Origin of the sequence: Micromonospora sp. Mcm103 (assembly GCF_024519755.1) — a bacterium.
Classification (GTDB): Bacteria; Actinomycetota; Actinomycetes; order Mycobacteriales; family Micromonosporaceae; genus Micromonospora; species Micromonospora aurantiaca.
In genome coordinates this window covers 198030-252857 of sequence record NZ_JALJRJ010000009.1, presented here as the reverse complement: position 1 = coordinate 252857, position 54828 = coordinate 198030, and the positions used below count along the sequence as shown (strand labels likewise).

General features: G+C 72.2%; 52 protein-coding genes and 1 pseudogene. 15 read left to right on the top strand and 38 right to left on the bottom strand.

Going from position 1 to position 54828, the window contains the following annotated elements; translation table 11 throughout:
• Window positions 1-82: 82 nt before the first annotated feature.
• From OC439_RS14380 to OC439_RS14320, 13 genes are read right to left on the bottom strand one after another with little or no spacing between them, the layout of a single operon-like run.
• Entirely contained in the window at window positions 83-958 is an 876-nt protein-coding gene (locus OC439_RS14380; RefSeq protein WP_262013844.1) for an enoyl-CoA hydratase, read from the bottom strand.
• A gap of 48 nt (window positions 959-1006) precedes the next feature.
• Entirely contained in the window at window positions 1007-2023 is a 1017-nt protein-coding gene (locus OC439_RS14375; protein ID WP_262013843.1) for an acyl-CoA dehydrogenase, read from the bottom strand.
• Between the two features lie 6 nt (window positions 2024-2029).
• Window positions 2030-3169, bottom strand: coding sequence for an acyl-CoA dehydrogenase family protein (locus OC439_RS14370; protein WP_262013842.1), 1140 nt, complete (start codon window positions 3167-3169; stop codon window positions 2030-2032).
• 1 nt (window position 3170) lies between these two features.
• Window positions 3171-4421 (bottom strand): acyl-CoA dehydrogenase family protein, encoded by a 1251-nt coding sequence (locus OC439_RS14365; RefSeq protein ID WP_262013854.1) that lies wholly within the window; start codon window positions 4419-4421, stop codon window positions 3171-3173.
• 29 nt (window positions 4422-4450) lie between these two features.
• Window positions 4451-5434, bottom strand: coding sequence for an NADPH:quinone oxidoreductase family protein (locus OC439_RS14360; RefSeq protein ID WP_262013841.1), 984 nt, complete (start codon window positions 5432-5434; stop codon window positions 4451-4453).
• A gap of 3 nt (window positions 5435-5437) precedes the next feature.
• On the bottom strand, window positions 5438-6226 hold the full coding sequence (locus OC439_RS14355; RefSeq protein ID WP_262013840.1) for an enoyl-CoA hydratase family protein: 789 nt from the start codon (window positions 6224-6226) through the stop codon (window positions 5438-5440).
• Window positions 6223-6747 (bottom strand): MaoC/PaaZ C-terminal domain-containing protein, encoded by a 525-nt coding sequence (locus OC439_RS14350; RefSeq protein WP_262013839.1) that lies wholly within the window; start codon window positions 6745-6747, stop codon window positions 6223-6225. The genes OC439_RS14355 and OC439_RS14350 overlap by 4 nt, the downstream gene beginning before the upstream one ends.
• The gene (locus OC439_RS14345) at window positions 6744-7205 is read right to left on the bottom strand and encodes a MaoC family dehydratase N-terminal domain-containing protein (protein WP_262013838.1); all 462 of its coding nucleotides are present in this window, start codon (window positions 7203-7205) and stop codon (window positions 6744-6746) included. Before OC439_RS14345 ends, OC439_RS14350 begins: the two co-directional genes overlap by 4 nt.
• 60 nt (window positions 7206-7265) lie before the next feature.
• Window positions 7266-8063, bottom strand: coding sequence for an SDR family oxidoreductase (locus OC439_RS14340; RefSeq protein WP_262013837.1), 798 nt, complete (start codon window positions 8061-8063; stop codon window positions 7266-7268).
• Window positions 8056-8931, bottom strand: a complete 876-nt coding sequence (locus OC439_RS14335; RefSeq protein ID WP_262013836.1) for an SDR family NAD(P)-dependent oxidoreductase — start codon at window positions 8929-8931, stop codon at window positions 8056-8058. The genes OC439_RS14340 and OC439_RS14335 overlap by 8 nt, the downstream gene beginning before the upstream one ends.
• 2 nt (window positions 8932-8933) lie before the next feature.
• Window positions 8934-10049 carry an NAD(P)H-dependent flavin oxidoreductase gene (locus tag OC439_RS14330; protein WP_410054923.1) on the bottom strand — a complete coding sequence of 372 codons (1116 nt, stop codon included), beginning with the start codon at window positions 10047-10049 and terminating at the stop codon, window positions 8934-8936.
• Complete coding sequence (locus OC439_RS14325) at window positions 10046-10873, bottom strand: CoA-transferase subunit beta (RefSeq protein ID WP_262013835.1); 828 nt, start codon at window positions 10871-10873, stop codon at window positions 10046-10048. The genes OC439_RS14330 and OC439_RS14325 overlap by 4 nt, the downstream gene beginning before the upstream one ends.
• Entirely contained in the window at window positions 10870-11730 is an 861-nt protein-coding gene (locus tag OC439_RS14320; RefSeq protein WP_262013834.1) for a CoA transferase subunit A, read from the bottom strand. The genes OC439_RS14325 and OC439_RS14320 overlap by 4 nt, the downstream gene beginning before the upstream one ends.
• 172 nt (window positions 11731-11902) lie before the next feature.
• Here OC439_RS14320 and OC439_RS14315 point away from each other — a divergent pair, with 172 nt between their 5' ends.
• Window positions 11903-12664: an enoyl-CoA hydratase/isomerase family protein gene (locus OC439_RS14315; protein ID WP_262013833.1), complete on the top strand. Its 762-nt coding sequence runs from the start codon at window positions 11903-11905 to the stop codon at window positions 12662-12664.
• Between the two features lie 4 nt (window positions 12665-12668).
• On the opposite strand, the gene OC439_RS14310 is transcribed toward OC439_RS14315, so the two are convergent.
• Both OC439_RS14310 and OC439_RS30365 read right to left on the bottom strand, forming a co-directional pair.
• Complete coding sequence (locus tag OC439_RS14310; protein WP_262013832.1) at window positions 12669-13484, bottom strand: sugar phosphate isomerase/epimerase family protein; 816 nt, start codon at window positions 13482-13484, stop codon at window positions 12669-12671.
• 194 nt (window positions 13485-13678) lie between these two features.
• Window positions 13679-14419: pseudogene (locus tag OC439_RS30365) on the bottom strand (SDR family NAD(P)-dependent oxidoreductase); the annotation flags it as partial.
• A 188-nt stretch (window positions 14420-14607) separates the two neighbouring features.
• Between OC439_RS30365 and OC439_RS14305 the strand changes: the two are divergent.
• Both OC439_RS14305 and OC439_RS14300 read left to right on the top strand, forming a co-directional pair.
• Complete coding sequence (locus OC439_RS14305) at window positions 14608-15195, top strand: TetR/AcrR family transcriptional regulator (protein ID WP_262013831.1); 588 nt, start codon at window positions 14608-14610, stop codon at window positions 15193-15195.
• Between the two features lie 53 nt (window positions 15196-15248).
• Window positions 15249-16325 carry a phosphotransferase family protein gene (locus tag OC439_RS14300; protein ID WP_262013830.1) on the top strand — a complete coding sequence of 359 codons (1077 nt, stop codon included), beginning with the start codon at window positions 15249-15251 and terminating at the stop codon, window positions 16323-16325.
• Window positions 16326-16411: 86 nt separating this feature from the next.
• Here OC439_RS14300 and OC439_RS14295 read toward each other — a convergent pair whose 3' ends face one another.
• Together OC439_RS14295 and OC439_RS14290 are read right to left on the bottom strand one after the other, a co-directional pair.
• Window positions 16412-17632 carry an acetyl-CoA C-acetyltransferase gene (locus tag OC439_RS14295; protein ID WP_262013829.1) on the bottom strand — a complete coding sequence of 407 codons (1221 nt, stop codon included), beginning with the start codon at window positions 17630-17632 and terminating at the stop codon, window positions 16412-16414.
• Window positions 17633-17763: 131 nt separating this feature from the next.
• Window positions 17764-19368: a FadD3 family acyl-CoA ligase gene (locus OC439_RS14290; RefSeq protein WP_262013852.1), complete on the bottom strand. Its 1605-nt coding sequence runs from the start codon at window positions 19366-19368 to the stop codon at window positions 17764-17766.
• Window positions 19369-19551: 183 nt separating this feature from the next.
• On the opposite strand from OC439_RS14290, the gene OC439_RS14285 reads away from it, so the two are divergent.
• Window positions 19552-20703: an acetyl-CoA C-acetyltransferase gene (locus OC439_RS14285; protein ID WP_262013828.1), complete on the top strand. Its 1152-nt coding sequence runs from the start codon at window positions 19552-19554 to the stop codon at window positions 20701-20703.
• Window positions 20703-21509, top strand: coding sequence for an SDR family oxidoreductase (locus OC439_RS14280; RefSeq protein WP_262013827.1), 807 nt, complete (start codon window positions 20703-20705; stop codon window positions 21507-21509). Before OC439_RS14285 ends, OC439_RS14280 begins: the two co-directional genes overlap by 1 nt.
• Before the next feature lie 86 nt (window positions 21510-21595).
• Here the strand turns inward: OC439_RS14280 and OC439_RS14275 are convergent, their stop codons facing one another.
• The 3 genes from OC439_RS14275 to OC439_RS14265 are packed head-to-tail and all read right to left on the bottom strand — an operon-like array spanning window position 21596 to window position 24795.
• Window positions 21596-22741 (bottom strand): acyl-CoA dehydrogenase family protein, encoded by a 1146-nt coding sequence (locus OC439_RS14275; RefSeq protein WP_262013826.1) that lies wholly within the window; start codon window positions 22739-22741, stop codon window positions 21596-21598.
• 10 nt (window positions 22742-22751) lie between these two features.
• A complete protein-coding gene (locus OC439_RS14270; protein WP_262013851.1) occupies window positions 22752-23900 on the bottom strand; it encodes an acyl-CoA dehydrogenase family protein in 1149 nt (382 codons plus the stop codon).
• Between the two features lie 37 nt (window positions 23901-23937).
• Window positions 23938-24795 (bottom strand): SDR family oxidoreductase, encoded by an 858-nt coding sequence (locus OC439_RS14265; protein WP_410054922.1) that lies wholly within the window; start codon window positions 24793-24795, stop codon window positions 23938-23940.
• Window positions 24796-24934: 139 nt separating this feature from the next.
• Here OC439_RS14265 and OC439_RS14260 point away from each other — a divergent pair, with 139 nt between their 5' ends.
• From OC439_RS14260 to OC439_RS14245, 4 genes are read left to right on the top strand one after another with little or no spacing between them, the layout of a single operon-like run.
• Window positions 24935-26149, top strand: coding sequence for an MFS transporter (locus OC439_RS14260; RefSeq protein WP_262013850.1), 1215 nt, complete (start codon window positions 24935-24937; stop codon window positions 26147-26149).
• Between the two features lie 35 nt (window positions 26150-26184).
• On the top strand, window positions 26185-27006 hold the full coding sequence (locus OC439_RS14255) for an SDR family NAD(P)-dependent oxidoreductase (RefSeq protein ID WP_262013824.1): 822 nt from the start codon (window positions 26185-26187) through the stop codon (window positions 27004-27006).
• Entirely contained in the window at window positions 26999-27592 is a 594-nt protein-coding gene (locus tag OC439_RS14250; RefSeq protein ID WP_262013823.1) for a nuclear transport factor 2 family protein, read from the top strand. The genes OC439_RS14255 and OC439_RS14250 overlap by 8 nt, the downstream gene beginning before the upstream one ends.
• Window positions 27585-28352 (top strand): SDR family NAD(P)-dependent oxidoreductase, encoded by a 768-nt coding sequence (locus tag OC439_RS14245; RefSeq protein ID WP_262013822.1) that lies wholly within the window; start codon window positions 27585-27587, stop codon window positions 28350-28352. The genes OC439_RS14250 and OC439_RS14245 overlap by 8 nt, the downstream gene beginning before the upstream one ends.
• Window positions 28353-28362: 10 nt before the next feature.
• Here OC439_RS14245 and OC439_RS14240 read toward each other — a convergent pair whose 3' ends face one another.
• Together OC439_RS14240 and OC439_RS30295 are read right to left on the bottom strand one after the other, a co-directional pair.
• Window positions 28363-29172: an SDR family NAD(P)-dependent oxidoreductase gene (locus OC439_RS14240; RefSeq protein ID WP_262013849.1), complete on the bottom strand. Its 810-nt coding sequence runs from the start codon at window positions 29170-29172 to the stop codon at window positions 28363-28365.
• Entirely contained in the window at window positions 29169-29909 is a 741-nt protein-coding gene (locus OC439_RS30295) for a hypothetical protein (protein ID WP_315985933.1), read from the bottom strand. Before OC439_RS30295 ends, OC439_RS14240 begins: the two co-directional genes overlap by 4 nt.
• A 210-nt stretch (window positions 29910-30119) precedes the next feature.
• Here OC439_RS30295 and OC439_RS14230 point away from each other — a divergent pair, with 210 nt between their 5' ends.
• Together OC439_RS14230 and OC439_RS14225 are read left to right on the top strand one after the other, a co-directional pair.
• Window positions 30120-31376 (top strand): MaoC family dehydratase N-terminal domain-containing protein, encoded by a 1257-nt coding sequence (locus tag OC439_RS14230; protein WP_262013821.1) that lies wholly within the window; start codon window positions 30120-30122, stop codon window positions 31374-31376.
• Window positions 31377-31386: 10 nt separating this feature from the next.
• On the top strand, window positions 31387-32340 hold the full coding sequence (locus OC439_RS14225; protein WP_262013820.1) for a zinc-binding alcohol dehydrogenase family protein: 954 nt from the start codon (window positions 31387-31389) through the stop codon (window positions 32338-32340).
• Window positions 32341-32345: 5 nt separating this feature from the next.
• Here the strand turns inward: OC439_RS14225 and OC439_RS14220 are convergent, their stop codons facing one another.
• From OC439_RS14220 to OC439_RS14145, 16 genes are all read right to left on the bottom strand, one after another.
• Window positions 32346-32870, bottom strand: coding sequence for a nitroreductase/quinone reductase family protein (locus OC439_RS14220; RefSeq protein ID WP_262013819.1), 525 nt, complete (start codon window positions 32868-32870; stop codon window positions 32346-32348).
• Window positions 32867-34336, bottom strand: a complete 1470-nt coding sequence (locus OC439_RS14215) for an MmgE/PrpD family protein (protein WP_262013818.1) — start codon at window positions 34334-34336, stop codon at window positions 32867-32869. Before OC439_RS14215 ends, OC439_RS14220 begins: the two co-directional genes overlap by 4 nt.
• 3 nt (window positions 34337-34339) lie before the next feature.
• The gene (locus OC439_RS14210) at window positions 34340-35173 is read right to left on the bottom strand and encodes an ATP-binding cassette domain-containing protein (RefSeq protein ID WP_262013817.1); all 834 of its coding nucleotides are present in this window, start codon (window positions 35171-35173) and stop codon (window positions 34340-34342) included.
• On the bottom strand, window positions 35173-36231 hold the full coding sequence (locus OC439_RS14205; RefSeq protein WP_262013816.1) for an ABC transporter ATP-binding protein: 1059 nt from the start codon (window positions 36229-36231) through the stop codon (window positions 35173-35175). Before OC439_RS14205 ends, OC439_RS14210 begins: the two co-directional genes overlap by 1 nt.
• A gap of 26 nt (window positions 36232-36257) precedes the next feature.
• Window positions 36258-37223, bottom strand: a complete 966-nt coding sequence (locus OC439_RS14200) for an ABC transporter permease (protein WP_262013815.1) — start codon at window positions 37221-37223, stop codon at window positions 36258-36260.
• Entirely contained in the window at window positions 37220-38161 is a 942-nt protein-coding gene (locus OC439_RS14195; RefSeq protein WP_043324835.1) for an ABC transporter permease, read from the bottom strand. The genes OC439_RS14200 and OC439_RS14195 overlap by 4 nt, the downstream gene beginning before the upstream one ends.
• A 138-nt stretch (window positions 38162-38299) precedes the next feature.
• Window positions 38300-39874 carry an ABC transporter substrate-binding protein gene (locus tag OC439_RS14190; RefSeq protein WP_262013814.1) on the bottom strand — a complete coding sequence of 525 codons (1575 nt, stop codon included), beginning with the start codon at window positions 39872-39874 and terminating at the stop codon, window positions 38300-38302.
• A gap of 128 nt (window positions 39875-40002) precedes the next feature.
• Window positions 40003-41184, bottom strand: a complete 1182-nt coding sequence (locus tag OC439_RS14185; RefSeq protein WP_262013813.1) for a lipid-transfer protein — start codon at window positions 41182-41184, stop codon at window positions 40003-40005.
• Between the two features lies 1 nt (window position 41185).
• Window positions 41186-41611 carry a MaoC/PaaZ C-terminal domain-containing protein gene (locus tag OC439_RS14180; protein ID WP_262013812.1) on the bottom strand — a complete coding sequence of 142 codons (426 nt, stop codon included), beginning with the start codon at window positions 41609-41611 and terminating at the stop codon, window positions 41186-41188.
• On the bottom strand, window positions 41608-42735 hold the full coding sequence (locus tag OC439_RS14175; RefSeq protein ID WP_262013811.1) for an acyl-CoA dehydrogenase family protein: 1128 nt from the start codon (window positions 42733-42735) through the stop codon (window positions 41608-41610). Before OC439_RS14175 ends, OC439_RS14180 begins: the two co-directional genes overlap by 4 nt.
• Window positions 42735-43760 carry a bifunctional MaoC family dehydratase N-terminal/OB-fold nucleic acid binding domain-containing protein gene (locus OC439_RS14170; RefSeq protein WP_262013810.1) on the bottom strand — a complete coding sequence of 342 codons (1026 nt, stop codon included), beginning with the start codon at window positions 43758-43760 and terminating at the stop codon, window positions 42735-42737. Before OC439_RS14170 ends, OC439_RS14175 begins: the two co-directional genes overlap by 1 nt.
• Window positions 43757-44941, bottom strand: a complete 1185-nt coding sequence (locus OC439_RS14165; protein WP_262013809.1) for an acyl-CoA dehydrogenase family protein — start codon at window positions 44939-44941, stop codon at window positions 43757-43759. Before OC439_RS14165 ends, OC439_RS14170 begins: the two co-directional genes overlap by 4 nt.
• 58 nt (window positions 44942-44999) lie before the next feature.
• Window positions 45000-46697: an AMP-binding protein gene (locus tag OC439_RS14160; RefSeq protein WP_262013808.1), complete on the bottom strand. Its 1698-nt coding sequence runs from the start codon at window positions 46695-46697 to the stop codon at window positions 45000-45002.
• An 89-nt stretch (window positions 46698-46786) separates the two neighbouring features.
• A complete protein-coding gene (locus OC439_RS14155; RefSeq protein WP_262013807.1) occupies window positions 46787-47935 on the bottom strand; it encodes a CaiB/BaiF CoA transferase family protein in 1149 nt (382 codons plus the stop codon).
• A complete protein-coding gene (locus tag OC439_RS14150; RefSeq protein WP_262013806.1) occupies window positions 47932-49572 on the bottom strand; it encodes an AMP-binding protein in 1641 nt (546 codons plus the stop codon). The genes OC439_RS14155 and OC439_RS14150 overlap by 4 nt, the downstream gene beginning before the upstream one ends.
• 62 nt (window positions 49573-49634) lie before the next feature.
• On the bottom strand, window positions 49635-51206 hold the full coding sequence (locus OC439_RS14145) for an ABC transporter substrate-binding protein (RefSeq protein WP_262013805.1): 1572 nt from the start codon (window positions 51204-51206) through the stop codon (window positions 49635-49637).
• A 394-nt stretch (window positions 51207-51600) separates the two neighbouring features.
• On the opposite strand from OC439_RS14145, the gene OC439_RS14140 reads away from it, so the two are divergent.
• The 4 genes from OC439_RS14140 to OC439_RS14125 form a co-directional block, all read left to right on the top strand.
• Window positions 51601-52248, top strand: a complete 648-nt coding sequence (locus tag OC439_RS14140) for a PaaI family thioesterase (RefSeq protein ID WP_262013804.1) — start codon at window positions 51601-51603, stop codon at window positions 52246-52248.
• Window positions 52245-53120 carry an SDR family NAD(P)-dependent oxidoreductase gene (locus OC439_RS14135; protein ID WP_262013803.1) on the top strand — a complete coding sequence of 292 codons (876 nt, stop codon included), beginning with the start codon at window positions 52245-52247 and terminating at the stop codon, window positions 53118-53120. Before OC439_RS14140 ends, OC439_RS14135 begins: the two co-directional genes overlap by 4 nt.
• Window positions 53117-54253 carry a TIGR03617 family F420-dependent LLM class oxidoreductase gene (locus OC439_RS14130; RefSeq protein WP_262013802.1) on the top strand — a complete coding sequence of 379 codons (1137 nt, stop codon included), beginning with the start codon at window positions 53117-53119 and terminating at the stop codon, window positions 54251-54253. The genes OC439_RS14135 and OC439_RS14130 overlap by 4 nt, the downstream gene beginning before the upstream one ends.
• A partial coding sequence (locus OC439_RS14125; RefSeq protein WP_262013801.1) for a TIGR03619 family F420-dependent LLM class oxidoreductase occupies window positions 54250-54828 on the top strand: 579 nt, incomplete at its 3' end. The genes OC439_RS14130 and OC439_RS14125, both read left to right, overlap by 4 nt.

Below are 54828 nucleotides of genomic sequence, written 5' to 3'. Positions count from 1 at the left end.
GAATCAGGCACCTGCTTGACGAGTACGACGATGTTCATCGCGCTTCGACGACCCTTTCCTGAGTGATTGCTCTCCACACGGATTACTCTGCCCGTCTCGCGGCGTCACGCATGCTCCGGGCGTCCTGGCCGCCGAGGGAGTCACTGCCCACCTCGGCGTTGTGCGCGTGGGCCACGTGGTGCAGCCCGAACACCGAATCCATGCCGTCCCGCAGGCCCATGAGGTCCTCGGCCTGGTTGACCGCCTTCTTGGTCAGCGCGAGACCCAGACGCGGCATCTGTGCGATCCGTGCGGCGAGCCCCATGACCTCCGCCTCGAGCTGGTCTCTGGCGACCACCCGGTTGACCATGCCGAGCTCGGCGGCGCGCGCCGCCGGCATCCGGTCGCCGGTGAAGAGGAACTCCTTGGCGAAGCGCGGCCCCATCACCCACGGGTGGGCGAAGTACTCGACGCCGGGGATCCCCATGCGGACGACCGGATCGGCGAAGAACGCGTCGTCCGAGGCGACGATCAGGTCGCAGGACCAGGCGAGCATGAGGCCCCCGGCGATACACGCTCCCTGCACCATCGCGATCATCGGCTTGGGCAGCTCACGCCAGCGGCGGCACATCCCGAGGTACACCTCGGACTCCCGGGCGAACCGGCTGTCGGCCCCGGCCTTGCCCACATGGTCCCACCACAGGCCGGCACGCCGGTCGAACGACGAGTCGATGTCCCGGCCCGGCGTGCCGATGTCGTGGCCGGCCGAGAAGTGCTTCCCCGCGCCCGCCAGGACGACGACCTTCACCTCGTCGTCCGCGGCCGCGCGGTAGAACGCGTCGTCGAGCGCGTAGGTCATCGCCGAGTTCTGCGCGTTGCGGTACTCCGGCCGGTTCATCGTCACGACGGCCACCGGCCCTCGCGTCTCGTACCGGACGACCTCCGCCGCCTGCGGGTCCACGCCGCTGGTCTCGCTCATCTGGGTCTCCTTCTCACGGGTCGGGTGTACGTCGTGCGGGGCCGGCGGTCAGGACGCGGGGCGCACGCCGGTCAGGCCGACACCGAGGTCGTCCAGCAGAGCCGCCCGGTGCCAGGCGGCGCTGCCCCACGACGACTCCAGAGCCCACGACCGCTTGAGGAACAGGTGCAGGTCGTACTCGGTCGTGTAACCGATCGCGCCGTGGCACTGCAGAGCCGCCCGGCCCACGACGTGCGCCGCATCGGACGCCAGCGCCTTGGCCGTCGCCAGGGAGCGCAGCCGGCCCGGGACGCCCGCGGCCAGCTCGAACCCGGCCGTCGCCACCACCGGCGCGGCGAACTCCAGGTGCAGCAGCGCCGTGGCGAGGTGGTGCTTGACCGCTTGGAAGCTGCCGATCGGCACCCCGAACTGCTCCCTGGTGCGGACGTGCTCGACCGTGAGTTCGAGCATCCGTCGGGACAGCCCGATGAGTTCGGCCGAGGTCGCCAGCACCCCCCGCTCCCAGGCCAGCCGCACCACCTGCGGGTCGTCCACTGTCGCCACGAGCCGCGCGGCGGCGTACCCGGTAAGGTCCAGCGCGACGTCCACCGACGGCGATGTCGACGCCGCCGCGTCGGACACGTCGAGAATCTCGATGCGCCCCGTCCCACCGAAGCCGCCACGCAGCACCAGGTCGACACCGGAACCGAACGCGACATGCCCGGTCTCCGCAGGGTCGGCGCCGACCGTGAGCACCCCCTCGACAAACTTCGCCAGCACGTCCGGAGCGCCCGCGGCGAGCACCGCCGGAGCGACCGCGAGGGTCGCCGTGAGCGGCAGCGGGGCGGCGGCGTACCCGATCTGCTCGAAGACCGACACGAGGTGGTTCTCGTCCAGGCCCAGCCCGCCGTCGTCCTCGGCCACGAGCAGCCCCGCCACACCGAGTCCGGCCAGGCTCTCGGCCAGGGAGGCCACCTGCGCCGATCCGGCTCCGGCGCGGACCGTCGCCGGCGGGCACCGGTCGGTGAGTACCTGACGGACGACCGCCTCCAGCTCCCGCTGCTCGTCACTCGGAGCGAAACGCACGCCTGATCACCTCCTCGGCAGACCGAGCAGGCGCTCGGCGATGATGTTGCGCTGGATCTCGTTGGTGCCCGCGTAGATCGGACCCGACAGCGAGAATTGGTAGCCGCGCGTCCACGGGCCGTCGACCAGCGCGCCCGGGCCGAGCAGTTCCAGCGCCGTCTCGTGCAACGCGATGTCCAGCTCGGACCAGAAGACCTTGTTGAGGCTCGAACGCGCGCCGGCCGGGCGGCCCTCGACGATGTCGGTGACCTGAGCCAGCGTGAACTGCTGGTAGGCGTGCGCCTGCATCCACGAGCGCGCCACCCGGTCGCGGAGCAGGTCGGTCGCCGCCGCGCCCCGCTCGCCCGCGAGCGCCACGAGCGCGGCTGCCGCCTTGAGGAAACGCCCCGGTGAGCGCAGCGTCAGTCCCCGCTCCGAGCCGGTCGTCGACATCGCGACCGACCAGCCCTGGTCGACGCCGCCGAGGACCGCCGAGTCCGGTACGAACGCGTCGGCGAAGAACACGTCGGCGAAGCCCTCGTCACCGTCGAGCCGGTCGAAGCCGCGCACCGTCACGCCCGGGGTGTCCAGCGGCACGAGGAAGTACGTCAGTCCCCGGTGCCGCTGCGCCTGCGGATCGGTACGGAACAGCCCGAACAGGTGGGTGCAGAACGCGCCCCGGGTCGACCAGGTCTTCTGCCCGTTCAGGCACCACCCGCCGGCCTGCTCGTCCCGTACCGCCCGGGAGCTGATCCCCGCCAGGTCGCTGCCCGCGCCCGGCTCCGACCAGCCCTGGGCCCACAGGTCCTGCGCCGCCGCCATCCGCGGCAGCAGCTCGTCCTGCTGCTGCTTCGTGCCGAACTCGAAGATCGTCGGGGCCAGCAGGAAGATGCCGTTCTGCGTCACCCGCTGCGGCGCGCCGGCCCGGTAGTACTCCTCCTCGAAGATGAGCCACTGCCATATCGAGGCCGCACGGCCGCCGTACTCCTCGGGCCACGACACGACCGACCACCGGTCGGCGTGCAGTGCCCGCTCCCACTCCAGGTGAGCGGCGAAGCCCGCCGCGGTGTCCCCGGAGGGCAGCGGCTGCCGCGGCACGTTCGCGGCAAGCCAGTCGCGGGCCTCCGCACGGAACTGCTCGTCCTGCGCCGACCAGGTCAGATCCATCTCAGTCCCGTCCCGTCCCGGTGGAAACCGTCGGCGGCGTGTCGCGGTAGCGACGTAGTTGCGTACGCGCCACGGTGCGCAGGTGTACCTCGTCCGGGCCGTCGGCGATGCCGAGGATGCGGGCGCTGGCCCACATCCGGGCGATCGGGAAGTCGTCGGTGACCCCACCGCCGCCGTGCGCCTGGATCGAACGGTCCAGCACGTTGCGGGCGACCCGGGGCGCGACGACCTTGATCGCGGCGATCTCGGTCGCGGCGCCCTGGATCCCGACCTGGTCGATGAGCCACGCCGCCTTGAGCACGAGCAGGCGGGCCTGCTCGATCTCCATCCGGGACTCGGCGATCCAGTTCCGCACCACCCCCTGGTCGGAGATCGGACCGCCGAACGCCTCGCGGGCCATCGTCCGGCGCACCATCAGCTCGAGGCCCCGCTCGGCCATGCCGACGCAGCGCATCGCGTGGTGGATGCGGCCCGGACCGAGGCGGGCCTGGGCGATCGCGAACCCCTCGCCCTCGGCGCCGAGCAGGTTCGTCACCGGCACCCGCACGTCGTCGAACCGGATCTCGCAGTGGCCGTGCTGGTCGTGGTAACCGAAGATCGGCAGCGAACGCAGAATCGTCACCCCGGGGGTGTCGACCGGCACGAGGATCATGGACTGCTGCCGGTAGACGGCCGCCTCCGGGTCCGTCTTGCCCATCAGCACGAGGATGGCGCAGCGCGGGTCCGCGGCGCCGGTGGTCCACCACTTGCGTCCGTTGATGACGTACTCGTCGCCGTCACGCACGATCGAGGTGGCGATGTTGCGCGCGTCGGAGGAGGCCACGTCCGGCTCGGTCATCGAGAAGCCGGAGCGCATCGTGCCGTCGAGCAACGGGGTGAGCCACCGCTGCTTCTGCTCGGGCGTGCCGAACATGTGCAGCAGTTCCATGTTGCCGGTGTCCGGCGCGGCACAGTTGATCGCCTCGGGGGCGAGGTAGGGCGAGCGTCCGGTCTCCTCGGCCAGGTAGGCGTACTCGACGTTGGTGAGGCCCGACAGGTCAGGCAGGAAGAGGTTCCACAGCCCCAGCTTGCGCGCCGTCGCCTTCAGCTCCTCGACGACCGGCGGCAGGACGTGGGACACCCCGCCGTTCTCGCGGGCCGCGGCGGCGAGCTCGGTGGCGTACACCTTCTCGGCGGGGTAGACGTGCTCGGCCATGAACGTGCGCAACGTCGCGAGCAGCTCGCTCGCGCGCGGGCCGGGGCCGAGATCCATCCGGGTCAGGTCGGTCGCGTCAGCCACCGTCACTCCTTGCCTGAGCTCGTGCGGAGGGCGATCTTGCCGCGAGCGCCCCGGTTCAGCACCGTGCCGAGCGCGCGAGCGGCCTCCTCCAGCGGGAAGACCGCGCTGACGTGCGGCCTCAGCCGGCCGGCGGCGATCCACTCCAGCACCGTCGTCATGTTGGCGGCGTTCGCCGCCGGGTCGCGCCTGGCCCAGGCGCCCCAGAGGACCCCCAGCACCGCGCCCTCGGTGAGCAGCAACCGGTTGAGCTTGACCTGCGGGATCGCACCCGCCGCGTAGCCGACGGTGAGGAACCTCCCGGCCCACGCGAGGGTACGCAGCGCCGCGGTGGCGGCGTCGCCACCGACGGGGTCGTAGACGACGTCGGCGCCGGCGTCGCCGGTCAGTGCCCGCACCGTCGCTGTCAGGTCGTCGTAGCCGATGGCGTGGTCGGCCCCGTGCGCCAGGCACAGCTCACGCTTGTCCTCGCTCGACGCGGCCGCGATCACTGTCGCGCCGAGGGCCTTGCCGATCTGCACGGCGGTGAGGCCGACGCCGCCGGAGGCGCCGAGCACGAGCAGTGTCTCGCCGGCGGCGAGGCCGGCCCGGTCGACGAGGCCGTGGTAGGACGTGCCGTAGACGACGGGGATCGTGCCGGCCTCGACGAGGTCGACGCCCTCGGGCAACGGGTGAACCATGCGGGCGTCGACCAGCACCTGGGTGGCGTAGCCGCCGATGCCGCAGAAGCCGATGACGCGGGTGCCGACGGGTGGGCCGGTCACTCCGTCGCCGAGCGCCGCGACCGTGCCGGCGACCTCGCAGCCGGGCACGAACGGCAGCTCCGGCTTGGTCTGGTAGGTGCCGGCGACGATGAGGCCGTCGGGGAAGTTCACCCCGGCGCCGACGACGTCGACGAGCACCTGCCCCGGTCCGGGCTGCGGCTGCGGCCCGTCCACGACCGTGAGCACCTCGGGACCGCCGAGCTCGCGGACCACAATCGACCGCACGGCTCAGCCCTCGCTGCCCGGGCGCGCCGCCTTGTCGGTGCCGGCGAACTCGTCGCGGATCCGGTCGGCGACCCCGGTGAGGTTGAGCTCGTAGGTGAAGCCCTGCTCGAAGCGGTAGCTGCGGTTGACGTCCCACAGGTCGATGCCGTTGAGCGAGGCCTTCGCGGCCCGGATCACGGTGGGGTCCTTCTCGGCGATGCTGGTCGCGACGGCGAGCGCCGTCGCGCGCAACTGCTCCCGGGGTACGACGCTGTGCACCGAGCCGTACGCGTGCAGCTCCTGGGCGGTGGCGGTGACCGAGGTGTAGACCATGGCGCGCATCCGGTGCTGGGGCACCATCCGGGACAGGTGGGTGGCCGCGCCGAGGGCGCCGCGGTCGACCTCGGGCAGGCCGAAGGTGGCGTCGTCGGAGGCGACGATGACGTCGGAGTTGCCGACCAGGCCGATGCCGCCCCCCAGGCAGAAGCCGTGGACGGCGGTGACGACCGGGACGGGGCACTCGTAGACGGCCTTGAACGCGGCGTAGCACCCGCGGTTGGCGCCGAGCAGCGCGGTGAAGCCGTCGGTGTGCTGCATCTCCTTGATGTCGACGCCGGCGTTGAAGCCGCGGCCCTCGGCGCGCAGCAGGACGACACGCACCGACTCGTCAGCGCCGGCGGCGTCGAGGGCGGCGGCGAGCGCGAACCAGCCGGCCACCGGCAGCGCGTTGACCGGCGGGTTGTCCACGACGATCTCGGCGATCCCGTCGGGGTGCACGGTCGCCGTCACCGGCGCGTGGCTCGTGGGACTCATCCTTGCTCCTCGGTGCTCTCGGGCTGCTCGCCGGCCTCGGGGGTCGCGTCGCCGACGGTGGCGTCGAAGGGCAGCACGAACGTCGCCCACACGGTGACGGCCGTGTCGCCGGTCTGCCGCCGGCAGGTCAGCTCGATGTCGACGCGGCCCTCATGGCCGTCCTCACTTTCGAGCACGTAGGTGCGCAGCGGAACGCCTTCGAGAGTGAGGACGTCGCCGGGCCACACCTGGGCCAGGAACCGGATGCGGAAATCACGCACGTTGGGGCCGCCGAGCCAGTCGGTGGCGTAGGTGCCGAGCAGGCTGGCCTGCCACATGCCCACCGAGAAAGGGCTGGGGAACCCTGCGGCCCGAGCGAAGACCTCGTCGTGGTGGATCGGGTTCATGTCGCCCGAGGCACCCTGGTAGCGGACGAAGTCGGTGCGGGTCACCGGGCCGTAGGCGCGCGCCGGAGGGGTCGCCGGGACGGGCAGGACGACCTCGGTCGTACGGGGCTGGGCGGTGGCCGTCGTGTCGCTCATGCGGACGCTCCGTCCCCGGTAATCGGCGGGCGGGCCGTCTCGACACCGGTGAGCTTGGCGCGGGCGACGAGACGCCCGGTCTCGTCGTGGAAGTCGGTGTACATCACGGCGAAGGTCATCTCACCGCCGCGACGCCCCACCTTGGTGTAGATCTCGCCGATGCGCGACTGGCAGGTGAGCCTGGTACCGGCGCGGGGCGGCTCGCCGAAGAAGGTGTACTGCTGCTCGGCGTGCAGGCCGCGCTGCTGGTCGAGTTCGACCGCGGACCACGGGTTGGAGTCCTCGCCCTGCCAGAAGAAGGTCGTCGTGAGGAACGTCGGCTGTACGACCGGGTTCTCCTCCCGCAGGTAGGCCGCGTCAGCCGCTCCGGTGGCCAGCGCGAACTCGCGGATCTTGCCGCGTTCGACGTCGAGCCGGAAGGGGGCGCCGGTGACGCCCTGCGCGTCGGGGTTGGCCACGACGAGCTCCTTTCGTTGGTCCGCGCGAGCCGGCACGGGTCGCCGGCACGCAGCGGGTGGTCACGGGTGCTGGCTCGAGACGGACACGACCTCGCCGGTCATGTACGACGAGTAGTCACTGGCGAGGAAGACGATGACGTTGGCGATCTCCCACGGCGTCGCGGCCCGGCCGAACGCCTCCTGGGCCGAGAGCTGGGCGAGCAGCTCGTCGCTGGTCACCTTGGCCAGATGGGCGTGCATCGCGATGCTCGGGGACACCGCGTTGACCCGGATGCCGTGCTCGGCGACGTCGAGGGCCGCGCAGCGGGTCAGCGCCATGACTCCGGCCTTGGCCGCTGCGTAGTGCGCCTGCCCCTTCTGCGCGCGCCAGCCGATGACGGAGGCGTTGTTGACGATGACCCCCTTGCCGGCCGGGATCATGTGCCGCAGCACCGACCGGGTCGCCTTGAACGTCGAGGTCAGGGTCACCGACAGCACGGAGTCCCATTGTTCGTCGGTCATGTCCTGCACCGCCGCGGTGCCGCCGAGGCCGGCGTTGTTGACGAGTACGTCGATGCCGCCGAACTCCGCGGCGACGGTGTCCATCAGGTGGTCGAGCTGGGCCTGGTCGGTGACGTCGCACGGCACCGCGAGCGGCCGGGTCCCGGTGAGGCGCTCGATCTCGTCGGCCGACGCGGCGAGGCGGCGCTCGTGGCGGTCGCTGATGGCGACACGCGCGCCTTCCTCCGCGGCGCGGCGGGCCGTCGAGAAGCCGATGCCGGTGCCGGCCGCGGCGGTGACGAGCACCGAGCGCCCGGAGAGCAGCCCGTGGGCGGGGCCGGCCCAGTCGGCGATGTCGGTGTGACCGGTGTCAGACACGGGTGGCCATCTCCTTCGCGATCTCCTCGACGGTCCAGCGGGCACCCTTGTCGATGGTCCAGTCGTAGCTCCACGGCGCGCAGTGACGGATCTCGCCGCCCTTGGCGTAGTACACCTCGCCGGTCACCGGCGCGCCGGCGGTGAGCAGCCAGGCGACGAGTGGCGAGACGTTGCCCGGGTGGTAGACGTCGAACGCGGCGGGGTCGTCCGGGGCGGCGACCATCTCGCCGATGCCGGGCAGGTCCTGGGTCATCCGGGTACGCGCGACCGGGACGATCGCGTTGACGCGTACGCCGTAGCGGCCGATCTCCTGGGCGAGGATGACGGTGAGGGCGGCGATGGCGGCCTTGCCCGCTCCGTAGTTCGTCTGCCCGACGGCGCCGATGATGCCTGAGGTCGAGGAGACGTTGACGATCGAGGCGACCGGCTGGTTGCCGGCCTTGGACTCGGTGCGCCAGTGGTCGGCGAACACCCGGCAGGGCGCGAACGTCGCGCGTAGCTGGCCACGGATCACCGCGTCCCAGTCGTCCTCGCTCATGTTGACGAACATCCGGTCTCGCAGGATGCCGGCGTTGTTGACGAGGCCGTCGACTCGTCCGTAGGTGTCGCGGGCGAGCGCGAGCAGTTCGCGGGCGCCCTCGGTGGTGGCGACGTCCGCGATGCTGGCCACGGCTTGCCCGCCGGCGTTCGTGATCTCGGCAACGACGGCCTCGATGACCGAGGGCTCGCTGCCGGTGCCGTCGGCGGCGGCGCCGGTGTCGGCGGCGACGACCGAGGCGCCTTCGGCGGCGGCGAGCAGGGCGTGCTCACGGCCGAGGCCGCGGCCGGCACCGGTGACGACGACGACGCGTCCCTGCAGTGCTCCCATGACTAGTCCTCCTTGTGCCCGGCCGGGGTCGACGTGACCGGCGCAGGCACGCCGAGCCGGTCGAGGGTCCGGGTGGCCTCGTCGATGATGCGGTCGATGAGTTCGGCGACGCTCGGGACGTCGGCGATGAGTCCGACGACCTGGCCGGTGGCCATGACGCCGAGGTCGGTCCTGCCCTCCAGCAGAGCCGACCGGTAGAGCATCGGAGCGTTGGCCGCCATGACGACCTGGCTCCACGTCAGGTCGTGGGCCTTGCGCATGGCCAGTCCCTCGCGGACCATGTCGCCCCACGGCGTGCCGGACAGCTTCTGGAAGGCGAAGGCGTTGCGTACGGCCCGCAGCAGCCGGCCGGCGGCGGAGGTGCGCTCCAGCTCCTCGATCGTTCCGGCACGCAGTACGCGCTGCGGCACGCCGTCGACCTGCAGGGTCAGCACGGTGTCGTTGACCGTCTTGGACAGGTAGACGTCCTTGACCGATGGCTGGACCGGCGAGTCGCTGGTGAGCAGGAAGCGGGTGCCCATGGCGATGCCCTCGGCACCGTAGGCGAGCGCGGCGACGAGGCCGCGGCCGTCGAAGAAGCCACCGGCGCCGATGACCGGGATGTCGACGGCGTCGACGACCTGGGGCAGCAGCAGGCTGGTGGGTACCCCGCCGGTGTGGCCGCCGCCCTCCCCACCCTGCACGATGACGGCGTCGGCGCCCCACGCGGCGACCTTCTCGGCGTGGCGGCGTGCGCCGATCGACGGGACGACGACGAGCCCGGCGTCCTTGCACTTGGCGATGAGTTCCTGCTTGGGGGCCAGGGCGAAGGAGGCGACCTTGACGCCGGCCGAGATGAGCAGGTCGATGCGCTTGGCGACGTCCGGCTGGTCGGCGCGGATGTTGACGCCGAAGGGCGCGTCCGTGCCGGCCTGGATCTGCTCGACGGCCACCACGAGCTCGTCGTAGGAGAGCAGGCCGGCCGCGAGGATGCCCAGCCCGCCGGCGTTGGCCGTCGCGGTGGTCAGACGCACGTCGGAGACGTAGCCCATGCCGGTCTGGACGATCGGGTACCGCACCCCGAACAGGTCGGTCGCGCGGGTACGCAGCGTCGGGTGCAGCCCCTGGCCTTGGCTCATGCCGGGATCTCGCGGTCGCGCAGCGAGCGGGGGTCGATGACCTCGCGGATGAGGCGCAGCTCCTCGGCGCTCGGCTCGCGGGTGGCCGGGACCTCACCCTCGACGTGCACGGCGCAGCCGGTGGCCGCGTGGAACTCCTCGATCGTGACGCCGGGGTGCAGGCTGAGCAGGCGCATCGTACCGTCGGGGCCGCCGAAGTCGAGGACCGCGAGGTTGGTGACGACGCGGCGCAGATCGTGGTGCGCGCTCGCGGCCGGGCCGGCGGCTCGGGCGCTGTCGGTGCCGACGCCGGAGACCATGTCGACGGTCCGGACGAAGCTGCGCGTGGAGTGGTTGGGCACCCAGTAGCTGGTCGGGTGGTAGACGCTGTTGCCGGGGGCGCCACGCACGCCGAGCAGCTGCACCTTGGGCCGGGCGTAGTCGCCGATGGCCGAGATGTTGGTGTTGCCGTGCCCGTCGATCTGGACCGGGATCATCATGACGTGCCGCTTGCCGTGCCAGACGAGGTCGAAGATCGTGCGGAACGGGCTCCAGCCCTCGATGACGACGCCCTCAGTGGCGTGCGGGTCCGCGCCGATCGCCCAGGAGCCGGAGACGAAGTGGGCCTCACCGTCGGTGAGCAGCAGGTCGGGGGCGACGGTGAGCCGGGCGAGGCGGACGCCGATGGCCGGGATCGTGCCGAAGGCGCTGGCGATGGACTCGCCGTCGCCGGCGAACGTGTCCGCCACGGCGACCGCGCAGTACTCGGCGCGGGTCACCGGCGCGTCGGCGGTGGTGGCGCTGCCCGTGGGCTGGTCCACGGACTCGGTGGCGGCGCTGCTCATGCGACCTCCTCGGCTCGGGCGGCGACGGCCGCCTGGTAGTCATCTTCGGTACCGGACAGGTACCGCTTCTCGAACTTGGCCCAGGCCTGCGGGTCGCCGGCGGCCTTGACGTACTCACGCTGGAAGGCCTCGTCGCGCTCGTAGTCGGGGGCGCAGGAGGTGAAGTGCGCGCCGTTCGGGGTCTCGACGACGCCGGCGACGAGCTGACGGTTGATCTTGATGGTCGCCGAGTGCCCGGCGGCGCTCAGCTCGGCCGTGGGCACGATCCGCTCGCAGGACATGAAGGCCTGGTCGGCGGCGAGGCAGTAGAGGTCGTCGAAGTACGGGTCGGGCCCGAGGAACTGGCCGTTGCCCTGGGCGTCGGCGCGGTTCATGTGTACGAGGGCCGCGTCGAGGCGCAGCGGCGGCATCGCCACGAGCCGCTCGGTGCCGTACGGGTCCTGGACGAGCTTGAGGCCGGGGTTGTGCTTCAGGACGTCGGACCCGAGCCCGGCGCGGGTGGGCAGGAAGGGCAGGCGGATGCCGGCGGCGTACAGCCCCCACTGGAGCATGCCCTCGTCGTACTCGGCGACCTCGACGGCGCCGTTCTGCCGCGCGGCGCGGAAGTGCGGGTCGAGGGCGATGCTGTCGAGCGAGACGAAACCGAAGACGACCTTCCTGACCTTGCCGGCGGCGCAGAGCAGCCCGACGTCCGGCCCGCCGTAGCTGACCACGGTCAGGTCCTTGAGGTCGGAGCGCAGGATCTCGCGCACGAGGGCCATGGGCTTGCGCCGTGAGCCCCAGCCCCCGATGCCGATGGTCATCCCGGAATCGAGCCGCGACACGACGTCGCGGGCTGTCAGAGTCTTGTCGGCCATGTGTCCCTCATCGTTGCGTCTGTCGGAGCACTGCCCGAGCGGTGGTGAGCAGCGCGAAGGGCGAGTCGCGTGCCGGGCATCCGCGGCCGGGTCGCCATGTAGCAAGCGCTTGGTTGGTACCCTAACAGCCCCAGGGGAAGGGTCAAGACCCTGTGGCGAAGGAGGACGGCAGATGGACACCGTGGTGCGCGAGCGTGTCGACGCGGTGGGAGTCATCAGGATCAATCGGCCGCAGGTACGCAACGCCCTCGATCCCGACACCCTCCTGGCGATGACCGACGCCCTGCTCGGATACGACGCGGACCCGGGCGTACGCGCGGTCGTGCTGACCGGCACCGGCGAGTTGTCCTTCAGCGCGGGGATGGACCTGCGCGCCGCGGCCGAGGGTCGCCTGGTCGACGTGGCCCGCAGCCCGCTGACGCTGCTGCGCGGCGGCTACCGCAAGCCGGTCATCGCCGCGGTCAACGGGCCCGCCGTCGGCGGCGGCTTCGAACTCGCCCTCGCCTGCGACCTCGTCGTCGCGGCCGAGCACGCCTACTTCGCGCTGCCCGAGGTGGGGCGCGGCATCGCCGCCACCGAGGGCGGCACCGACCTGCCGCGTCGCGTGCCGGTCGCCGTGGCCCTGGAACTCGGGCTGACTGCCGAACCGCTTCCGGCGGCCCGGGCCCACGAGCTGGGCCTGGTCAACGCCGTGGTCCCCGCCGGCGAGGTCTTTCCGCGCGCGCTGCGGCTGGGCGCCCGGATCGCGACCCACTCCCCCGCGGCGGTGCGGGCGACCAAGCGGCTCATGCACCTGAGCCTGGACCCCCGCGTGGACGATCTCGCCGCGGTCAACCGGCTCGCGACCCTCGAACTGCTCGCCGGCCCGGATGCCGCCGAGGGCGCGGCCGCGTTCGTCGCCAAGCGGGCGCCGCGATGGGCGGACGCGCCCTGAGCGCTCAGGGACGCGCCGCCGCGATCTGCTCGCGCGTCCACGCGACCGAACGGGTCACCGCCGGCTCGGCGCCCTCGGCTTCGATGGCGGGGCCGATCAACTCGACGTCGACGATGCCGGCGTAGCCCGCCCCCAGCACGCTCGCCAGCAGACCGGCCATCGGCAGGTCGCCGTCCCCGGGCACCCACCGGTTCGGGAAGGTCGAGGTGCCGACCCGGAAGTCGGACACCTGCAGCAACTCGACCTGACCGATCCGGTCGCGAATCAGCTCCGTCAGGCCCCGCTCCTGCCAGCAGCAGTAGAGATCGAGGCAGATGCCGATGCCGCAGAGGTCGGCCAGGGCGAGGGCGTCGCGCGCGGTGTGGGTGAAGCTGAGGTCGCACTTGACCGGCAGGGTGTTCTCCACAGCGAGGCGCACTCCGTGTTCGCGGGCGGTGGCCACGACCGGAGCGATCCGCTCGGCGAACCGGTCGGCCGCCTCCTCCCACGTCAGGTGCGCCGAGGGGCCCGAGGTGAGGTAGACGAGACCGGCCCCGAGCCTGCGGGCGTCGACGACACCGTCCCGCAACGCCGCGACCTGCTGCGCCCAGCCCGATTCGTCGTCCGGGTGGGCGGTGAAGCTGTGCACGAGGTAGCCGAGCCGTACGTCCTGCCGGGCGAGCAGGTCTCCGAGAGCCGCCACGCCGAAGGCGGTGGCCTTGCTGCGCTGCAGGCCGACGAGGTCGGTACCGGTACGCCGGTACATCGCGATCTCCTCGGGCAGGTCCCAGGACATCGCGGCCATGCCGCTGACGCAGACCGGATTGGTCGTGACGGACATCGGGCTCCTGTCGGCTCGAGGTATTCGATACGCGCCCGGCGTACCCCGAGGGGCGCCAGGTGCGGCCGCAGCCGGGCCGCGACGGCCTCGGCGATGCGCTCCGGGGTCCACGCCGTGTGCCGCAGCACGGGCTCGGCGAGCGCCGGGTGGGTCGTCAGCATTAGTTCGGGACCGTAGGAGCGCAGCACCTGGCCGGTCAGGTCGACGCTGAGGTCGGAGAGCAGGTAGAGCAGCAGCGGCACGTTGGCCTCGGGCGCTATCCCCGCGTTCTGCCCGCTCGGTACGCCGCGGAACTGTTCGAGCACCTCGGCCATCCGGGTCTGGGCGTTCGGGGATATCGCGTTGACGCGGATCCCGACCTCGGCGAGTTCGGCCGCCCAGGCGTAGGTGAGCGTGGCGATCGCGGCCTTCGTCGCCCCGTACACGGCCGTCTCGGCACGGCCCATCTGCTCGCCCGAGGTGACGTTGACCAGGACCCCGTGCCCCTGGGTACGCATGGCCGCGATGGCGGCGTCTCCCCAGCCGATGGCGCCGAGCACGTTGACCTCGAGCATCCGGCGCACAGTGGCCTCGGACTCGGCGCCGGCGCGAGCCATCGCGAAGACGCCCGCGTTGTTGACGAGGCCGTCGAGCCTGCCGTGCTCGGCGAGGCAGTCACGCACGAGGTCGTGCGCGCTCGTCCAGTCCGCGACGTCGGCGACCCTTATCGAGCCCTGGCCGTCCGCCGTCGCGAGTTGCCCGCCGAGCCGTTCGAGTCCGTCCGCGTCGACGTCGACGGCGATCACGTGGGCCCCGGCCGCGGCGATGCCCCGCGCGTATGCCGCCCCCAGCCCGTTGGCGGCGCCGGTGACGAGGACGACGCGACCGGCGAGCAGGCCGGTGGACCTGGTGGCGGGCGGACAGCCGGACGGGCCGGCGGGGACCGGGTCGGACATCGGGCAGCCCCCTCTCGGCTGATCGGGATCCGCAGCGCGAACTACCGAACGAGCGCTTGGTTGGTAGGACCGTAGGCGTTGCGAGGACCCCGGTCAAGGAGGGCTGCCTTTATCATGCTGAAGGCATCGAAGTGATATAAAGCAAGCGCTTGACCAACACATATGCTCGAGGAACCGGGAGCACCCATATGTCGACGACCCAGGACCGACGCTCGGTCATCCTCGACAACGCCGCACACCTCTTCGCAGCCAAAGGAATCGATGCCACGACCGTCCGCGAGATCGCCGACTCGGTCGGCATCCTCTCCGGCAGCCTGTACCACCACTTCAAGTCCAAGGACGAGATGGTCAACGCGATCATCTCGGACTACCTGACCGACCTGACCTACCGCTACGGCGAAGTCCTGGCGTCCGAGGAGAAGCCGGCGACCCAGTTGCGCAAGCTCGTCACGAGTTCGCTGGCCAACATCGAGGCCCACCCGCACGCGACCGAGATATACCAGAACTCGAGCAGCTACCTGCCCAAGATCGAGGGCTACGAGCACATACGCGAAGCGGCCGCCACGATCCAGCGGGCCTGGATCCAGGTGCTAGAGGCCGGTATCGCCACGGGCGACTTCCGCAACGACATCCCGGTACGCGTGCTGCACGGCATGTTGCGCGACGCGCTGTGGCTCTCGGTCCGCTGGTTCAAGCCGACCCCGTCGTATTCCATGGCGAACTTCGCCGACGACTTCGTCTCGGTGTTCCTCGACGGCATTCTCGCCCACGACTGAGCGCCCGCAAACCAAGCGCTTGCTAGGGTGGTGCCGGATGAGGAGGCGCGCCCATGACGGCAGCAGGTCACGCCCGGACAGGTCCGGCCCCGATCGACACCACCCGGCACGCCGGGCTACCCGCGGGCGTCGACGCCTGGCTCGGCCGCGCGGTGCCCGAGTTGCAGGGGAACCTCCGCCACGAGGTCATCGCCGGAGGGCGTTCCAACCTGACCTACCGGATCACCGACGCGGCCGGCCACGTCGTCGTGCTGCGCCGTCCACCGCTCGGAAACCACCCGGCCACCGCACACGACGTACTGCGCGAGGCGCGGATCCTGCGCGGGCTGCACGGCCACCTTCCGGTGCCGCGAGTGCTCGCGGTCGAGGAGACGGGCGAGGTGGCCGGCGCGCCTCTCGTCGTACTCGAGCACCTCGACGGTGTCATCCTGCGCAGCCCTGCCGACGTCGATCGGCTCACCACCGAGGCCGACCGCTCGCTCATCGGCCCCACGCTCGTCGACGCTCTCGTGGCCGTGCACCGACTCGCCCCGGAGGTCATCGGGCTGGGAGGTCTGGCCCGTCGCCGTGACTACCTCACCCGCCAGCTCGGGCGCTGGCACGAGAACTGGCGCCGGAGCAGGATCCGCGACCTGCCCGATCTGCAGACCGCGCACGAGCACCTCGCGGCCGCGGCGCCCGAACAGTCCCGCTCGGGGATCGTGCACGGCGACTTCCGCCTCGACAACTGCATGCTCGACTCTCGATGGCGGGTCCAGGGCGTGCTCGACTGGGAGCTGACCACCGTCGGAGACCCGCTGGCCGACGTCGGCCAGCTGCTCGTCTACTGGGCGCAGGCCGGCGACACGGCCCGCGCGCTGTACGACCCGGCCACGGTCCGGCCCGGCTTCTCGACCCGGGACGACCTGCTCTCCCGGTACTGCCTCGCCACCGGCACCGACCCGGAGCGGATCGACTACTTCGTCGCCTACAACTGGTGGAAGACCGCGTGCATCGTCGAGGGCGTGTACGCCAGGGTCGCGCAGGGCGCGATGAGCGGTGGTGACCGCACCGCGGCCTCGTTCGCCGAGCAGTCGGCCGCCCTCGCCGGCCGGGCGGCGGCCCTCGCCGCGGCGCTGCCCAGGCCCTGATCCGCGCCCGGCCGTACCCACTCGGAGTGGTGGCATGAGCCAGGTGTCGACGTCCCCGGTTCGACCGGGGACGTCGACACACCCGCCTAGGAGAGGCGCTCGATGACCATCGCCATGCCCTGGCCACCGGCCGTGCACATCGTCTCGAGGCCGAACTGGCCGTCCCGGGCCCGCAGCCCGTTGATGAGCGTCGTCGTCATCCGCGCTCCGGTCTGACCGAACGGGTGGCCCAGGGCGATCGCGCCACCATGGACGTTCACCCGCTCGGGATTGGCCTTGAGGTCCGAGATGGACGGGACGACCTGAGCGGCGAACGCCTCGTTGAGCTCTACCAGATCGATGTCGGCCATCGAGAGCCCGGCCAGCGCGAGGGCCCGCCTCGACGCCTCGACCGGACCGAGACCCATGATCTCCGGCGAGATCGCCGAGACACCGGTGGACAGGATCCGGGCCAGCGGCGTGACGCCGAGTTCGGCGGCCTTGCGGCTGGACATGATGACGAGGGCGGCCGCGCCGTCGTTGAGCGGGCAGCAGTTGCCCGCGGTCACCGTACCGTCGGGCCGGAAGACCGGCTTGAGGCCGGACAGCGACTCGCCCGTCACCCCGGCGCGAGGACAGTCGTCGGTGGCCACGACGGTGCCGTCGGCGAGGGTCACCGGCGTGATGTCGGTGGCGAAGAAGTCCGACTCGATCGCGGCCTGGGCCCGCTGCTGGCTCGTGGCGGCCCACTCGTCCTGCTCGGCGCGGCTCACCCCACGGTGGCTCGCGACGTTCTCGGCGGTCTCGCCCATCGCGATGTAGACGTCGGGCAGTTCATTCGCGTCGCGTGGGTCGGTCCACGGGCCGGCGCCACCCCGTCCGCGGGTGGCGGTGCGCTCCCCCGCCGCGGCGAAGATCGGGTTCTTCGTGTCCGGCATGCCGTCGGCCTTGCCGGCGGCGAAGCGCGAGACGGCCTCGACCCCGGCGGAGACGAGCACGTCCGCCTCACCGGAGCGGATGGCGTGCAGCGCCATCCTGGTCGTCTGCAGGCTCGATGCGCAGTACCGCTGCACGGTCGTCCCGGGGAGCCGGTCGAGCCCGAGTTCGACCGCGACGACGCGCGCGAGGCCCCAGCCCTGCTCGCCGGCCGGTTGCGCGCAGCCGAGCATGAGGTCGTCGATCTGGGCCGGATCCAGCGCCGGCACCTGGGCCAGGGCCGCCTGGACCATCTGGGTGGCCAGGTCGTCGGCCCGCATCGAGGCCAACGACCCCTTGAAGGCCCGGCCGATCGGCGAGCGCGCCGCGGCGACGATGACTGCGTCCTGCATTGGTGTCCTCCGGTTCTCGGGCTGGCGCCCGTGACGGCGGTGCCGTCGGTGTCAGGTCTGGTCGGGGCGTCGGGCCTGCCGGCGAGCAGGGCACCGGGGCCGGTGCGCCCGCACGAAGCGCATCGCCGGGCTCACCCGGTGAGCTTGAACTTCTGGATCTTTCCGCTCGCGGTTCGTGGCAGTGCCGGAACGATGGTGAAGCTGCGCGGGCGCTTGAAGTTGGCCAGCCGCTCCCGGCACCACGCCTCGAGCTCGCCGATGAGCGCCGACTCGTCCCCGTTCCAGGCGGGAACGGTCTGCACGAAGGCGCTGCCGACCTCGCCCATCCGCGCGTCGGCGACCCCGACGACTGCGACGTCGAAGACGGCGGGATGCTCGGACAGCACACGCTCGACCTCGGCGGGGTAGACGTTGAAGCCCCCGACCATGTAGACGTCCTTGATCCGGTCGGTGATGCGCAGGTAGCCGTCCTCGTCGACCCACCCGACGTCACCGGTGTGCAGCCAGCCGTCCTCGTCGATGGCCTGCGCCGTGGCGACCGGGTCCTCGAAGTAGCCCGACATCACGTTGTAGCCACGCACGAGGACCTCGCCCGACTCCCCGGCCGGCAGCGCCTGTCCGTAGAGACCGGCGATCCGCAACTCGGTGCCCGGGATCGCCCGCCCGCAGCTGGTCGAGATCCGCTCGAGGCCGGCGTCGGGCGGGCACACGGTCGCGGTGCCGCACGTCTCGGTCAGGCCGTAGGCGGTGATGACGTCACGGAAGCCGAGTTCCTCGCGCATCCGGCGCAGCAGCGGCACCGGCACGATCGTGGCGCCGGTGACGGCCAGGCGTACCGATCTGAGGTCGTATCTGCCGAGGTCGGGGTGTTCGAGCAGGGAGGTGTAGACGGTGGGCGCGCCGGGGAAGACCGTGACCCGTTCCTGCTCGATGAGACGCAGCACGGTCTCGACGGCGAACACGGCGACCGGGATGATCGTGGCGCGCGTGAGGAGGCAGGCCAGGATGCCGGCCCGGTAGCCGAAGCTGTGGAAGAACGGGTTGACCATGAGATAACGGTCGCCTCGCCGCAGTCCGACGAGGCGGGCCCACTCCCTGTCGACGCGAAGGTTCGAGGCGTGCGAGACCATCGCGCCCTTGGGGTAGCCGGTGGTGCCGGAGGTGAACAGGATGTCGGACACGTCCTCCGGGGCGAGGGCGGCGATCCGTTCGTCCACGACTCCGGGGTCGACCTGGTCGGCCAGCGCGGTGAAGCCCTCCAGGGACCACACGCCGTGATCGGTCTGCTCGCGGCCGGTGGCGGACAGGTCGACGACGGTACGCACCGAGGGCAGCAGTGGCACGGGGCGGCCGACGGCCGGTGACGGCCCGTCACCGCGCAGCGCGGCCAGGTAGTGGGTGTCCAGGAAGGCGTCGTCCAGGACGACCATCGTGGCCCGGACCTTGGCGATGACGGACCGTGCCTCCTCACCACGGAAGCGGGTGTTGACGGGGCACAGCACGCCCCCCGCGGCCAGCACGCCGAGGGCGCTGATGACCCAGTCGGCGCTGTTCGGGGCCCAGACGATGACGCGGTCCCCCGGCTCGAGACCGTGCGCGACCGCGGCCCGCGCGAACCGGTTGACGGCCGCGTCGAGCTCGGCGAAGGTCATCCGCACGTCCCCGTCGACAAGGGCCTCGAGCTCGGCGGCGTCCTGCGCGGCCTGCCGCAGCAGGGCGGGGATCGTGGTCAACACGTCACTCACGCACATCTCCTCACGCGGAGCCGGTCACTTGTTGGAAACGAAGCACAGACTACCAACCAAGCGCTTGCTAGACTAGCGGTGGCGACGCCGGCGGCCAGCGTCAGCGAGCCACGCCGACTCAACCGATCCGGCCTGCGGCACCGACCGGTGAGGCATTTGAAGGAAGGGAACCCGGTGGCAGAGGCATACATCGTGGACGCCGTCCGCACCCCCGTCACGCGACGCCGTGGCGCGCTCGCCGACATCCACTCGGCCGACCTGGGAGCCGCCGCGCTCACCAGCCTCATGAGTTCCTCGGGAATCGACCCCGGCGCCGTCGAGGACGTCGTGTTCGGTTGCGTCGACACCATCGGCCCACAGGCCGGTGACATCGCCCGCACCGCCTGGCTCGCCGCCGGCCTCCCGCAGCACGTACCCGGCGTCACCGTCGACCGGCAGTGCGGCTCGAGCCAGCAGGCGGTGCACTTCGCGGCCCAGGCCGTCATGGCCGGAGTCAACGACGTCGTCGTCGCCGGGGGCGTGCAGAACATGAGCGCCATCCCCATCTCGGCCGCGATGCTCACCGGTCAGCAGTACGGCTTCGACGACCCCTTCTCCGGGTCGATCGGCTGGCGCAAGCGCTACGGCGACGAGCAGATCTCGCAGTTCCGCTCGGCCGAGATGATCGCCGAGAAGTGGGGCGTCAGCCGGGAGGACATGGAGCGCTTCGCCCTGCGTAGCCACGAGCGGGCCCTGCGGGCCATCGCCGAGGGCCGCTTCACTCGCGAGATCCGCGCCGTCGGCGACGTCGACACCGACACCTGTCCGCGCGCCGACACGAGCCTGGAGAAGATGGCCGCCCTCGACCCGCTGACCCCGGGCGGCCGAGTCACCGCCGCCGTGTCGAGCCAGATCTGCGACGGCGCGGCGGCCCTGCTCGTCATGAGCGAGCGGGCCGTGGCCGAGCACGGGGTGACCCCGCGCGCCCGGATCCACCACCTGTCGGTACGCGCCGACGACCCGGTGCTGATGCTCACCGCCCCGATCCCTGCCACCGCCCACGCGCTCGAACGCACCGGGCTGTCGATCGACGACATCGATCTGTTCGAGATCAACGAGGCGTTCGCCTCGGTCGTGCTCGCCTGGCTCCAGGAGACGGGGGCCGACCCGGAGCGGGTCAACGTCAACGGCGGCGCGATCGCCCTGGGCCACCCGCTCGGCGCCACCGGCGCCCGGCTGATGACCACCCTCCTGCACGAGCTCGAGCGCATCGGCGGCCGCTACGGCCTGCAGGTGATGTGTGAGGGCGGCGGCCAGGCCAACGTCACGATCATCGAGAGGCTCTGATGACCCACTCCCCCGCGACGCCCGGCGGCGTCGACCTGACCGGCCAGGTCGCCGTCGTCACCGGCGGCACCCGTGGCATCGGCGCCGAGATCACCCGCGCCTTCCTCAAGGCCGGGGCGCGGGTGCTCGTGTGCGGCCGCAGCGAACCCGAGCAACTGCCCGCCATCGACGGGCGCACTCCCGCCTTCGTCCAGTCGGACGTACGCGATCCGGAGCAGGCCAAGGCCCTCGTCGCCGCGGCGGTGGACCGGTTCGGCCGGCTCGACATCCTGGTCAACAACGCCGGTGGCGCACCGAGCGCCGACACCGCGACGGTGTCCCCCCGCTTCGTCTCGGCGGTCGTCACGCTCAACCTGCTCGCCCCGTTCTACGTCGCGCAGCAGGCCAACGAGGTCATGCAGCGTCAGGGCAGCGGGACGATCATCAACATCGGCTCGGTCGCCGGAGCAAACCCGGCCCCGGACACCGCCGCGTACGCCGCGGCCAAGGCGGGCCTGACGATGCTGACCCGGTGCCTCGGGCTCGACTTCGCGCCCGCCGTACGGGTCAACCAGGTGACCGTGGGTCTCGTACAGACCGAGCTGTCGCATCTCTACTACGGCGACGAGGCGGGGCAGGACCGCGTGGCGCGGACGATCCCCATGCGGCGGATGGCCACCCCGGCCGACATCGCCGCGGCCTGCCTGTTGCTGGTCTCGCCGCTGTCCGCCTACGTCACCGGCACCGAGATCGTCATCGACGGTGGTGGGGAGATCCCGTCGCGGCACCTGGCCGCCCAGCCGCCCGGCACAGGTCCGCTCGGCTGAGCGCCGCGGCGTACGTACGGCGGAGGGGCCGCACCGGTTCGGTGCGGCCCCTCCGCTCCTGCCTGCCGTGGAGTTCGGCGGCTCGCTCAGAGGCCGGCGAGCGCTGCCACCTCGGCGCGGACCGCCGCCGGAGAACCGGCCAGCAGCTGGGCCGACTTGCCGCGCTTGAAGAACAGGTGTGCGTGGTGCTCGAAGGTGAACCCGATGCCACCGTGCAACTGGATCGCCTCGGCGGCGACGGTCATCAGCGTGTCGGCGCACACGAGCTTGGCCAGCGCCGCGTCGTGCGAGCGGGTGGCGGCCCCGGTGCGTAGCGTCGTGACGAGGTGGTCGGCAGTGGCCTGCGCCCCGGCGACCGCGACGGCGAGGTCGGCGCAGCGGTGCTTGAGGGCCTGGAACGACCCGATCGGGCGGCCGAACTGCTCGCGGACCTTGAGGTAGTCGACGGTGAGGTCGAGGCAGGCGCGGGCGGCGGCCGCCGATTCCAGCGCGAGCATGGCGCGTACGTGGTCCAGCAGCACCCGGGCACCGTCGCCACCGGGGGCGTCGACCCGGGTGGCGGCGGCCTCGCGCAGGTGCACGGTGCTCAGCCGCCGGGTCTGGTCGAGCGTCATGTGCGTCCGCACGTCCACCCCGTCGGCGGACCGGTCCACGGCGTAGACGCCGAGCTCACCGCCGCCGTTGCGGGCGGTGACGAGAAAGGCCCGGGCGGCTTCGGCCCCGGCGACGAGGGTCTTCGTCCCGGTCAGGGCCCACTCGTCCCCGGCGCCGGTGGCCCGGGTTGCGGTCTGCTCGAGATCCCAGCCCGCGCCGTCCTCGGCGAGCGCGACGGCCAGGGTCAGCTGCTCGTCCACGACGCGTGCCAGCAGGGGCTCGGCGCTCGGGCCGAGGGCGCGGGCGGCGAGGATCGCGGTGAGGCTCGTCGCGAGCGCGCCGGGCACGAGCCGGGCCCCGAGCTCCTCGATCACGGCGGTCGCGGCGGGCACGTCCAGGCCGAGCCCGCCGAGGTGCTCCGGTACGACGAGGCCGAGCAGGCCGAGCTCGGCCGTGAGCAGGTCGTGCAGCAGCGGGTCGTAGCCCTGTTCCCCGACCATGACCTCGTGGGTTCGGCGCAGGTCGGCCTGCCCGTCGAGCACCTCGGCGACGGAGGCACGGATCTCGGCGAGGTCCTCGGCTGTCACCGCATGCGACGTCTCGGCCACGGCACGAGGGTCGGCGTGCGTTCCGGTCATCGTCCTCACCTCATCGGGGCAGGCCGAGCAGGCGCTCGGCGATGATGTTGCGCTGGATCTCGTTGGAGCCGCCGTAGATCGTGTTGGCGCGGCTGAAGAGGAAGTGGGTCTGGGCGTCGTCCAGCTCGTACCCGGGCCCGGTGAGCAGCGCCCCGGCCCCCTCGACGTCGACCGCGAGCTCGCCCAGCGAGCGGTTCCACGTGGCCCACTGGAGCTTGGAGATCGACGCCTCCAGACCGGACAGCCCTTCACCGGCGGACGCGAGCAGCCGCACCGCCGAGTGCCGCATCACCTCGAGCCCGATGTAGGCGTCGACGAGGCGGTCACGCAGCGCCGGCTCCTGCCAGGCGCCGTTGGAGTGGGCCCGGGCGATGACGTCGTCGAGGCGCCGGCGGAAGCCGATCTGCTGGCCGAGGGTGGACACGCCGCGCTCGAAGCCCAGGGTGCCCATGGCGACCTTCCAGCCCTCGCCCTCGGCGCCGACGCGGTGCTCGACGGCGGCGACGGCCTCGTCGAAGAAGACCTCGTTGAATTCGCTCGTGCCGGTCAGCTGGGTGATCGGGCGAACCGTCACGCCGGGCTGGTCCATCGGCACCAGCAGGTAGGACAGGCCCGCGTGGCGGGTCGAGCCGGGGTCGGTGCGGCACAGCACGAAGCACCAGTCGGCCAGGTGCGCGAGCGAGGTCCACACCTTCTGCCCGGTGATGACGTAGTGGTCGCCCCGGCGCTCGGCGCGGGTGCGCACGCCGGCGAGGTCCGAGCCCGCGCCGGGCTCGGAGTAGCCCTGGCACCAGATGTCCTCGCCGCTGGTGATGCGGGGCAGGAAGCGGGCCTTCTGTTCCGGCGTGCCGAATGCGAGCAGGGTGGGTCCGAGCAGCTGCTCGGACATGTGCCCGAGCCGGCCGGGTGCGCCGGCGCGTGCGTACTCCTCGTGGAAGATGACCTGCTGGGCGAGGGTCGCGGGGCGGCCGCCGTACTCGGTGGGCCAGGAGAGGCCGATCCAGCCGGCCCGGCCAAGGTGGCGCTCCCACTCGCGGCGCAGCTCGTGCGCCTCGTGCTCACGTCCCTCGCCGCCGGTGCCGACCGCCTCGGCGAACGGCCCGGTGAGGGCCTCCCGCAGCCAGCCGCGGATCTCGGCCCGGAACTGCTCGTCGCTCATCGGCGCACCGGTGGCCGGCGCTGCGTCGGCACCCATGTCAGGCACCGTAGACGGGGGTCGGCGGCTCGGAGCGGGCGATGAGGTCGGCGACCACGTCGGTGAGCTCCTCCGGCTCCCACCGCCTGCCCTTGTCGGCAGCCACCCCGTGGCGCCAGCCGTCGGCGAGCGAGACCTCACCGCCGGCGACCTCGAAGACGGCACCGCTGACGGCCTGCGCGGCGTCGGAGCCGAGCCAGACCACGAGCGGGGAGACGTTGGCCGGGTCCATCGCGTCGAAGCCCGTCGCGGGGGCGGCCATCGCCTCGGCGAAGACGGCCTCGGTCATCGGGGTACGGGCCGAGGGGGCGATCGCGTTGACGACGATGCCGTAGCGGGCCCACTCGGCGGCCGCGATCTGGGTCAGGGCGGCGATGCCGGCCTTGGCGGCGCCGTAGTTGCCCTGTCCGACGCTGCCCATGAGCCCCGCGCCGGAGGACGTGTTGACGACGCGCGCGGCGACCGGGCGGCCGGCCTTGGCCGCGTCCCGCCAGTAGGCGGCGGCGTGGCGCATCGGGACGAAGTGTCCCTTGAGGTCGACCCGCAGGACGAGGTCCCACTCCTGCTCGCTCATGTTGACAAGCATCCGGTCGCGGTTGATGCCGGCGTTGTTGACCAGGGTGTGCAGCCCGCCGAAGGTCTCGACCGTCTCGCGCACGAGGCGTTCGCCGTAGGCCCAGTCGCTGACGTCGCCGGTGCTGACGACCGCGCGACCGCCCAGTGCGCGGATCTCGTCGACGACGGTCTGGGCCGCCTCCCGGCTGCTCTCGATGTCGTTGACGACGACGTCGGCGCCCTGCCGGGCGAATTCGAGGGCGTGGACCCGGCCCAGTCCCTGTCCGGCACCGGTCACGATCACCGTTCGTCCTGCGCAGAAGCCGCTCACGGCACGCCCTTTCACTCGAGGTACGGGAAGAAAACCACACCCGACACTAGCGATGCAAGCAAGCGCTTGGTAGGGTCCCGGAAACGACAGAAGGATGGCGAAAGACGTGAAAATGTTCTCGGCCCTGCAATTCCGAGACTTCCGCTTCGTACTCCTGACCCTGGTGTTGTCCCAGGCCGGCTACTGGGGCTGCAACATCGCCTTCCAGTCGGTGCTGATCGAGAGCGACGCCACCCCGGCGACGATGGGGGCGCTCTTCTTCTGTCTGCTCGTGCCGTTCACGCTCTTCTCCATCCCGGCCGGGGTGCTGGCCGACGCGGTCGACCGGCGGCGGCTGCAGATCGGCGTGCTCCTGGCGACCACCGTCCTGGCCGGGGTCTGCGCGGCGACGATCGCGGCCAGCATCGTCGCCCTGCCCGTGATGCTCGGGCTCGCCTTCCTCGCCGGCACCGGAATCAGCTTCCTGTCCCCCGTGACCCAGGCACTCGTGGCAAACACCGTCCCGGCCGAGGCGCTCGGCCATGCCGTCCCGATCCAGGCGGCCGGGCTCAACCTCGCCCGCTCGATCGGCCCCGCGGTCGCCGGGCTGATCCTCGTGGCCTGGGGACCGCTGGGCACGTTCGTGATGTACGCGACGCTCACTCTCGCCGCGGCCGCCGCCGCGGTAGCGGTCCGCACCCGGCGCATCCCGCCGGCCGTCCGGGTGGCCCGCGAGAGCCTGGCCACCCAGGTACGCGCCGGGATCCGGCACGCCCGCGAGCGTCCCCCGGCCGCGCTCTGCCTCGTCATCGTCGCGGTGAACGCGTTCTTCGGGTGCGCCTTCACCACCCAGCTCCCCGTCCGGGCGGCCGCGACCACTGACAACCCGGACCCGGTCTTCCCCGTGCTCGTGGCGCTGACCGGGCTGGGCTCGCTCCTCGGGATCCTCGTCGTGGCCCGCCTCTCCGAGCGCATCGCCACCGTGTGGCACGCCGCTGTCACCCTCGTTCTGCTCGGCCTGAGCAACGCCCTGCTCGGCGCCGCCACGACGGTGCCCGTGCTTGCGGCGGCCGCGCTGCTGTGCGGCACGTTCAGCATCGGCGCCATGGTGACCCTGCAGACGGTGGTGCAGAAGGTCGTCGACGACGCGCAGCGTGGCCGGGTGATGAGCCTCTACTTCCTGGGCTGGGGTGGCATGCCCTTCGGCGCCCTCCTGCTCGGCGGGCTGAGCACGTGGCTCGGCTCCACGACCGCGTTCCTGCTGTACGCCGCCGCATGCCTGGCCACGGCCGCCACCGTGCTCCTGTGGTTGCGTCGCGGACGCGCCGACCCCATTCCCGCTACGTGACCGACCCCGGCCCTCCCACCTCCTCAGGAGTTGTCGTGACCGACCAGCCCTCTTCGACCGCACCCGCGGCGGCGCTGCCCGTGCCCGCCGACTTCGTCCACCGCGCCGGCGTCGCGCTCGTCACCGGCGGCACCGGCGGCCTCGGCCGGGTCATCGCCCGCGAGCTGGCGCGCCGAGGGTCGGCGGTGGCGATCACCTACCGCAGCGACGCCGACGCCGCCCGGCAGGTGCTCGACGAACTGCCGCCCGTCGCGTCCGGCACGCACTCGGCGCGCCACCTCGACCTCACCGACGCCGAGGCCACCGCCGCGCTCATGGCGGAGCTCACCGGAAGCCGCGGGCCACTGCACACGGTCGTGCACGCGGCCGGGCCGCACGTGCCCATGCGGCACCTGTCCACAGTGGGCCCCGAGCAGTTCGCCACGCAGGTCGCAAACGACACGACCGCCTTCTTCACGCTGGTCTCGGCCTGCCTCCCGGCCCTGCGGCACAGCCGAGGCAACGTCGTGGCGATCACGACCGCGGCGACGACGCGCTACCCCGCCCGGGACGGCCTGTCCGCCGCGCCGAAGGCGGCGGTCGAGGCGCTCGTACGGGCCTTCGCCAACGAGGAGGGCCGCTTCGGCATCCGGTTCAACTGCGTCGGGCCGGGCATGCTCACCGACGGGATGGCCGAGCGGCTGATCTCCTCGGGGGACCTCGACGAGCGCGCCCTGGCCGTCGCCCGGTCCTCGACTCCGCTGCGGCGGTTCGGCAGCGCCCTCGACATCGCCGAGGCCGCCTGCTTCCTGGCCAGCGACCGGGCCGGCTTCATCTCCGGGCAGAAGCTCGACGTCGACGGAGGCTTCGGTGTCTGAGCCGTCGCGGTCCCTCCCGGTCGAGCTGGACGCGCTGCTCGCCGAGCGGGCCGTCGAGCGGGCCCTGCTGCGCTATGCACGCGGGATCGACCGGATGGACCGGGACCTGGCCACGAGCGCCTTCCACCCGGACGCCCGGATCACCCTGGGCGGCACCACTGCCGACCGGGACACGGTGCTGGACACGGTCTTCGCGCTCGTGGAGCGGCGCACCATGACGATGCACTACCTGACGAACATCCTGGTCGAACTCGACCCGGCCGACCCGGACCGCGCCCGGGCCGAGACGTACGGCATCGCGTTGCAGCGCAGCACGTCCGAGCCGCCGCGCGGCAACATCATCAGCGGGTTCCGCTACGTCGACCTGGTCACCCGGCGCGCGGGCGAGTGGCGGGTGCAGGAACGTCTCACCGTCTCGGAGTGGCAGCGGGTCGACGACCTCGCCGGCCAGTGGCCGATCCCCGAGGCGTCACTGCGGGGAGCCCGCGACGCCTCCGACCCGATCAGCCGCCCGTGGCCGCCCGGCGGCCCGGCTGCGGAGGCCGGGCCGGACCCGGCCGGCGAGCCCGGGCGCCCCTGTGAGTGACCCGCGGCCGGGGGTCGGCGCCGACGCGCCGCGGCTCGGCTTCCGTGCGGGCGACGTCGTCGTGGTGACCGGGGCCGGCAGCGGGATCGGAGCGGCGACCGCGGCGACGGCCGCCGCCCAGGGACTCGTGGTGTCCGCGTGGGACCTCGACGCCGCCGCCCTCACGGCGGTGAGTGCCGCCGTCCGCGCGGCGGGCGGGGTGATCGACCCCCACGTGGTCGACGTCGCCGATGAGAGGGCCGTGCGCGCGGCCCTGGCCGGGACCTGCTCGGCGTACGGGCCGGTACGTCACCTCGTCAACAACGCCGGCCCGTCCTCGGCGATCGAGCTCGACTTCGACCACGCCGTGCGGCTGTGTGTCGGCAGCGTACGGTCGGTGACCCGGGCCTGGCTCGAACAGGCCCCGCCCGGGGCGACCCTCGTGAACACCGCCTCGGTCGCCGGCACCGCCGTGGGCACCGCCTCCGACTGGTACAGCGCGGCGAAGGCAGCGATCGTCGGCTACACCCGGCATCTGGCCGCGCACCGGGCCGACGTCGTGCGGGCCAACGCGGTCGCCCCCGGCATGGTGGACACCCCGAGGCTGCAGGGCTTCGCCGGGTCCCCGACGGGGCAGTCCGTGCTGGCCCGGGTGCCGAGCCACCGGATGGCCACGGCGGACGAGATCGCCTGGCCGATCCTCTTCCTGCTCTCGCCGCTGGCCTCGTACGTCAACGGGGCGCTGCTCGTCGTCGACGGCGGGTGGACCGTCACGCAGTGAACGCGAGCGGTCAGCTCGGGTCGGGGCCCGGCCCGCCGAGCATCGCCCGCATCCCGCCGTGGTTGCCGGCGACGATGGCGGCCCGGTCCGGGCCGGAGCGCCGCGCGGCGACGTCGGCCTGCTGGCGCACCACGTGCACCGGGCCGGCGCCCAGGGTCGCCAGCCCCTGGGCGGCGACGTCGGCCGGGGAGGCCGCGCCGGTCAGGTCGAGGCCGGCGCGCTCCATGGCGGGGGTCGCCGTGAGCCCGAGCACCAGGTGCAGCACGTCGACACCCACCTGCCGCAGCTCGAGCCACAGGCCCTCGGTGAAGATCCGGGTGAAGGCCTTGGCGGCGGCGTAGACGCCGATGTCGGCGTGGCCGAGGTAGCCGGCCGAGGAGCCGACGACGAGGATGCCGCCGCGGCCCCGTGCGGCGAGCCGGGCGCCGAGCTCCCGGCAGAGTTCGAGCGGGCGGGTGACGTTGAGATCGATGACGTCCCGGACCCGGGCGAGGTCCGCCTCGACGAAGCGGCTGCGGTAGGTGTTCGCGCCCGCGTTGAGGACGAGCAGGCCGAGGTCGAGGTCGGCGACGGCCTCGACGATCCGGGCGGTCGCGTCCGCGTCGAGCAGGTCCAGGGCGAGCACGCGGCACGGGACCCCGTGCGCCCGGACCCGGTCGGCGGTCTCCCCGAGTGCCACCGGCTTGCGGGCGACGAGCACGATGCCGAGGCCGGCGCGGGCCAGCTGCTCGGCGAACGCGGCGCCGACCCCCTCGGAACCGCCGACGACCAGGGCCCAGGGCCCGTAGCGCTCGAACAGTCCGGCGGTGGCTTCGCTCATGCCACGCTGTCCGTCGCCGGGGCAGGCTCGTCGAACCAGTCCCACTCCCAGGGTGTGATGGTGGCCAGGGGCCCGGTGAACAGCGGGGTGGCCGTGCCGGCGAGCGCCGCGGGCGGGGCCGCCAGTGGGTCCGCGGCCAGGGCCCGCGCGAACTCGACCGGGTCGGCTTCGAGGTAGGTGAGCCGGATCCGCACGACGGGTCCGTCGGGGCGGCTGCGGCTCGGGGCGCTGCGGAAGGTCCACACGCCCGCGACGCCGTCGCGGGCGAGCAGGTCGGGCACCTGGGTCTCGTGCTCGAACCGGGACAGGCCGGCCACGTCGGGGCGCTGGGACGTCTCGACCTGGCTCACCTCGACGTACACCCCGCGGTGGGGCCGGAACGGCAGCGCGGCGAGGGTGACGAGGGCCCGGGGGGCGACGTGGCCCTGGACGGGCCGGAACATCCGGGTCATCGGCCGTTCGGTCCAGGCCAGCTCCGGACGGCGACCCTGGTGGATCGCCCGGTCGCCGAGGTCCTTCCACTCGGCGACCGCGTCCGCGGCCGGCTCGGCGAACCAGTACATCGCCATGTACTGGCTGCCGGCGAGGGCGGGATCGGGGTAGCTGCCGAGCCGCTCGCACGCGGGGGTACGCACCCAGCGGTCGCCGTGCACGACACCGGGCAGAGCGAGGTTCTCGGGGCGGTGGTCGAGTTGATGCCACGCGTTGTAGTCGCGATGGCGGGCGGGGTCGGTCACCTTCGGAAACGAGAAGAAGGCTCGGGTGGCTGTCGCTGGGTTGCTCGGGAGCATCTCGGCCCTCTTCACGGGTCGGAGCGCTGGTGACGCGCGATCAGTCCGGTGTCGCCGCCGGGCGCGGCCGGCGTTGCGAGCCTTGACCCTAGGGCAGCGTCGGCCATAGAGTCAAGCAAGCGCTTGGTTGACACCGATGTCCGCAAGAGGAGCACCATGACCGGCAGTGACGCGGATTTCCGCGCCCGACTCGACGCTCTGATCGGCCTCACCGACCCGCCGCGCCGGGCCAAGGACGCGATCACCGAAGCAGCCATCCGCATCTGGTGCGAGGCCGTCGGCGACGAGAACCCCGCGTACCAGGACCCCCGGTGGGCCGCCCGCTCCGCCTGGGGCGGCATCGTGGCCCCGGCGACCTCGCTGAACATGTGGACCCTGCCGGGCAACAGGCGCGCTCACCGCCACGCCGAGAGCCTCGACCGGGTCAACGAGGTCCTCGCCACGCGCGGGTTCACCTCGGTGGCCGCAGTGCAGACGGAGCACACCTACGTACGCCCGCTGCGCCCCGGCGACCACCTGGAGCAGTTCCCCTCCATCGGCGCGGTTTCTCCCGAGAAGTCCACCCGGCTCGGCCGGGGCCACTTCGTCGACCTCGTCAGCGACTACCGCACCGTCGAGGGCGAGCCGGTCGGGCGCGTCGTCCTGCGGATGCTCCGCTGGAACCCGGCGACCCGGACCGAGGTCCCGGCGACGCCCGGGGACCGCCTCGCCCGCCCCGTACGCCCGGCCGCCGCCGCCCCGGTCGACCTGCCGCCGGCCGGCACCACCGGCACCCTGACCGCGCACCTGCAACCCGGCTACGCCGCCGCCCCGCTCGACGAGCGCCCCTACCTCGTCGGCAGCGCCGACCTCGCCGACGGGACCCGCTTCACCGGAGACGTCGCGTACCTGCGCCCCGACCTCGTGCACGACGGCATGCCGGTCGTCGTGGCGCACCGACGCACCCGCGACGGCCAGATCCTGCCGGTGCTCACCGCCCCCCGGCCCGAACGCCGCACGAGCACCCGTACCGGGGCCGAGGTGAGCATCGGGCAACGCCTCGCCCCCTGGCCGATCCCCGTCACCCAGCTGTCCATCGCGGCACTGGCGACCGCGACCTTCGACTTCAACGACGTGCACCTCGACCGCGACGCCGCCCTCGAACGAGGCGCCCGCGACGTCTACATGAACATCCTCGGCTCGAGCGCGCTGGTCAACTGCTACCTCACCGACTGGGCCGGACCGGAGGCTCGCGTCGTCGACTTCCGCACCCGCCTCGCCGCGCAGAACCACCCCGGCGACACCTGCACGCTCGACGGTGTCGTCACCGGCCTGAAGCAGGCGGACGGGGGAACGCAGGTCACCGTCGACATCCGCGGCACCAACAGCCTCGGCGACCACGTCATCGCCTCCGCCACCATCGCCCTGCCCTGAGAGGAATCGCGTGCTCGCCAGCTACGTCGTCGACTCCGGATCCCCCGACAGCCTGCGTCTCGGCCAACTAGAGGCCCCGGCGCCCGGCCCCGGTCACGTGCTCGTGCGGGTCCAGGCGTCCAGCCTGGACCGGGTCGACACCTACATCCGTCGCGGCACCCACGGGATGGCCGTCGCCGGCCCGACGATCCTCGGCCGGGACGTCGCCGGCACCGTGGTCGGCACCGGTCCGGGCGTCACCGGCTTCACTCTCGGCGACGCGGTCGTCGGGCTGACCACCGGCGCCCACGCCGAGTACGCCGTCGTCCCGGCCACGCACTGCTTCCCGCGACCGGCCGCGCTCGACGCCGTCCACGCCGCGGCGGTGCCCACCGCCGGACGCACCGCCTACGACGCGGTCGTCAACCTCGCCGGCGTACGCCCCGGCGACCGGGTCCTCGTCGTCGCCGCCGCGGGCGCCGTCGGCACCTTCGCCGTCCAGTACGCCCACCACCTGGGCGCGCGCGTCTTCGGCACCAGCGCCCCGGCGAAGGCCGACGCGGTACGCGCCCTCGGCGCGCTCGGCGTCGTGGACCACTACCGCCCCGACGTCGTCGAGTCCCTGCGTGCCGCGCTGCCCGGCGGCGAGGTCGACGTCATCGTCGAGTCGGTCGGCGGCACCCTCTGGTCCGACGTGCTCAAGGTCCTCGCCCCCGGCGGCCGGCTGGTCACCTGCGGCGTCACCGCGGACAGCCACGCCCACCTGCACCTTGGTCGCCTCATGGTCAAGGGCTGGACGCTGCGCGGCATCGGCCGGCCCGGGCCCGAGGCGGTGGCCTGCCAGCTACGCGAGGCCCTCACCCTCTCGGCCGTGACCGCCGCCCCCGCGATCGCCGCGACGTACCCGCTCGAGCAGGCCGCGGCCGCGCACGACCGGCTGGAGGCGTCCGAGTTCGTCGGTCGGATCGTCCTCACCACCGGCTGAGCCGCTCAGGTGAGCGACTCCCCCGAGACGGCGGTCAGGACGACGAGCGGGATCTGCCGCCCGAAGCCCGCCGCCCGTTCGGCGTAGCGGCCCACGTTCGGCTTGCGCGCCAGGACGTGCGCGAACAGTTCCGGGTCGCGCTCGCCGTCGGTCACCCGCGCCCGCACCGGGACCGTCCTGCGCCGCAGGACGATCCAGCACAGTTCGTGGTGACGCGCGTTGACCACCCAGGCGGGGTCCTTGGGGCCGCCGCCCTTGGAGCCGACGACGACCAGATCCTTCCCGTACGGCACGTAGGGCAGCGCCGCGTCGCGCAGTTCCCCGGACCGCCGGCCCACAGTCGTCAGCAGCAGCGTGGGATGGTACGGAAACCTGCCCGCCAGCGCGTACTGCAACGACACGAGCGAGAACCCGGTCCGTCGCACGAGGAACCGGTCGAACGCCATCCCGCGCGGCCCGCGGATGACGATCAGCCACGACCGGCCGTACGAGGCGAACGACCTCGTCTCCGCGCCGATCCGTCGGCTCACCGCGCACGCGCCAGCAGCGGTGACAGCGTCTCGGTGACGTCGGCGACGTCGTCGATGCCCCGGACCACCTCGACGAGCCGCTCCTGCGTGTCCGCGTCGAGGATCCCGTCGCAGAACGAGGCCAGCTTGCCGGTCACGAAGTCCCAGTCCGCCCGCGTCGTGTCGTCCCACGGGTCGCCCTGGGCGTAATCCGACTCGACCACGTACTCCCGGCCGCCGGCCCGGATCGTCAGCGCGCCCCGGGTCCGGCGGATCTGGCCGCCCGGGTGTTCCCTGAGGTCGGCCTCCCACTCCGCGTCCAGCACCGGGTCGGGCGCCGTCGTGATCCGGCGCGCCAGGTCCCACACCGCCGGGTCGGCCAGCCGCTCGGGGTCGTACCACTGTGGTCCCGGTGCGTGCCCGAGCAGCGCCAGCGCCGCGGCGTACGGCATGTTGAAGGCGCCGTCCAGCGGCGCGACGACGGTGTCCGGGATCTGCGGGGCCGGCTCCCGGAACTGCAACGTCCGGTAGGCCGCCGGGCTCAGCCGGATCTCCATGGACTCGATCTGCGACACCGGCACCCCGTGGGTGCCCGGGAACGCGCGGATCGCGTCGAGCGCCGCGTGGGTGAAACGGCACGTCGGGTACGGCTTGAGCGACGTCTCGCTGATCCACCACTTCGACCCCAGGCCGGCGACCATCTCGTGCCGCTCACCGCCGAGGAAGCCCATCGCCTCGATGAAGCCCGGGGTGCGGTCCAGCACGTCCAGGTCGCCGGTGTAGCCCTCCTCGGCCAGCGCCGCGCCGAGCATCCCGGCGTGCGCGATCGCGCCGTACGGGCCGTACTTGAACGCGTTGAACGAGCGCCGCTCGGCCATGTAGGAGTTCTTCGCCGGCGGGGCCAGCCAGGCGACCAGGCCGAGCGCGTGGGCCAGCCGCTCCGGCTCCCAGCCGCCGACGACAGCGCAGGCCGCGGCCGCGCCCATCGAGGCGTACCCGTGCGACGACAGCGGCGACCAGCGGAACTGGCCGTCCTCGAAGGCCATGAGCGAGGTCGACAGGTTCAGCCGCGCGTTGATCTCGAAGGCGATGATGCTCGCGCGCAGCAGGCTCGCCCCGTCGGCGTGCCGCCGCTCGGCCTCCGCCAGACCGGCCGCGACGCCGAACACCGCGAAGTGCGCCGAGTTGAAGAACGTGTCGTCGGCGTCCAGCGCGTTCATCATGTCCGCGTTGGCGTGCGCGGCGTTGATCGCCGCGACCCGCTGCTCCAGCCCGAACACCGTCGCCTCGGCCGGGCCGCCGAACCGGGCGGCGACCTGCTGGACCATGCGGCTGCGCCGCAGCCGCACCGCCGCCAGCCCGCAGACGAGCGAGTCGAGCAGGACGAGCCGGCCGTAGTCGCGTACCGACTCGGGGATCTCCTCGTCGCGCGTCGTCGCGAACCGCGCCAGCAGCTGCGTCCGGGTCGGTTCCGCCGTGCCGGTCACCGTTCAGCCCACCTTTCCCGGCGCGACGAGCCGGTTGCCCTGCGCGTCGCGCGGCAGCGGCACGGGGATCGCCGCGAGCAGCTTCTTCGTGTACTCCTGCCGCGGGTTGGCGAAGATCTGGTCCGTGGTGTCCGTCTCCACGACCTCACCTGCGGCCATCACCATGACCCGGTCGGCGATGACCTCGACGAGGGCCAGGTCGTGACAGACGAACAGGTACGCCAGGCCCAACTCCTCCTGCAGGTCCCGGAGCAGGTTGAGCACCTGCGCCCGCACCGACACGTCAAGCGCCGCGACCGGCTCGTCGCACACGATGAGGCTCGGCTTCATCGTCAGCGCCCGGGCGATCGCGACCCGCTGCAACTGCCCGCCGGACAGCTCGGCCGGGTAGCGCTCCAGGTAACGCGAGCCGATGCCGACCTTGTCCAGCAGCTCGACGGCCTCCTTCTCGCGGGTGGCCCGGTCCTTGTCGGTGTGCACGAGGAGAGGCTCGGCGACCGCGTCCCTGATCGTCATTCGCGGGTCGAGCGAGCTGTACGGATCCTGGAAGATCATCTGCATCCGCTGGCGCAGGGCGCGCAGTTGCTTCGGCTTCGTGGCCAGCACGTCGATCCCGTCGAAGGTCACCGAGCCGGAGTCCGGCTCGATGAGGCGCAGCACCATGCGCCCGACCGTCGACTTGCCCGCGCCGGACTCGCCCACGACGGCGAGGCACTCGCCGCGCTCCAGGGTGAAGCTCACCCCCTTGACCGCGTCCAACCATTTCGTACGCCGGCCGAGCCAGTCCCGGCCGGCACTGAACGACTTCGTGAGGTTCTCGACTTCGAGCAGGCTCATCAGACCGTCACTCCATCCAGAGAGAGCTCCGCGGCCCGCACGCACCGGGCATGGTGCTCGGCGGCGCCGTCGAGACGGACCAGGCCGGGGTGGGCCACGTCGCACCGTCCCGGCACGGCGAACTCGCACCGGCTGCTGAACCGGCACCCGTGCGGCCAGGCGCCCGGGGCCGGGATGCCACCGGGGATCGCGCGCAGCCGCCGGTCGGTGCTCAGGCCCGGCTTCGGGATCGAGCCGATCAGGCCGGACGTGTAGGGGTGCCGCGGGTGGAAGAACAGCTGCTCCGAGGGCGCGTTCTCGGCCACCTCGCCGGCGTACATGACCACGACGTCCCGGCACAGCTCGGCCACCACCGCGAGGTCGTGGCTGACGAACAGGAGCGCCACCCCGGTCTGCTCCTGCAGGTCGCGCAGCAGTTCGAGGATCCTTTCCTGCACCGTCACGTCGAGCGCCGTCGTCGGCTCGTCGGCGATGAGCAGGCGCGGGTTGCACGCCATGACCATCGCGATCATGACGCGCTGGCACATCCCGCCGGAGAACGCGTGCGGGTAGTCCTCGATCCGCTGCGCCGCCCGCGGGATCTGCACCATGTCGAGCATCTCGACGGCGCGGGCCCGGGCCTGCTTGCGGCTCATGCCCAGGTGCTTGCGCACCGACTCCGCGATCTGGTCCCCGACGGTGTACGCCGGGTTGAGGCTGCGGATCGGCTGTTGGAAGATCATGCCCATGCCCGGGCCGCGCAGGTCCCGCCACTGCTTCTGGGTGCCCGCGGTGAGATCCACGCCGTCGAAGACGATCCGGCCAGAGGCGATCCGCCCTCCGGTCGCCCCGGTCAGGCCCATGACCGCGATGGAGGTCACCGTCTTGCCCGACCCGGACTCGCCGACCAGAGCCATCGACCCGCCCGGCTTGAGCGAGAACGAGACGTCCTGGACGGTCGTCTGCCACCCGCCCGAGGGCGAGGGGAACTCGACGTTCAGGTTCTCCACGCGCAGCAGGTCCGCCGCCCCGCCGGTGGCGTCGGTCCTGGTGCCGGCGGGCGCCGTTTCACGTGCCATGTCAGCTCCTGGTGGTTGCCGGGCGGTCAGTTGCCCGAGCGGGTGCGCACGAGGGCGCGACGGACGCCGTCACCGACGTAGGTGAAGGCGAGGACGGCGAGGAAGATCATCACGCCGGGCGGCCACACGAGGTACGGCGCGAGGCGCATGTTCGACGAGGCCGTCGAGAGCATCGAGCCCCAGCTGGCCGCGGGGGCCTGGACGCCCAGCCCGAGGAAGCTCAGGCTCGCCTCGGCCGCGACGGCGGTGCCCAGCGACACCGAGATGACGAGGATGATCGGCGGCAGCACGTTGGGCAGCACGTGCCGCACCGCGATACGCAGGGTGCTGCAGCCCAGGGCGATCGAGGCCTCGATGTAGGTCTCGTGCCGCACGTCCATCGTGCCGGCGCGGGCCACCCGGAAGAAGCGCGGGGCCATGACCAGGCCGATGGCGAGCATCGCGTTGGTGATGCCGGCGCCGAGGACCGCGACGATGGTGATGGCCAGCACGAGCGACGGGGCGCTCATCAGCGCGTCCATGATCCGGGTCAGGATCGCGTCGACCCAGCCGCCGCGGTAGCCCGCGATCATGCCGAGCGGCAGACCGAGCACGAGCGCGACGGCCGCGGCCTGCAGCGCCGCCCACAGCGAGACCCGCGCGCCGAAGATGAGCCGGCTCAGCACGTCCCGGCCGTAGTCGTCGGTCCCCAGCCAGTGCTCGGCGCTCGGTGGCCGCAGCCGCAGCAGCAGGTTCTGCACGTCGGGGTCGTACGGTGCCAGAACCGGGGCGAAGATCGCGATGAAGGTCAGCACGAACAGGAAGACGCCGGCCGCGATCGTCGCGGGGCGGCGCACGATGCTCTTGAGGATGCCGGGAGCGGCGACCGGCTCCGGGTCGCCCGTGCCGATGGCTGCCGCCGGCACCTCGGCGCGGACGGTGTCGGCGAGGCCGCCGGAGTCGTGCGAGTCGTTCCCCGGCGCCGGAGCCGAGGGGGTCTGGTTGGCGCTCATGACCGCACCTTCGGGTTGAAGTAGCCGTAGGAGATGTCGACGATGAGGTTGACGAGCACGACGACAGTCGTGCTGAACAGAACGAAGCCGAGCAGCACCGGGATGTCACGGCCCTGCACCGCCTCGATGGCGGTACGACCGAGGCCCGGCATGTTGTAGATCATCTCGATGGTCACCGATCCGGCGAGGACCTCCGCGACGCGGAAGCCGAGGACGGTGACGACGGGGATGCACGCGTTCTTCAGCGAGTGCTTGAACACCACGCTGGATCGCGACAGTCCCTTGGCCTCGGCGTTGAGGACGTAGTCGGACTTCATGACCTGCCCGAGCGCCGAGCGGAGTTGCAGGGTCACCTCGGCCGCGGGTAGCAGGCCGAGGGCGATGCCCGGTAGGACGAGGTGCGACAGCCACGGCCAGAAGCCGTCGGCCAGCGGCTGGTAGCCGAACGCCGGAAACATCTGCAGGCCCACCGCGAAGACCGAGGCGAGCACGAGGCCGAACCAGAAGCCCGGGATGGCGATCGCGATCGAGGCGAGCCCGTTGACGAACCGGTCGACGATGCCGCCGGAGCGCAGCGTGGCCACGAGGGCGAGGGTGGCCCCGAGCACGACGGCGAAGATCATCGCGACGAGCACCAGCGACATCGTCGTGGCCATTCGCCGCGTCAGCAGCTCGATGACTGTCTGATCGGACAGGAAGGACGTGCCGAGGTCGCCGCGCAGGACGTCGCCGACCCACATGGCGTAGCGCACCAGGACCGGAGCGTTGAGGTTGAGTTCCTCGCGGATCGCCTCGACACGTTCCGGGGTCGGCTCGTCGCCGGCCAGGACGACGGCCGGGTCGCCCGGGGCGAGTTCGATCAGGGCGAAGACGAGCAGCGGGACGACGAACAGCAGGGGTATTGCCGCGAGCAAGCGCCTGCTGGCGTAGCGGATCATGTCCTACCTCGACTCTGAGCGTGTGCCTGGGACTGCGCCTCGCACGGCCTGGTGCCGGCAAGGCCGGTGGTGTCGCCGCCGCCCCCGCCGCAGCGGGTGGGTCCGGCGGCGACGCCACCGGGGGTCAGGAGCGACCGGTTACTTCTTGACGGCGATGTGGCGCAGGTCCCAGATGCCGATGTTCGACATCGGGATGTTGTCGGTGCCGACGATGTTCGCCTTCGAGACGCTCGCGTTGGTCTGGTTGCACAGCGGCACGAACCAGGCCTGCTCGAGCGTCGTCTTCCAGATGTCCTGGTACAGCGGGGCCCGCTTGTCCATCGGCAGCGTGGGGTTGGCGGCCTCGGCCGCCTTGTCCGCGATGAGCGAGGGGTCCGCGGCGAGCTTGTACGTGTTCAGCATGTAGGTGTTCACCGTCGCCGCCGGGTCGGCCTTCGGGCTCCACGACGTGCCGACCATCAGCTCGAAGTCACCGGCGATGAAGCGCGGCTCGTTCTCGGTGTTGGGCACGGGGTTGAGCGTCGCGTCGACGCCGACGGCCCGCAGGGACGCCTGTACGACGTTGGCCGGCTGCTCGGCGTTCGTGCCCGCGGCGAAGGTGACTGACACCTTGGCGCCGCCGGCCTGCTGCACGAGGGCCTTGGCCTTGTCCACGCTGAACTCGTACGGGTAGGTGTAGCTCGGGATGCGGCTCGGGTCCGTCTCCGGCACGACCTGGCGGGTCGGCGTGCAGTAGCCGCTGAAGAGCGCGCTGATCGCCTCCGGGTCGACCGCGTGGGCGATCGCCTGGCGGACCTCCGGCTTGACGAGGTCGCCCTTGTTGGCGCGCAGGTAGATGCCGACGACGTTCTTGAACTTCACCTGGTGCTGCTGGAGACCGCTGCCCGGGGTGACGATCTTCTCCACCGTGGCGATCTCACCGGCCGAGCTGAGCGGGGCCAGGTCGACCTGGCCGCTCTGCAGGCCGTTGAGGCGGGCGGCGGCGTCGGGCACGCGCTGCAGCTCGATGCCGCCGAGACGGCCGACGTTCGGGTCCCAGTAGTTGTCGGCTCGCTTGAGGACGAGCTTCTCCTGGGGGACGAGCTGGGTGGCGATGTACGGGCCGGACCCGGCGGTGCCGGGATTGTTCTTGATGTCGGCGCCGTCCTTGATCGCCTTCGGGCTGACCATCATGCCGGCCGTGCCGGTGAAGGACGCGGGCAGCTGGACGCCCTTGCCCTTGACCAGCTTGAGGCGCGCGGTCGTCGCGTCGACGACCTCGACCGACTCGATGTCGGCGAGGTCGCTCTTGAGGGTCGAGCCCTCGAGCGTCTTGCCGCGCTCGATGTTGACCTTGACGGCCTCGGCGTCGAACGGCGTGCCGTCGTGGAACTTCACGTCGTCCCGGAGCTTGAGTTCGAGGATGCTGCCGTCCTCGACGAAGTTCCACTCCTTGGCCAGGCCCGGGACGATCTTGTCGTCCTTGTCCAGCATGGTCAGCCGGTCCCAGACGAGGAACAGGTAGCCCCAAGCGCCGTAGCTCGTCTGCAGGGCCGGGTCGAGGTCGCGCAACGGACCCGCCGACGCGAACTTGAGCACTGCCGACGTGTCGATCTCGCCCTGCGCGGCGCTGCCGCTGCCGGAGTTGTCCGGCGAGCTGCAGCCGGCCAGGGCGAGCGCCCCGATGCTGATCAACGCGACCACACGTCTGCGGGCCGTTATGGTGACGCCCATTCTCATCCTTCCTAAACACGAGCCGAGTCGTTCCGGCTGATCAGAGGTGGTGTTGTCCCTTCCGGCGGCTGCCGGGCGGGATCCGTGGGTCGCTGACGGCCTTCGGAGCTGTGGTGGTGGCCGGCGTCTCAGCCCTCCGCGGAGAGGATCAGTGCACTGGTGGGAACGCCGACGCCCGCCGTCACCAGGACGTTGCGGACGCCGTCGGGCTGGTTGGTCGAGGTGCCCCGGACGAGGCGGACGCCCTCCGCGACACCGTTCGTGCCGTGCAGGTAGGCCTCGCCGATCTGGCCGCCGTGGGTGTTCGTCGGCAGCGAGCCGGTGACCTCCAGGTTGCCGTCGGCGATGAAGTCCTTGGCCTCACCGCGACCGCAGAAGCCGTACTCCTCGAGCTGGTTGAGCACGTACGGCGTGAAGTGGTCGTAGAGGATCGCCGCGTCCATGTCGGCGGGGCCGAGCCCCGACTGGGCCCACAACTGCCGGGCGCAGAGTTCGACCTCGGGGATCCGGGTCAGGTCCTCGCGGTAGTAGCTGACCATCTGGTACTGGTCCGGTCCCAGGCCCTGGGCCGCCCCCCGGATGTAGACCGGGGTGACGGGCAGGTCCTTGGCGCGTTCGGCGCTGACGACGACCATCGCCTGGCCGCCGTCGGTCTCCTGGCAGCAGTCGAACAGGTGCAGCGGCTCGGCGATCCAGCGCGAGGCCTGGTGCTCCTCGAGCGTGAGCGGCTTGCCGTAGAACCACGCCCTGGGGTTGTTCGCGGCGTGCTTGCGGGCGAGCACCGCCACCCGGCCGTAGTCCTCGCTGGTCGCGCCGTAGGTGTGCATGTAGCGACGGGCGAACATCGCGGTGTGCTGGGCCGGGGTGAGCAGGCCGTACGGGTTGACCCAGGAGCGGTACTCGTTGTCCGAGGTGGCCTGGGTCTTCGCCGGCGGAGGTCCCTGCCCGAAGCGGACGCCGGAGCGCTCGTTGAAGGCGCGGTACGCCACGACGACGTCGGCGATCCCGCTCGCGACGGCCATGGCGGCCTGCTGAATGGGTGCGCAGGCGCCGCCGCCGCCGTAGGGGATCCGGGAGAAGAACTTCAGCTCGGGGATGCCCAGGCTGCGGGCGACCATGTTCTCCGGGTTGGTCTCCATGGTGAAGGTCGTCATGCCGTCGACATCGGCGGGGCTCAGGCCCGCGTCGGCCAGGGCGGCCGAGACGGCCTCGACGGCCAGCTGCAGCTCGCTGCGACCGGAGTTCTTCGAGAACTCCGTCGCGCCGATGCCGACGACAGCGGTGCGACCCGACAGGAAGGTGGACGTCACGTCACTGCTCCGATCCGCGGGGCAGGCGCACTGTCACCTCGGAGACGACGTGCCCACCCTTGCTGTTCATGCCACGCACCGCGACGCGCACGGTGTCCTCCTCGACGCCGACGACCTCACCGGTCAGCCGCATCACGTCACCCGGGAAGTTCGGCACCCCGAGGCGGGTGCTCAGGCGCACCATGCGCGCAGCAGGGCCGGCCCAGTCGGTGACGTAGCGGCCGACGAGGCCATTGGTGTGGTTGATGCTCATGTACGTGTCGGGGGTGCCGCGACGCTGGGCCTGGGCCGGGTCGTGGTGCACGTCCTCGTAGTCGCGGGTCGCGAGCGCGCCGGCGACGATGACGGTCCGGGTCAGCGGGATCTCCAGCGCCGGCAGCGTGTCGCCGGGGCTCACCTGCTCGATGGTGATCTGCGTGCCGCTCACAGCTGCTCCCCCTCGCCCACGAGGTCCGCGAGCTGCTGCAGGTGCCAGGCTCCCGAGCCGGCGGTGTTGGCCAGCTGCGTGGTCCAGAGCATGTAGCGGTGGATCGGATAGGTGACGTCGGCGCCCATGCCGCCGTGCACGTGCTGCACGGTGCGCGCGACGCGGTCGCCCGCCTCGGCGGCCCAGTACTTCGCGACGTGCACCGCCGCCCGGGACGGCCGCCCGGTCGTCTCGCGCCACAGCGCGTCGAGGTAGGTGACCTCCATCGCCTCGGTGTCGATGTGGCAGTCGGCGAGCTGGTGGGCGACGGCCTGGAAGGTCGCGATCGGCACACCGAACTGCTCACGGCCCGAGGTGTAGTCGGCGGCCTGGCGTACGGCGGCCTGGCTGATGCCGCTCTGCAGAGCCGCCACGGCGGTCCAGACCTGGCGCAGCAGCCAGTCGAGCCGGTCCTCCTCGGGGCCCTCGGCGAGCGGCCCAGCGACGGCGCCGTCGAAGTGCACGTCGGAGGCGAGTCCGCGGTCGGTGCGCTCGAAGGTGTCCCGGCGTACCCCGGGCCCGGCGGTCGGCACGAGGTACAGCCCGACCGCGCCCGCCTCGTCGGTGGCCGGGACGACGATCGCGTCGGCGAGGTGCGCCGAACGGACGCCGACCGCGGTGCCGCTCAGGGTGATCCCGTCACCGCCGGGCTCGGCGCCGGACCGCGCACGGACGCGGGCGCCGTACGGCCGGGCGTCGGTCAGGTCGTCGACGGCCACGGTGAGGACCGCGTCACCGGCGGCCACGCGGGGCAGCCACTCGGCCTGCTGCTTGGCGTTGCCGTAGCGCAGCAGCGGCAGGACGCCGCCGACGAGGGTCTCCCACAGCGGGACGGTGCCCAGCGTGCGGCCCTGTTCGACGAAGACCCCGGCGACCTCCCACAGGCCCAGCCCAGCGCCGCCGTGCTCCTCGGGCACGGGCAGCCCGAGGATGCCGGACTCGGCCAGGTCGCGGTACAGGACGCGGTCGAAGCGGTCCGGCCCGGCCTCGATGTCGAAGAGCCGCTGCGGGTCGCCGTTGCGCGAGAACACGTCGCGCGCCAGGTCGTTGACCGTGACCTGTTCCTCGGCGAGCTGGAAGTCCATCAGTTCCCTTCCTCTTCTGTGGGCTCCGATGCGGAGGTCGCGGCCCGGAAACGCGGCAGCGTGAGGTTCTCGTCGTAGTCGAGCCAGTCGACCTGCACGGGCATGCCGATCTCGACCTCGTCGGCGTCCCCGGCGAAGTCGGCGACCAGACGGGTGCCCTCCTCGAGGTCGACGAGCACGACGGTGAGCGGGTAGTCGTACCCGGGGGCCTTCGGGTGGTGGCTGACGACGTAGCTGTGCACAGTGCCCCGGCCGCTCGCCTCGACCTCGTGCCACGCGTACGAGTGGCACGAGGGGCAGATCGGGCCGGGCGGGTGGCGCAGCGTGCCGCAGTCGGTGCAGGCCTGGATGACGAGGCGACGCTGTGCGGCGGCGGCGAACCAGAACGCGTTGTCGCGCAGGATGAACGGCTTGTGCCGCAGCGCCGGGTCGGCGGCGGCCGGCGCCGCGGGCTTGGCGCCGGCCGGGTCGAAGCGCAGGATGCGGAAGCGCTGGCGGGCCACGACCTCGTCGTTCTGGTCGGTGTAGGTGCGCAGCGTCGTGATGAAGTGGCCGGTGCCCAGCCCGGTGGTCTTGCGCGGGGAGATGTCCTCGATGACAGTGGTCATCTTGATCTCGTCGCCCAGGCGCAGCTCGCGCACGTACTCGTGCTCGTCGTTCGTCGCGACGACCCCGACGAAGCCGGCGTCGGCCAGCAGCGCGAGCAGCCGGGCCATCGGGGTGTCCGGCGCGGCGCCCGCGGCGGCGGCCGTGTGGGCCTTGTAGCCGACCATGAGCCAGGTGGACAGCATCGGCGGCGGGGCCACGACGCCCTCGCGGCCGGTGTCCCGGGCGGCCTGGTCGTCGACGTAGACGGGGTTCTCGTCGCCCATCGCCTCGACGAAGTGACGGATCATCGCCTGGTTGACGGCGTCCTGGGCGTAGCGGGTGGGCGTGGCCTCGAGGCCGACGAACTCGCGCAGGCGGGCGAGGAAGGCGTCCTGGTCGGTGGCTTCGGGGGCGGGGGCCTGCGTCGTGGTGCTCATGCCGAACGTCCCTTCCTCGGCATGCCGAGACCGGCGACCGCGATCATGTCGCGCAGCACCTCGTTGGTGCCGCCGCCGAAGGTGTTGATGTACGAGCCGCGGGTGTACGCCTCCAGTTGCCCGCCGAGGACGGCGTCCGGCGCGCCGGCGCGCCGGGTCGCGCGGGGCCCGACGACGGAGACGAGGTTGCGGCAGACCCGGTCGTGGGTCTCCGTGCCGTAGACCTTGGCGACGGACGCGGCGGCGGGTGCCGGGTTCTGCCCCTCCCCCACGACGGCGATCTTCCAGTTGAGCAGGCGCATCGCGGTCAGCTCGGCGTAGTCGCGGGCCAGCTCCGTGCGCACCCACGGCTTGTCCAGGACGCGGTTGCCGTCGGCGTCGGGCTGGGCGGCCCACGCGGCGACGTCGGTCCACAGCTGCTCGGTGCGCCCGCCCATCGCGGCCAGGCCCACCCGCTCGTGACCGAGCTGGCCGGTGATGAGGCGCCAGCCGCCGTTGACCTCGCCGACGAGGGCCTCGGGGCCGACGCGTACGTCCTCGTAGTAGGAGGCGTTGGTGTGGGTGATGCCGCTGGTGGCGATCGGCGTGCAGCTGAAGCCCGGGTCCGACGTCGGCACGATGAGGATGGTGATGCCCTTGTGCTTCGGGGCGGCCGGGTCGGTGCGCACGGCCATCCAGACGAAGTCGGCCTGGCTGGCGCCGCTGGTGAACACCTTCTGACCGTTGATCACCCAGCCACCGTCGGGCGTCGCTTCGGCCCTGGCGCTCAGCGAGGCGAGGTCGGTGCCGGAGCCCGGCTCGCTGTAGCCGATGGCGAAGATGACGTCGCCGGTCAGCATGCCCGGCAGGTAGGTGCGCTTCTGCTCATCGGTGCCGTAGCGCATCAGCATCGGGCCGATGTTGTTGATGGTGACGAAGGGGAACGGCGCCTGGGCGCGGTTGATCTCGTCGAAGAGGATGTACTGGTCGATCGCCGGGCGGCCCTGGCCGCCGTACTCCGTGGGCCAGCCGAGTCCGAGCAGGCCGTCCTTGCCGATCTGGCGGATGATCTCGCGGTAGGCCGGGCGGTCCTCGTTGGTGCCGCCGAGCGCCTCGCGGACCTCGGGCGTGAGCAGTCGCGCGAAGTAGGCTCGCAGCTCCCTGCTCAGCTCTCGCTGCTCGGGGGTGTACTCCAGGTACATGGATGTTCCTCATTCTCGGGGCGTGGGCGCCAGTCGGTGTGCCGGGCGGGCCGGCAGGTCAGGGGGCCGGCAGGAGCGCGGCACGTCCGTTGTCGGCGAACTGCTTCTCGAGGTCCCGGATGTCCGCCTCGGTCAGCGGGCGGTACGCTGCGGACGCGCCGTCGCGGACGTAGACCGGGTCGGTCGTGACCCAGGCGGTACGGCGCAGGATCTGCTTGGCGACCTTGCCGTTGCCCGTGCTGGGGATCTGGTCGACGATCCGCACGAAGCGGGGCCGCCACTTGGTGCCGAGGTCGGCCTGCTCGTCGAGGAAGGCGGTGAACGCCTCCGGGTCGAAGGTGGCGCCGCTGCGCAGCTGGATCACGCACATGACCTGGTCGCCCGTACGCGGGTCGGGCACGGCGAAGACGGGGGCGACCGCCACCCGGTCCCAGCGCTCGATGATCCGCTCGGCGGGCCCGGCCGCGAAGTTCTCGCTGTCGACGCGGATCCAGTCCGAGGAGCGGCCGGCGAAGTAGAAGTAGCCGTCGGCGTCGCGGTAGGCCAGGTCCCCGGACCAGAAGTCCTCGCCGCGGACCCGCTCGGCGGCGGCCTCGGGGTTCTTGTAGTAACCCTCGAACTTCGCCGCCATGCCGACGCCGACGAGCTGGCCGATGGCCTCGTCGGCGTTGAGGAGCCGCCCGGTCCCGTCGAGCCTGGCCGGCGGGCACTCCAGCCTGGTCTCCTCGTTCATGACCTTGATCTCGGCGCCGGCGACGGCCACACCGAGCGCCTCGGCGGGCGTCTCGGGGGTGCGGTTGATCCGCATGACGCCCTCGCTGGAGCCGTAGCCCTCGGAGATGACGACGCCGAAACGCTCGGCGAAGCGGGCGATGTCGGCGGCCGAGGCCTCGGTGCCGACGGCGCGCCGCAGCGTGCTCGTCGCGTCGCGGGGGTCGACCGGCTGGGCCAGGATGTAGGCGAGTGCCCGGCCGACGTAGTTGAAGTAGGTGACGCCGTACTCGTGCACGTCGCGTACGAAGCCGGACGCGGAGAACCTGCGGACCATGCAGATGGTCGCGCCGCAGACCATGGCGGGGCCGAGGTTGAGCATGACGGCGTTGCCGTGGAACAGCGGCATCGACATGTAGCTGACCGAGTCGCGGGTCAGCTCGGTGCGGGTCAGCAGCGCCTCGGAGACCGCGGCGAGGCGCCCGTGGGAGCAGATGACCGCCTTGGGCGCCCCGGTCGAGCCCGAGGAGAACATGAGCAGCAGGTTGGCGCGCGGGTCGACCTCGTCGGTGGGTACCGGCGCGCCGGCGTGCCGGCCCAGCCAGGCGGCGTACTCCGGGGAGTCGATGTTGCGCATCTGCCCGGCGGGGATGCCCAGGTCGAGCCCGTCGACGAGGCCGGCGAGGCGGTCCTCGGTGAGGAGCAGGTCGGTGTCGGTGTGCCGCACGTCGTGGGCCAGCTCGGCGCCACGCCGGGTCGGGTTGATCCCGACCACTGTGGCGCCGGCCAGCGCGGCCGCACAGATCCAGTACACGTAGTCGGGGGTGTTCTCCATGAGCAGCCCGATGTGCAGTGGTCTGCCGTCGGGCCGGGGCACATCGTCCAGTGCGGCGGCCCGGTCGGCGGCTTCCTGCACGATCCGGCCCCAGGTGATGGTGCGGCCTTCGAAGAGCAGGCCGGGGTGGTCGTCGCCCGTGCGTGCCCGCACGATGTCGGCGAAGACGGCGGGTCCCGAGTTCCGGGCCACCGGGGCCTGAGTCGTCATTGACGTTCGCTCCGTCTCGTCCGTCGTCGAATGCGAATCACCAAACAAGCAAGCGCTTGGTCGAAGCGTAGAGTGAGGCTTGCCGCAGGTCAAGGCCTTGACAACGCTTCCCATGGGCTACTCGCGGCGAGCGCCGAGCGCACCCGGTCGGTGTCCTCACCACGCCGACGCGGGGCCCGTGGGACCCCCGCGGGCGTACGCGAGAAGCGCGGCGTCGGGGCCGGCTGAGCGACCCCCTCGACCTCGACCACGGCGCCTCGGGCACGCATCTGCGGATGCTCGGCCGACTCGGCGATGTCCAGCACCGGGTGCACGCACGCGTCGACGCTCTCGAAGACGCCGGTCCACTCCTGCCGGGTGCGTCCGGCGAAGACCGACGCGATCCGCTCGGCCCAGCCGGCCCACCCCGACTCGTCGAACTGCCCCGGCCCGTCCTCCGGATCGAGGCCGAGCGTTCGCAGGAACGTGCGGTAGAACTTCGCCTCGATGGCCGCCACGGACATGAACTTGTCGTCGGCGGTGCGGTACACCCGGTAGAAGTGCGCCCCGCCGTCGAGGTAGTTCGTGCCACGGGTGAGGTTCCAGGCGCCCCGCGCGAGCATCGAGTGGATGACGACGGTGAGCAGCGCGCTGCCCTCGAGCATCGAGGCGTCCACGACCTGCCCACGCCCGGAGGAGACACGCTCCTGCAGGGCGGCCAGCACGCCGAACGCCAGCACCATGCCGCCGCCGGCGAAGTCGGCCAGATACATCGGCGGCACGACGGGGCCGGTGTCGGGCAGGCCGATCGTGTCGAGCACCCCGGAGACGGCGATGTAGTTGAGGTCGTGCCCGGCGGCCGCGGCGAGGGGGCCGTCCTGGCCCCAGCCGGTCATCCGCGCGACGATGAGACGCGGGTACCGCTCGGTGAGTTCGGCCGGGGCCAGGCCCAGACGTTCGAGCACCCCGGGCCGGAACGGGTCGAGCAGCACGTCCGCGTCGGCGAGCAGCCGGTGCACGAGCGCCCGGTCGGCCTCGGACTTCAGGTCGAGCGTGACCGTCGTACGGCCCCGGTCGATCGCGTTGACCTGCGCGCGCTCCCGCCGGTCGGGCTCGCCGGGCGGGTCGACCCGTACCACCTGGGCGCCCATGTCGGCGAGCATCATCGTCGCGAACGGCACCGGCCCCTGCCCACCGAGTTCGAGGAGGCGCAGGCCGGCCAGCGGCCCTTCGAACCGCTGGCCGGGGACGCTGTTCATGCCTGCTCCCGGGTGCCGGCGGGGACGGGTCGGCCGGTCACGGCACGGGGGTCCGTGCTCCACGTCTGCGCCGTCACGCCCTCCTCGCGCAGGACCCGCTTGAGGACCCGCCCGACGGCGTTCTTGGGCAGTTCGGCGCGGACCTCGATGTGGGAGGGGACGGCGTACCGCGGGATTCGCGGGTGCAGCCACTCGAAGAGCTCCGCGGGGTCGATCTCCGCACCGGGCGCGGGCACGACGGTCACCTTGAGGTCGTCCTCGGCCAGCGGGGAGGGGACGGCGTGGACGGCGACCTCGCCGACGGCCGGGTGGGTCGCGACGACGCCCTCGATCTCGAAGCTGGAGATGTTCTCGCCGCCGCGGCGCAGGTAGTCCTTGCCCCGGTCGACGAAGTAGAGGTAGCCGTCCTCGTCGAGGCGGCCGTAGTCACCGCAGTGGAACCACAGGCCCCGGAAGGCCTCCAGCGTCTTCTCCGGCTGACGCCAGTAGCCGTTGAACATGATCGCCGGACGGTTGGGACGGGCCACGATCTCGCCGACCTCGCCGACGGGCAGCGGGTTGTCGTACTCGTCGACGATGCGTACCTCGAAGGAGTCGTTGATCTTGCCCGCGCTCCCGGCGCGGTAACCCCCGGGTGGGGTGAGGGTGATCAGGCAGGCCTCGGTCTGGCCGTAGGCGCCCGAGCCGACCCGTTCGACGCCGAAGCGCTCCCTCCAGCGGGCGGCGAGCTCGGGGGTGACCGGCGAGCCGGACACGACGCGCAGCCTGCCGAAAGCCTCGCGGGTGGCCTCGGAGTCGGGGGCGCCGGCGATCATCGGCAGCATCGAGCCCATGAGCGCGGCCATCGTCGCGCGGCTGCGCAGGATCTCGTCCCAGAAGCCCCGGACCGTGAAGCGCGACGCGAGGTCGATGGCCGAGCCGAGCTGGAGCGAACCCATGACGTGCCCGACGGCGGCCATGTGGAACAGCGGCATCGCCGTCCACAGGACGTCGTCGGAGCGGCGTTCGAGGTTCTCGTGCATCTGGCGGGCCATGTTCGCCACGTAGCCGTGGCTGACCATGCACGCCTTGGACGGCCCGGTCGTGCCGGCCGTGTAGATGAGGTGGCTGGTGGCGTACGCGTCGAGGTCCGGGGTGGTCGTCACCGCCGAGCCCTCCGCCACGGCGGCGTCGAAGTCGACGACCTCGGTGGCCCAGGCGGGCGCCGGGCCCGAGGCGGGCCGGCTGTCCCTGGGGGCGCCGACGAGGACCGGCACCCGCAGCCCCGTGCCGGCGAGCGCGTCGTCCAGGACGGACGCGAACTCATCCTCGACGATCATCATGACCGGGTCGGCGTCGAGCACCTGGTGGGCCAGTACGGGGCCGCGGTTGCTCGTGTTGAGCGGCACGACGAAACCGCCGCGCAGCGTCATCGCCCACCAGGAGAGCAGGGCCAGGCGGCCGTTGCGGGCGAGGACGACGACCCGGTCGCCGGGAGCGACGCGGTCGGCGAGGAACCCGGCGAGGCGACGCGACGCGGCGTCGAGCTCGGCCACTGTGAACGGGGCGCCGGCGAGGGTGAGGGTGAGGTCCGGCTGCTCGTCGAGCAGGCGGGACAGGGCGGGCAGCAGCGGAGGGGCTGCGGTGGGACGGTTCACTGGCTCTGGCTACCTTTCTTCGGGTCGGCCGCTCGCGGTGGCGGACGGCGGGGACCTGACGCTCAGCCCTTCGTCATCGCGACGGTCCGCAGGTCGAACAGGCCGAGGTTGGTCCACGGCAGCTGCTCGGCCCCGACGACCTTCGGGGAGGCGATGGTGGCGCTGGTGAGGTTGCAGATCGGGATGAACCACGCCTCGCTGAACAGCCGCTCCCACAGCTGGTGGTACTGCTTGGCACGCTCCTCGACGCTGGAGCGGGGGTCGGCGGCCTTGGCCGCGATCGGGCCGATGACCTCCGGGTCGGTGGCGAGCTTGTAGTTGCCGAGGAGGTAGTTGTCCACAGTGCCCGCCGGGTCGAGACGCGGGTTGAAGGTGTTGGAGACCTCCAGCTCGAAGTCGCCGGCGATGAAGCGGGCCTCGGTCTCGGAGTTCGGCGTCGGGTTGAGCTTCGCGTCGATGCCGGCCTGGGACATGGCGGCCTGGATGGCGGTGGCGGGCTGCTCGGTGTTGGTGCCGGCGGAGAAGCTGATCGACACCTTGGCCCGGCCGACCTCGGAGATCAGCGCCTTGGCCTTGGCCAGGTCGAACTCGTACGGGTACGTCGCCGCCGGGTCCTCCCACGGGCTGTTCGGGTAGATGCTGCGGGTGGGCGTGCAGGTGTCGGCGAAGAGCGCTTGGATGGCGGCCGGGTCGATCGAGCGCGCGATGGCCTCACGGACCCGCTTGTCCTTGAGGTCGCCCATGTTGGCGCGCAGCAGGATGCCGAGGACGTTGCGGAACGGGCGGGTGGTCACCTTGAGCTGGCCGTCCTCGCCGAGCTGGCGGGCCTGGGTGATCTCGTTGGCCGAGGAGACGAAGCTGAGGTCGGTCTGACCGCTGATGACGCCGTTGAGCCGGGTGGCGCCCTCGGGGACCCGGGTGATCTCCATACCGGCGAGGCGCCCGGCGTTGGGGTCCCAGTAGGTGCCCTCGGCGCGCTTGAGGACGTACTTCTCGTTCGGGATGAACTCGGTGACGACGTACGGGCCCGAGCCGGCCTTGCCAGGGGCGCGCTTGAGGTCGACGCCGTCGGCGATCGCCTTGGGCGAGACCATCATCCCGGCGGCGGTGGCCAGGGCCGAGGGGAGCACGGCGCCGGTGCCCGGCTTGAGGTTGAGGCGCACGGTGTGCGCGTCGACGACGGTGACGCCGGTGATGCTGGCGAGGTCCTGCTTGATGGTGCTCGTGGGCAGCGTCTGGCCGCGCTCGATGTTGACCTTGACGGCGTTGGCGTCGAACGGCGTCCCGTCGTGGAACTTGACGTCGTCGCGCAGGGCGAGTTCGAGGTGGGAGCCGTCCTGGGCGTAGGTCCACTTCTTGGCCAGGCCGGGGACGACCTGGTCGGTGGAGTCGACCATGGTGAGCCGGTCGTAGATCAGCGTGAGGTAGGGGTAGCCGCCGGGGGCCGGCTGCGCCGGGTCGAGGTTCTGGAACGGCGACGAGGCTGTCACCCGCAGGACGGCGTTGGGGTCGATCTCACCCGTGGTGGCACCGGGGTCGCTGGTTCCGGTGGCGGAGCAGGCTCCGACGACGAGGGTGGCGGCGAGCAGGCTCGCGGCGACGGCGAAGCGTCGGCGGCGCGGGAGGCGAGACACAATGATCCTTTCCTGACCTTCGGCCCGAGAGCGGGAGCGGCTCCGCGGGTCACCCGGCGGGTTCCCGGGGGGCGGCGGCCGGGCCGTTCGGCGGCGGCCGTGCGGGCGCGATGGTCATGGAGGTGATGGATGGCGGCGCTGGTGTGGAGCCCCTGTCCGGAACTGATCGGCATCCGCGCCCGAGGCTGGCGGTGTTGCGGCCGTTCGCGATCCAAACAAGCGCTCGATTGGGAACCGTAGGGGCAGCCTGCGGGCGCGTCAATAGGGCGAACGGCAGCATGATCGACAAGGAGTGGCGCACGGCGGGCGGCCGTTGCCAGCGCGCGATCAGGTCGCTAAGGTGCGCATCAAGCAAGCGCTTGGTTGCTTGGAGTCGGCCGAAGGAGTCCGCACGGTGGAAGCCCCCCTCGCCACGGCACAGCCCCGCGACACCGGCATCGACGCGGTCGCCTCGGCCACCCGCCGGCTCATCGACGCGATCACCCGCGCGGGCGGCGCCGTCGACGCCGATGCCGACGCGATCGTGGCCGACCTCGACGCGCTCACCGCCCGGATCGACGCCCACGCCCCGGACCTCCCCGAGCGGATCGCGACGATGTGGCGCCAGCCCGGCCCGGGCCGCTTCGATCCCGCCGGCGGCACCGAGAACCCGCTGTCGCCGCCGGTGTCCCTCTGGGTCGAGCCGGACGGTTCCTTACGCGGGGAGGTCACCCTGAGGCTTGCCTTCCAAGGGCCACCCGGGCATGTGCACGGCGGCACCTCGGCCATGCTGATGGACCACGCCCTCGGCATCGCCAACGCCCGCGCCGGATACGCCGCGGTGACCGTCGGGCTCGACATCTCGTTCCGCGCGGCCATCCCGATCGGCTCGACGATCACGATCCTGGCCCGGCACGACGGACGCGACGGACGCAAGGTGCGCAGCTCCGGCGAACTGCGCGTCGGGAACCTGACGTGCGTCACGGCCACCGGCACCTTCGTCCTCATGGACGACCCGTCCACGCGGGAGAAGTTCCGCCGAGCGTCGAGGGAGCAGCCATGAGCACCGATCCCCACCCGACCAGCGCCGCACCCGGCCCGCTCGCCGGCCGCGGCGCGCTCGTCATCGGCGGGGGCGGCGGCTTCGGCCGCGCCATCGCCGCCGCGCTGGCCGCCGACGGCGCCGCCGTGACGATCATGGGACGGACCGAGGCGACGCTGCGGGCGGCGGCCGGGACGATCGCCGCAGCCGCCCCCGGAGCACCACCGGTACGGATCAGCGCCGGCGACTCCACCCACGAGCAGGACGTGGCAGTAGCGGTACGCGTCGCCGACGAGACCCCGCTGGCCGCAGTCGTCACCACGGTCGGCGGCGGCACCTTCCGGCCCCTGCTCGCTCTCGACGCCGAGACCCTCGAACACGACTTCCGGCGCAACGTCACCACGGCGCTGCACGCCATCCGGCACGGCGGACAGGCCCTGGCCGCCCGCGGCGGGGGCGCGATCGTGTGCACCTCGTCGAGCGCGGGCGGGCACTCCTTTCCGTTCATGCCGTCGTACTCGGTGAGCAAGGCCGCGCTCGAGGCGCTCGTCCGGGTCGCCGCCGACGAGCTCGGCCACCTCGCGGTACGGGTCAACGTGGTACGCCCCGGCATCGTCGCCACCGACGGCGAGAACCCGGGCCTGCTGCTGGCCGACCCCGAACTGGCCGCCGCGACGGTCGCCGAGAAGCCCCTGTCGCGGATCGGGCGCGCCGAGGACGTCGCCGCCGCGGTCCGCTTCCTGTGCGGTCCCGGCTCCTCCTGGATCACCGGCGCCTGCCTGCCCGTCGAGGGCGGGGCCCACCTGCGGCGCGCGCCCCGGCTGGAGAAGCTCGCCCGGATCGTCAACGGCGACGAGGTCGTCGACGCCACCCTGGCGGGCCGCATCCCGTGACGGCACCACAGGTAGCCGCCACCCGGATGGAGCTGACCACGACGCTGCCGCCGACGACGGCGCTGCGCGAGGTGCCCGCGGTCGTGGCGCGCATCGAACGGCTCGGCTTCGACACCGTGCACATCCCCGAGACGACGCACGACTCCCTGGCGGTCGCGCTGCTCGCGGCCGAGCACACCAGCCGGATCACCGTACGCACCAGCATGACGCTGGCCTTCCCCCGCAGTCCGATGGTGACCGCGTACGCCGCGTGGGACCTCGCGCGGTTCTCCGAGGGCCGCTTTCAGCTCGGCCTGGCCACCCAGGTTCGCGGCAACATCGTCGGCCGCTTCTCGGTGCCGTGGGAGCGGCCGGTCGAGAACCTGCGCGACTACCTCGCCTCGATCCGGGCGATCTTCGCCGCGTTCAGCACCGGCGGCCCCCTGGAGCACGAGGGCAGCCACTACCGCTTCACTCGGCTCCAGCCGTACTTCAATCCCGGCCCGCTGCCGACCGCGGCCCCGGCGCTCTACACCGGCGGGGTCAACCGGCGTGTCTGCGAGGTGGCCGGCGAACTGGCCGACGGCTTCGTCACCCACGCGACGAACTCGCACCCGAGTCACCTGCGCACGGTCGTGCTCCCCGCGCTGCGCGCCGGGGCCGAGCGGGCCGGACGCGCCGGGATCCCGCGGGTCGTCGTCGTGTCCAAGTCGATCACCGGTCCGACGCCGGCCGCGCTCGCCGCGAGCCGCGACTCCGCCCGCCAGGAGCTGGCGTTCCTCTTCTCCACTCCCGCCTACCGCACGACCCTGGACCGGCTCGGCCTGGGCCGGGTCGGCGAACGGCTCGCCGCGATGGCCGCCTCCGGGCGCTGGACGGGACTCGCCGGCACCCTCGACGACGAGACCCTGGCCACGCTCATCCCGCACGGCACCTACGCCGAGCTGCCGGACGTGCTCGGGCAGGCCTACGGCGGGATCGCCGACGGGCTCGGGCTCGGGCTGCCGCTCGACCCGGCCGACGACGAGGACTTCGGCGCGTTGCTCGAACGCCTCCGGCTCATCCCGACCAGTGCCGCGGCCGGCGCCCCGCCCGCGACCGCCGGCCCCACCAGCGCGACGCACGGCGTCGCCGGATCGGAGACCCTGTCATGACCGCACGCATCGGGCTGCTCACCCCGGTCGTCGTCCAGCATCCGCGCACCGCGGCCGCCTGGGAACGGGACGTCCTGTCCGGCCCCGACGTCGGCGGCGCGCTGCTGGCCGTCGCCCGCGCCGCCGACGACCTGGGCTACCACCACCTGACCTGCAGCGAGCACGTCGCCGTGCCCGCCCCGATCGCCGTCGAGCGGGGCGCGACGTACTTCGACCCGGTGGCCACGCTGTCGTTCCTCGCCTCGGCGACGCGCCGCGTCCGGCTCGCGACGAACGTCGTCGTCATCGGCTACCACCATCCGCTCGCCCTCGCCAAGACCTACGGCACCCTCGACCTGCTCAGCGGCGGGCGCGTCGTCCTCGGGATCGGGGTCGGCAGCCTCGAAGAGGAGTTCGACCTGCTCGGCGCCGAGTTCGCCGGGCGCGGCGCGATCGCGGACGAGGCGATCACCGCCCTGCGCGCGGCGTGGGGCAGGGCCGTGCCGCACCACGAGGGGCCCCACTTCACGTTCACCGATTTCGTCGTCGAACCGCACGCGCCGCGCACCACGGTGCCGATGTGGATCGGCGGGCGC

Coding starts and splice junctions, on each gene's coding strand:
- OC439_RS14350 (WP_262013839.1), bottom strand. CDS start 6,747: ATGAGCGACACGACGGCCACCGCCCAGCCCCGTACGACCGAGGTCGTC.
- OC439_RS14380 (WP_262013844.1), bottom strand. CDS start 958: ATGAGCGAGACCAGCGGCGTGGACCCGCAGGCGGCGGAGGTCGTCCGG.
- OC439_RS14275 (WP_262013826.1), bottom strand. CDS start 22,741: ATGACCGGAACGCACGCCGACCCTCGTGCCGTGGCCGAGACGTCGCAT.
- OC439_RS14165 (WP_262013809.1), bottom strand. CDS start 44,941: ATGTACCTGGAGTACACCCCCGAGCAGCGAGAGCTGAGCAGGGAGCTG.
- OC439_RS14190 (WP_262013814.1), bottom strand. CDS start 39,874: ATGGGCGTCACCATAACGGCCCGCAGACGTGTGGTCGCGTTGATCAGC.
- OC439_RS14280 (WP_262013827.1), top strand. CDS start 20,703: ATGACCCACTCCCCCGCGACGCCCGGCGGCGTCGACCTGACCGGCCAG.
- OC439_RS14320 (WP_262013834.1), bottom strand. CDS start 11,730: ATGGCCGACAAGACTCTGACAGCCCGCGACGTCGTGTCGCGGCTCGAT.
- OC439_RS14300 (WP_262013830.1), top strand. CDS start 15,249: ATGACGGCAGCAGGTCACGCCCGGACAGGTCCGGCCCCGATCGACACC.
- OC439_RS14135 (WP_262013803.1), top strand. CDS start 52,245: ATGAGCACCGATCCCCACCCGACCAGCGCCGCACCCGGCCCGCTCGCC.
- OC439_RS14230 (WP_262013821.1), top strand. CDS start 30,120: ATGACCGGCAGTGACGCGGATTTCCGCGCCCGACTCGACGCTCTGATC.
- OC439_RS14365 (WP_262013854.1), bottom strand. CDS start 4,421: ATGGATCTCGGCCCCGGCCCGCGCGCGAGCGAGCTGCTCGCGACGTTG.
- OC439_RS14160 (WP_262013808.1), bottom strand. CDS start 46,697: ATGACGACTCAGGCCCCGGTGGCCCGGAACTCGGGACCCGCCGTCTTC.
- OC439_RS14310 (WP_262013832.1), bottom strand. CDS start 13,484: ATGTCCGTCACGACCAATCCGGTCTGCGTCAGCGGCATGGCCGCGATG.
- OC439_RS14240 (WP_262013849.1), bottom strand. CDS start 29,172: ATGAGCGAAGCCACCGCCGGACTGTTCGAGCGCTACGGGCCCTGGGCC.
- OC439_RS14175 (WP_262013811.1), bottom strand. CDS start 42,735: ATGGACTTCCAGCTCGCCGAGGAACAGGTCACGGTCAACGACCTGGCG.
- OC439_RS14170 (WP_262013810.1), bottom strand. CDS start 43,760: ATGAGCACCACGACGCAGGCCCCCGCCCCCGAAGCCACCGACCAGGAC.
- OC439_RS14260 (WP_262013850.1), top strand. CDS start 24,935: ATGTTCTCGGCCCTGCAATTCCGAGACTTCCGCTTCGTACTCCTGACC.
- OC439_RS14370 (WP_262013842.1), bottom strand. CDS start 3,169: ATGGATCTGACCTGGTCGGCGCAGGACGAGCAGTTCCGTGCGGAGGCC.
- OC439_RS14330 (WP_410054923.1), bottom strand. CDS start 10,049: ATGAGCCAAGGCCAGGGGCTGCACCCGACGCTGCGTACCCGCGCGACC.
- OC439_RS14270 (WP_262013851.1), bottom strand. CDS start 23,900: ATGAGCGACGAGCAGTTCCGGGCCGAGATCCGCGGCTGGCTGCGGGAG.
- OC439_RS14155 (WP_262013807.1), bottom strand. CDS start 47,935: ATGAACAGCGTCCCCGGCCAGCGGTTCGAAGGGCCGCTGGCCGGCCTG.
- OC439_RS14295 (WP_262013829.1), bottom strand. CDS start 17,632: ATGCAGGACGCAGTCATCGTCGCCGCGGCGCGCTCGCCGATCGGCCGG.
- OC439_RS14335 (WP_262013836.1), bottom strand. CDS start 8,931: ATGGGAGCACTGCAGGGACGCGTCGTCGTCGTCACCGGTGCCGGCCGC.
- OC439_RS14210 (WP_262013817.1), bottom strand. CDS start 35,173: ATGAGCCTGCTCGAAGTCGAGAACCTCACGAAGTCGTTCAGTGCCGGC.
- OC439_RS14205 (WP_262013816.1), bottom strand. CDS start 36,231: ATGGCACGTGAAACGGCGCCCGCCGGCACCAGGACCGACGCCACCGGC.
- OC439_RS14325 (WP_262013835.1), bottom strand. CDS start 10,873: ATGAGCAGCGCCGCCACCGAGTCCGTGGACCAGCCCACGGGCAGCGCC.
- OC439_RS14355 (WP_262013840.1), bottom strand. CDS start 6,226: ATGAGTCCCACGAGCCACGCGCCGGTGACGGCGACCGTGCACCCCGAC.
- OC439_RS14315 (WP_262013833.1), top strand. CDS start 11,903: ATGGACACCGTGGTGCGCGAGCGTGTCGACGCGGTGGGAGTCATCAGG.
- OC439_RS14200 (WP_262013815.1), bottom strand. CDS start 37,223: ATGAGCGCCAACCAGACCCCCTCGGCTCCGGCGCCGGGGAACGACTCG.
- OC439_RS14305 (WP_262013831.1), top strand. CDS start 14,608: ATGTCGACGACCCAGGACCGACGCTCGGTCATCCTCGACAACGCCGCA.
- OC439_RS14195 (WP_043324835.1), bottom strand. CDS start 38,161: ATGATCCGCTACGCCAGCAGGCGCTTGCTCGCGGCAATACCCCTGCTG.